This is a genomic window from Acidobacteriota bacterium, assembly GCA_026393675.1.
Taxonomy (GTDB): Bacteria; Acidobacteriota; Vicinamibacteria; order Vicinamibacterales; family JAKQTR01; genus JBAXOX01.
The window spans coordinates 173,014-230,684 of sequence record JAPKZQ010000003.1; the positions used below are offsets into that span (position 1 = coordinate 173,014).

General features: G+C 65.3%; 45 protein-coding genes (1 of these 45 running past the window's edge). 35 read left to right on the forward strand and 10 right to left on the reverse strand.

The window, feature by feature from the left end; all coding sequences use genetic code 11:
• The 16 genes from NT151_01230 to NT151_01305 all read left to right on the forward strand — a co-directional run.
• On the forward strand, positions 1 to 748 hold the 3' portion of the coding sequence (locus tag NT151_01230) for a glycosyltransferase (protein MCX6537546.1). 518 nt of this gene lie to the left of the window's left edge; 748 of the gene's 1,266 nt are visible here — the last part of the coding sequence; its start codon lies beyond the left edge, outside the window; its stop codon occupies positions 746 to 748.
• On the forward strand, positions 748 to 1,503 hold the full coding sequence (locus NT151_01235; GenBank protein ID MCX6537547.1) for a glycosyltransferase family 2 protein: 756 nt from the start codon (positions 748 to 750) through the stop codon (positions 1,501 to 1,503). Before NT151_01230 ends, NT151_01235 begins: the two co-directional genes overlap by 1 nt.
• A gap of 2 nt (positions 1,504 to 1,505) precedes the next feature.
• The gene (locus tag NT151_01240) at positions 1,506 to 2,525 is read left to right on the forward strand and encodes an NAD-dependent epimerase/dehydratase family protein (protein ID MCX6537548.1); all 1,020 of its coding nucleotides are present in this window, start codon (positions 1,506 to 1,508) and stop codon (positions 2,523 to 2,525) included.
• Positions 2,522 to 3,616 (forward strand): DegT/DnrJ/EryC1/StrS family aminotransferase, encoded by a 1,095-nt coding sequence (locus tag NT151_01245; protein ID MCX6537549.1) that lies wholly within the window; start codon positions 2,522 to 2,524, stop codon positions 3,614 to 3,616. Before NT151_01240 ends, NT151_01245 begins: the two co-directional genes overlap by 4 nt.
• A gap of 4 nt (positions 3,617 to 3,620) precedes the next feature.
• Complete coding sequence (locus NT151_01250; protein MCX6537550.1) at positions 3,621 to 6,194, forward strand: hypothetical protein; 2,574 nt, start codon at positions 3,621 to 3,623, stop codon at positions 6,192 to 6,194.
• Positions 6,195 to 6,200: 6 nt separating this feature from the next.
• Entirely contained in the window at positions 6,201 to 7,430 is a 1,230-nt protein-coding gene (locus NT151_01255) for a glycosyltransferase family 9 protein (GenBank protein MCX6537551.1), read from the forward strand.
• Positions 7,427 to 9,268, forward strand: a complete 1,842-nt coding sequence (locus NT151_01260) for a hypothetical protein (protein MCX6537552.1) — start codon at positions 7,427 to 7,429, stop codon at positions 9,266 to 9,268. Before NT151_01255 ends, NT151_01260 begins: the two co-directional genes overlap by 4 nt.
• 22 nt (positions 9,269 to 9,290) lie before the next feature.
• On the forward strand, positions 9,291 to 11,480 hold the full coding sequence (locus NT151_01265) for a Gfo/Idh/MocA family oxidoreductase (GenBank protein ID MCX6537553.1): 2,190 nt from the start codon (positions 9,291 to 9,293) through the stop codon (positions 11,478 to 11,480).
• A 27-nt stretch (positions 11,481 to 11,507) separates the two neighbouring features.
• The gene (locus NT151_01270) at positions 11,508 to 12,218 is read left to right on the forward strand and encodes an acylneuraminate cytidylyltransferase family protein (GenBank protein ID MCX6537554.1); all 711 of its coding nucleotides are present in this window, start codon (positions 11,508 to 11,510) and stop codon (positions 12,216 to 12,218) included.
• A gap of 14 nt (positions 12,219 to 12,232) precedes the next feature.
• On the forward strand, positions 12,233 to 13,096 hold the full coding sequence (gene aroF, locus NT151_01275) for a 3-deoxy-7-phosphoheptulonate synthase (GenBank protein ID MCX6537555.1): 864 nt from the start codon (positions 12,233 to 12,235) through the stop codon (positions 13,094 to 13,096).
• Positions 13,093 to 14,088, forward strand: coding sequence for an SAF domain-containing protein (locus NT151_01280; protein MCX6537556.1), 996 nt, complete (start codon positions 13,093 to 13,095; stop codon positions 14,086 to 14,088). Before aroF ends, NT151_01280 begins: the two co-directional genes overlap by 4 nt.
• Positions 14,085 to 14,771 (forward strand): glycosyltransferase, encoded by a 687-nt coding sequence (locus tag NT151_01285; protein MCX6537557.1) that lies wholly within the window; start codon positions 14,085 to 14,087, stop codon positions 14,769 to 14,771. The genes NT151_01280 and NT151_01285 overlap by 4 nt, the downstream gene beginning before the upstream one ends.
• Positions 14,768 to 15,532, forward strand: coding sequence for an NTP transferase domain-containing protein (locus tag NT151_01290; protein MCX6537558.1), 765 nt, complete (start codon positions 14,768 to 14,770; stop codon positions 15,530 to 15,532). The genes NT151_01285 and NT151_01290 overlap by 4 nt, the downstream gene beginning before the upstream one ends.
• Positions 15,533 to 15,692: 160 nt before the next feature.
• Entirely contained in the window at positions 15,693 to 16,667 is a 975-nt protein-coding gene (locus tag NT151_01295; protein MCX6537559.1) for a GDP-mannose 4,6-dehydratase, read from the forward strand.
• A gap of 69 nt (positions 16,668 to 16,736) precedes the next feature.
• The gene (locus tag NT151_01300) at positions 16,737 to 17,504 is read left to right on the forward strand and encodes a hypothetical protein (protein MCX6537560.1); all 768 of its coding nucleotides are present in this window, start codon (positions 16,737 to 16,739) and stop codon (positions 17,502 to 17,504) included.
• Between the two features lie 277 nt (positions 17,505 to 17,781).
• Positions 17,782 to 20,415: a hypothetical protein gene (locus NT151_01305; protein MCX6537561.1), complete on the forward strand. Its 2,634-nt coding sequence runs from the start codon at positions 17,782 to 17,784 to the stop codon at positions 20,413 to 20,415.
• Positions 20,416 to 20,579: 164 nt separating this feature from the next.
• Here NT151_01305 and NT151_01310 read toward each other — a convergent pair whose 3' ends face one another.
• Together NT151_01310 and NT151_01315 are read right to left on the reverse strand one after the other, a co-directional pair.
• Positions 20,580 to 22,175 carry an oligosaccharide flippase family protein gene (locus NT151_01310; GenBank protein MCX6537562.1) on the reverse strand — a complete coding sequence of 532 codons (1,596 nt, stop codon included), beginning with the start codon at positions 22,173 to 22,175 and terminating at the stop codon, positions 20,580 to 20,582.
• Between the two features lie 13 nt (positions 22,176 to 22,188).
• Positions 22,189 to 23,184, reverse strand: coding sequence for a class I SAM-dependent methyltransferase (locus tag NT151_01315; GenBank protein MCX6537563.1), 996 nt, complete (start codon positions 23,182 to 23,184; stop codon positions 22,189 to 22,191).
• Here NT151_01315 and NT151_01320 point away from each other — a divergent pair.
• From NT151_01320 to NT151_01385, 14 genes are all read left to right on the forward strand, one after another.
• Positions 23,183 to 23,917: a methyltransferase domain-containing protein gene (locus NT151_01320; GenBank protein MCX6537564.1), complete on the forward strand. Its 735-nt coding sequence runs from the start codon at positions 23,183 to 23,185 to the stop codon at positions 23,915 to 23,917. The genes NT151_01315 and NT151_01320 overlap by 2 nt on opposite strands.
• Positions 23,918 to 24,010: 93 nt before the next feature.
• Positions 24,011 to 25,183 (forward strand): radical SAM protein, encoded by a 1,173-nt coding sequence (locus tag NT151_01325; protein ID MCX6537565.1) that lies wholly within the window; start codon positions 24,011 to 24,013, stop codon positions 25,181 to 25,183.
• Between the two features lie 13 nt (positions 25,184 to 25,196).
• Positions 25,197 to 26,942, forward strand: a complete 1,746-nt coding sequence (locus NT151_01330) for a glycosyltransferase family 39 protein (GenBank protein ID MCX6537566.1) — start codon at positions 25,197 to 25,199, stop codon at positions 26,940 to 26,942.
• Complete coding sequence (locus tag NT151_01335; protein MCX6537567.1) at positions 26,939 to 28,714, forward strand: hypothetical protein; 1,776 nt, start codon at positions 26,939 to 26,941, stop codon at positions 28,712 to 28,714. The genes NT151_01330 and NT151_01335 overlap by 4 nt, the downstream gene beginning before the upstream one ends.
• A gap of 80 nt (positions 28,715 to 28,794) precedes the next feature.
• Positions 28,795 to 29,838, forward strand: a complete 1,044-nt coding sequence (locus tag NT151_01340) for a GNAT family N-acetyltransferase (protein ID MCX6537568.1) — start codon at positions 28,795 to 28,797, stop codon at positions 29,836 to 29,838.
• 15 nt (positions 29,839 to 29,853) lie between these two features.
• Positions 29,854 to 30,852, forward strand: a complete 999-nt coding sequence (locus NT151_01345; GenBank protein MCX6537569.1) for a polysaccharide deacetylase family protein — start codon at positions 29,854 to 29,856, stop codon at positions 30,850 to 30,852.
• Positions 30,852 to 32,024 (forward strand): glycosyltransferase, encoded by a 1,173-nt coding sequence (locus NT151_01350; protein MCX6537570.1) that lies wholly within the window; start codon positions 30,852 to 30,854, stop codon positions 32,022 to 32,024. Before NT151_01345 ends, NT151_01350 begins: the two co-directional genes overlap by 1 nt.
• Positions 32,025 to 32,032: 8 nt before the next feature.
• Complete coding sequence (locus NT151_01355; protein MCX6537571.1) at positions 32,033 to 34,012, forward strand: hypothetical protein; 1,980 nt, start codon at positions 32,033 to 32,035, stop codon at positions 34,010 to 34,012.
• Positions 34,013 to 34,031: 19 nt separating this feature from the next.
• The gene (locus NT151_01360) at positions 34,032 to 34,484 is read left to right on the forward strand and encodes a GatB/YqeY domain-containing protein (GenBank protein MCX6537572.1); all 453 of its coding nucleotides are present in this window, start codon (positions 34,032 to 34,034) and stop codon (positions 34,482 to 34,484) included.
• Positions 34,485 to 35,077: 593 nt separating this feature from the next.
• The gene (gene murJ / locus NT151_01365; GenBank protein MCX6537573.1) at positions 35,078 to 36,709 is read left to right on the forward strand and encodes a murein biosynthesis integral membrane protein MurJ; all 1,632 of its coding nucleotides are present in this window, start codon (positions 35,078 to 35,080) and stop codon (positions 36,707 to 36,709) included.
• On the forward strand, positions 36,706 to 37,896 hold the full coding sequence (locus tag NT151_01370; GenBank protein MCX6537574.1) for an MFS transporter: 1,191 nt from the start codon (positions 36,706 to 36,708) through the stop codon (positions 37,894 to 37,896). The genes murJ and NT151_01370 overlap by 4 nt, the downstream gene beginning before the upstream one ends.
• A 1-nt stretch (position 37,897) precedes the next feature.
• A complete protein-coding gene (locus NT151_01375) occupies positions 37,898 to 38,677 on the forward strand; it encodes a rhomboid family intramembrane serine protease (GenBank protein MCX6537575.1) in 780 nt (259 codons plus the stop codon).
• A gap of 54 nt (positions 38,678 to 38,731) precedes the next feature.
• A complete protein-coding gene (locus tag NT151_01380; protein MCX6537576.1) occupies positions 38,732 to 39,769 on the forward strand; it encodes a GNAT family N-acetyltransferase in 1,038 nt (345 codons plus the stop codon).
• A gap of 4 nt (positions 39,770 to 39,773) precedes the next feature.
• Positions 39,774 to 40,613, forward strand: coding sequence for a class I SAM-dependent methyltransferase (locus NT151_01385; protein MCX6537577.1), 840 nt, complete (start codon positions 39,774 to 39,776; stop codon positions 40,611 to 40,613).
• Between the two features lie 232 nt (positions 40,614 to 40,845).
• On the opposite strand, the gene NT151_01390 is transcribed toward NT151_01385, so the two are convergent.
• The 3 genes from NT151_01390 to NT151_01400 all read right to left on the reverse strand — a co-directional run bounded on the left by NT151_01390 (position 40,846) and on the right by NT151_01400 (position 43,406).
• Positions 40,846 to 41,910 carry a polysaccharide deacetylase family protein gene (locus tag NT151_01390; GenBank protein MCX6537578.1) on the reverse strand — a complete coding sequence of 355 codons (1,065 nt, stop codon included), beginning with the start codon at positions 41,908 to 41,910 and terminating at the stop codon, positions 40,846 to 40,848.
• A gap of 175 nt (positions 41,911 to 42,085) precedes the next feature.
• Positions 42,086 to 42,877 (reverse strand): SDR family oxidoreductase, encoded by a 792-nt coding sequence (locus NT151_01395; GenBank protein ID MCX6537579.1) that lies wholly within the window; start codon positions 42,875 to 42,877, stop codon positions 42,086 to 42,088.
• Between the two features lie 166 nt (positions 42,878 to 43,043).
• Positions 43,044 to 43,406: a cupin domain-containing protein gene (locus NT151_01400; GenBank protein MCX6537580.1), complete on the reverse strand. Its 363-nt coding sequence runs from the start codon at positions 43,404 to 43,406 to the stop codon at positions 43,044 to 43,046.
• Between the two features lie 253 nt (positions 43,407 to 43,659).
• Between NT151_01400 and NT151_01405 the strand changes: the two genes are divergently transcribed.
• The 3 genes from NT151_01405 (at position 43,660) to NT151_01415 (ending at position 48,862) form a co-directional block, all read left to right on the forward strand.
• The gene (locus tag NT151_01405) at positions 43,660 to 45,786 is read left to right on the forward strand and encodes a dehydrogenase E1 component subunit alpha/beta (protein ID MCX6537581.1); all 2,127 of its coding nucleotides are present in this window, start codon (positions 43,660 to 43,662) and stop codon (positions 45,784 to 45,786) included.
• Between the two features lie 31 nt (positions 45,787 to 45,817).
• Complete coding sequence (locus tag NT151_01410) at positions 45,818 to 47,491, forward strand: glycosyltransferase family 39 protein (GenBank protein MCX6537582.1); 1,674 nt, start codon at positions 45,818 to 45,820, stop codon at positions 47,489 to 47,491.
• A 144-nt stretch (positions 47,492 to 47,635) separates the two neighbouring features.
• The gene (locus NT151_01415) at positions 47,636 to 48,862 is read left to right on the forward strand and encodes a hypothetical protein (protein MCX6537583.1); all 1,227 of its coding nucleotides are present in this window, start codon (positions 47,636 to 47,638) and stop codon (positions 48,860 to 48,862) included.
• A 94-nt stretch (positions 48,863 to 48,956) separates the two neighbouring features.
• On the opposite strand, the gene NT151_01420 is transcribed toward NT151_01415, so the two are convergent.
• Together NT151_01420 and NT151_01425 are read right to left on the reverse strand one after the other, a co-directional pair.
• On the reverse strand, positions 48,957 to 50,831 hold the full coding sequence (locus tag NT151_01420) for a hypothetical protein (protein ID MCX6537584.1): 1,875 nt from the start codon (positions 50,829 to 50,831) through the stop codon (positions 48,957 to 48,959).
• Positions 50,828 to 52,471 (reverse strand): glycosyltransferase family 39 protein, encoded by a 1,644-nt coding sequence (locus NT151_01425; GenBank protein MCX6537585.1) that lies wholly within the window; start codon positions 52,469 to 52,471, stop codon positions 50,828 to 50,830. The genes NT151_01420 and NT151_01425 overlap by 4 nt, the downstream gene beginning before the upstream one ends.
• 155 nt (positions 52,472 to 52,626) lie before the next feature.
• Between NT151_01425 and NT151_01430 the strand changes: the two genes are divergently transcribed.
• Positions 52,627 to 54,003, forward strand: coding sequence for a hypothetical protein (locus tag NT151_01430; protein MCX6537586.1), 1,377 nt, complete (start codon positions 52,627 to 52,629; stop codon positions 54,001 to 54,003).
• Positions 54,004 to 54,017: 14 nt separating this feature from the next.
• Positions 54,018 to 55,217 carry an SGNH/GDSL hydrolase family protein gene (locus NT151_01435; protein MCX6537587.1) on the forward strand — a complete coding sequence of 400 codons (1,200 nt, stop codon included), beginning with the start codon at positions 54,018 to 54,020 and terminating at the stop codon, positions 55,215 to 55,217.
• Between the two features lie 39 nt (positions 55,218 to 55,256).
• Here the strand turns inward: NT151_01435 and NT151_01440 are convergent, their stop codons facing one another.
• The 3 genes from NT151_01440 to atpB all read right to left on the reverse strand — a co-directional run bounded on the left by NT151_01440 (position 55,257) and on the right by atpB (position 57,447).
• A complete protein-coding gene (locus NT151_01440; protein ID MCX6537588.1) occupies positions 55,257 to 56,171 on the reverse strand; it encodes a DMT family transporter in 915 nt (304 codons plus the stop codon).
• Positions 56,172 to 56,252: 81 nt separating this feature from the next.
• On the reverse strand, positions 56,253 to 56,600 hold the full coding sequence (locus NT151_01445) for an ATP synthase F0 subunit C (protein MCX6537589.1): 348 nt from the start codon (positions 56,598 to 56,600) through the stop codon (positions 56,253 to 56,255).
• 37 nt (positions 56,601 to 56,637) lie between these two features.
• A complete protein-coding gene (gene atpB / locus NT151_01450) occupies positions 56,638 to 57,447 on the reverse strand; it encodes a F0F1 ATP synthase subunit A (GenBank protein MCX6537590.1) in 810 nt (269 codons plus the stop codon).
• Positions 57,448 to 57,671 lie beyond the last annotated feature (224 nt).

Genomic DNA, 57,671 nt, shown 5'->3' on the forward strand with positions numbered 1-57,671 from the left:
GCCCAGCGACGACCTGCGCGACCGCACGATTGCGCTCGGCGCGGCCGCCGACCGCATCGAGACGATTCCGTACGGCGTGGATGTCGAGCGTTTTCGGCCCGACCCGGAGACCCGGGCCGCTTGCCGACGCGCGCTTGGGGTCACATCAGACGATGTGGTGCTGTTTACGGCCGGGCGGTTCGTTCGAAAGAAGGGATTCGAGTACTTGATCGATGCCGTAGGCCGGCTCGCCCCGCGGTGGCCTGGCGTACGTCTTGTCATTGCGGGAGGCGGCGATCTGGACGACGAGTTGCAATCCCGGGTGCGCGATCGGGGCATCGGTGGCCACGTGCAATTCGTCGGTGTGCTGGCACAACCGGATGTGGCCCGGCACCTGGCAGCCGCGGATATCGCCGTGATGCCATCGATCAGAGACGAAGCGGGCAACGTCGATGGCCTGCCCAATACGGTCATGGAAGCGCTGGCCTCCGGAACGCCGCTGGTGGCAACCACGGCGGGCGGCATCCCATCGGTCGTGACCAATGACCGCAACGGGCTGCTGGTACCGGAGAAGGATGTGCCGGCACTCGAGGCAGCGATCGAGCGGCTGATCGCCAACCCGGCGGCGCGTGCCGCGCTCGGCACGGCGGCCAGAGCCGACGCATTGGCATCGCGAACCTGGGACCGGGTCGCCGAACGCATTGAACAGGTGTACGATCGGGCTGCTTGTCGGCGTGAAATGCACCGTGGTACCGTACGGGACTCTTGATGGCAGCACCTCCACACGCGCCGGGGTTGAGCATCTTCTTCCCCGCCTACAACGACAGCGGCACGATCGCCAGTATGGTCATCGGCGCGGTCATGGCGGCACGCAGACTGACGCCCGACTTCGAGGTGCTCGTCATCAATGACGGCAGCCGCGACCTGACGCCGCAAATCGCCGACGAACTGGCGCGCGTGTATCCCCAGGTACGGGTCGTGCACCACCAGGGCAATCGCGGGTATGGCGGCGCGCTGCGGAGCGGATTCGCCAACGCCTCCAAGGAGTACATTTTCTACACCGATGGCGATGCGCAGTACGACCCGTCGGAAATGAGTGTCCTCTGGGCCAGGCTCGGGCCTGGCGTCGATCTGGTCAATGGGTACAAGATCAGCCGGTCGGACCCGCTGCATCGCATCATCATCGGCCGCGTCTATCACCACACCGTCAAGATGCTTTTCGGTCTGAACGTGCGAGACGTCGACTGCGATTTCAGGCTGATGCGCCGGTCCATCTTCGACAAGGTGCACCTCAAGAAAACGAGCGGCGTCATCTGTCTGGAAATGATCAAGAAGATCCAGGATGCCGGGTTCGCCATCGTTGAAGCGCCGGTGCACCACTACCACCGCGCGTACGGCAAGTCGCAGTTCTTCAACTTCGGCCGCATCCTGAGAACCGGCGTCGATGTGCTCCAGTTGTGGTGGGCGCTGGTCATCGAGCGCCAGCACTTGAGGCCGGGCCAGGACACCTCGTCGGGAACATGACCATGGATGGGACGTTCTACCGCAACCGGCCCGTGATGATCACGGGGGGACTTGGGTTCATCGGCAGCAACCTCGCCCACCGGTTGGCCGATCTCGGGGCCGACGTCCTGCTCGTGGATTCGCTGATCCCGGATTACGGCGGCAACCTGTACAACATCGAGGACATCAAGGATCGCGTGCGGGTCAACATCGCCGACCAACGGCAGCAGAGCACGATGAACTACCTCGTGCGGCACGTCGACGTGATCTTCAACCTCGCCGGACAGGTCAGCCACATCGACAGCATGCGGGATCCGTACACCGACCTGGAGATCAACTGCCGCAGCCAGTTGTCCCTGCTCGAAGCCTGCCGCCGGAACAACCCGAGAGCCAAGGTGGTCTTCGCCGGCACCCGCCAGGTCTACGGCAAGCCGGATTCGCTGCCGGTCACCGAGCAACATCTGGTGCGGCCGACCGACGTCAATGGCATTAACAAGGTCGCTGGCGAGTACTACCACCTCGTCTACAACAACGTCTTCGGCGTGCGCGCGTGCTCGCTGCGGCTGACCAACGTCTACGGGCCGCGCCAACTGGTGAAGCACAACCGCCAGGGGTTCATCGGCTGGTTCATCCGGCTCGCCGTCGAGGATCGCGAGATCGAGATCTACGGCGACGGATCACAGTTGCGGGATTTCGTCTTCGTCGACGATGCCGCTGAGGCGTTTCTGGCGGCGGGCGCGTCGGACGGATGCAATGGCGAGGTCTTCAACGTCGGCGGCCTCGAACCGATCAGCCATCGCGATCTCGTGCACCTGTTGATCGAGGTCGCGGGCACCGGGCGTGTGCGCTATGTGGACTGGCCCGCCGAGAAGAAGGCCATCGACATTGGCAGCTTCTACGCGGATTCCAGCCGGTTCACTGCGGCGACCGGGTGGCGGCCCCGCGTGGGCCTGCGCGAGGGCCTGGGCCGGACGGTGGCGTTCTACCGCGAGCACCTCGCGAAGTACCTGGAGCCGGCACAGCCCGCACCGGAGCACGTATGACGACGCCGCGCGTGCGGTTCATGCACCTCAAGCCGGGCGAGGAAGCGCCGGCGGTCGACGCGGCCATCCGCCGCGTCATCGATCGCGGGTGGTACGTGCTCGGCCCGGAGGTCGAGGCTTTTGAGCAGGCGTTTGCGGTGGCGTGCCACGCCTCGCATGCGATCGGCGTCGGGACCGGCACCGACGCCATCGCGATCATTCTGCGCGGACTGGGTATCGGCGCCGGCGACGAGGTCATCACGACGCCGCTGTCGGCGGTGTACACCGCGCTGGCGTGCATGATGGTGGGCGCCCGGCCCGTGTTCGCGGATCTCGATCCCGCGCGGCTGACGCTGGATCCGGCCGCGGTCGAATCGCAGATCACGCCGCGCACGAAGGTCATCCTGCCCGTTCATCTGTATGGGCAGCCCGCCGACATGCGCGCGATCATGGCCATCGCCTCACGGCATCAACTCGCCGTTGTCGAGGATTGCTGTCAAGCGCACCTCGCCACCTGCCAGGGGCAGCCCGTCGGCAACTTCGGCGTCGCAGCCGCCTACAGCTTCTACCCCACCAAGAACCTCGGCGCGCTGGGTGACGGTGGCGCGATCACGACCAACGACGCCGCCCTCGCGGCGAAGGTGAAGCGTGTGAGAAATGGCGGCCAGACCGATCGCTACCATCATGTGGAGATGGGCGTGAACAGCCGGCTCGATGAAATGCAGGCGGCGATCCTCTCCGCCCGGCTGCCGTATCTGGCCAAATGGACCAGCGCCAGACGCGACGTGGCTGGCCAGTACCGGCGCCTGCTCGCGGGTGCGCCCGTTGACGTGCCGCCCGAATGCGACAGCGGCCACGTCTATCATCTGCTGCCCATCCTGTCAGCATCCAGGGACCGGCTGCAGACATGGCTGCGTGACCTGGGCGTCGAGACGCTGATTCACTATCCCGTGCCCATTCCGCGCCAGCCCGCGCTCGCGTCGGAGAGCCCTGGCGTCTGCCCGGTCGCCGACCGAGTCTGCGCCCAGATCCTGTCGGTGCCACTCTACCCAGGCATTCCGGAGCCGGATGTCGAACTGGTGGCGAACGCCATTTCCCGGTTCACGCCCTGACATCATGCTCAGGGCCATCGCTGGTGTGTTCGTCATCGCGTACCTGCCGGGTGCGCTGATCTTCCGTCTGCCAGCTGGCGACAGGACACGGCGGTTCTCGCTTCCCGCCGAGGAACGTGCGTTCTGGGCCGTCATCATCAGCGTCGGCGTCACGACCATGGTGGCGTTGGCGCTGACGTCGACCGGTGTCTACACGCTTGGCCGGCTCGTCGTTGGCGATCTCGTGCTGGCTGGCGTGGCGGCCGCGATGATCGCGATGAGACGGCGCGGCGCGCCCGCCGGTACGCGTGCGCCGAAACCGACCCGATTGGCGCTGATGCCGGTGGCCCTCGTGGTGCTGGGGCTGTTTCTCTTCTTCCCGCCCGCCGAGTACCTCATGGGCGGCAAGGACCCGGGCACCTACATCAACGAAGGCATCCAGATCGCGCAGCATGGCTCCTGGACGATTCCAGACACGACGCTGGCGTTGCTCCCGGCCGACAGCCGCGGGTTGTTCGTCTCCCCGGATGCGGAGAGCATCAACCAGGGCACGAACTTCATGGGGTTTTTTGTTCTCGATTTCGATCGAGGCACAGTTGTCGGTCAGTTTCCGCACGCGTATCCCGTGTGGATTGCGATCGGCTACGGCCTCGGCGGCGTCACTGGCGCGCGCTCTGCCATCGGTTTCTGGGGCCTGCTTGGCGTGCTCGCGGTGTACTTCGCATCGGCGCGGCTGGTGGGTCGATTGCCGGCGTTTGCAGGCACGATCCTTCTCGCGATCAACGTGGCCGACGTCTGGTTTGCACGGTACCCGAACTCGGAGTTGATGCAACAGGCGCTGCTGTTTGCGGGCATGCTCGCCCTGGTGCGTGCCGTCGGCGACGAAGACGCGCTCTTCGGAGCGGTGGCCGGCGTGCTCCTGGGGGTGCAGCTCTTCGCCCGCATCGACACGCTTCTGTTGCTGATGGCGATCGGCGGCGGCATCCTGCTGCTGGTGGCGGACGGCAAACGTCCACGGTGGTCGTTCTGGCTACCGCTCGCGATACTGACGGGGCTGGCGGGCCTGTACTACGTGGGGCCGATGAAGTACTACGCATCCACACCGTTAGCCTTCCTTCACGGACCCGCCGGCGTACTTGCCGCGACGGCGGGATTGACGGCCATGGGGTTCGGCATCCACTTCGCCGCGCGCCGCTGGCCGGTCGGCGTCCTCTGGTGCCGGCGCTGGCTCCCGCGTGTGCTCGCCGTCGCTGTCGTCATGGCCTTCGCCTACGGCTACTTCTGGCGCGTCCCGCACGAGACGATTCGCGACTACGCCGCCGGCGTCACGCTGCGTCAGGGATTGGCCGCCAACGACGCGTACTCGCTGAAACACTATGCCTGGTACGTCGGCGCGGCCGGCCTCTTTGCAGCGGTGCTCGGGCTGGCAGTCGTCACGTGGCGATCGTTCTGGCGGGACCCGGTGATGCTGACCGTCGTGATGTCGCTCTCCTGGTTCTTCTTCTACAAGACCCGAATCGTGCCCGAACACTTCTGGCTCGCGAGGCGCTATCTTCCGGTCATTCTGCCCATGACGTGCGTCCTGGCCGCCACGGGCGCCCTGCTCGGTGTGCAGATGTGGTGGGAACGCCGCGCCGCGGCGCGGCCCGGAGCGCACCGCCGCCTCTGGCCGGCCATCTGTTACGCGATCGCCGGCACAACGTTTATTGGATGGCTCGGATGGCAGTACGCGACCGCGACGATCGCCATCGCCGGCCACGTCGAGTACGCGGGTCTGGCCGCACAACTCGACACCCTGAGCCGTCGATTCGGCGATCGCGATCTCGTGCTGGTCGAATCGCGCAACTCTTCGGACGCACACGTGCTGGCCGCGCCGCTCGCGTACATCTACGGCCGCCACGTGCTGCAGGTGTTGTCCCCGCGACCGGATCGCGCCGCCTTCGATCGCTTCTGTCAGTGGGCGATCGGGACGTTCGATCGCGTCTACTTCGTCGCCGACGGCGGCACCGACATCACGCCGAGCGGAATCACCATCACACCGGTGGCCAGCCAGAGCTTCGAGATCCCGGAATACGAGTCCGCGTTGAACGCGTATCCTCGAGGCATCCGGCAGAAGAAGTTCTCCCTCAGCGTGTTCCAGTTGTCCCGATCCGACGAGCCCGCCGTCAAAACGGACATCGATGTGGGGACCCTGGACGACGTGTGGGTGTTGCGGTTCTATGCGAAGGAGCATGAGGGTGACGTCAACTTCCGCTGGGTTCGCAACATGTCGTTCGTGTCGCTGATGGGCATCGCCCCCGACAGCCGCGCCGTCACACTGAGGATGAGCAGCGGCGGACGTCCTCCGCGCGCCGGTGCCGCGCGTGTCCAGGTGTATCTGAACGATCATCTGCTCGGCGACGTGGAGGTCGCGGATGGCTTCCACGACTACACGGTGCCCATCACACCCGCCATCGCCGACGAGGCTGCGCGCAAGCCGGGAGCGTCCGTCTTGCGCCTGATGTCTACGACGTGGTCGCCGAAGCAGATCCTTGGGGGCCCGGACGACCGTCAACTCGGTGTCATGCTCGATCGGGTTCGAGTGGAACGAAACCGCTGAGGCGCCGTGCTGCACATTGCTGACGCCCGGGAACGGCGGATGGTCGCCACGGCCGACGCGCTGCTGCGAGTGGCAAGCGCGATCCGTCGGAAGCACACCCGGCCATCGCGCGCCGGGATCCGGCGCGTCCTGGTGCTGCGACTCGAGCGCATCGGCGACTTGATGATGTCGTTACCAGCCCTGCATGCGCTTCGGCAGCTCGCCCTGCAGGCGCAGATCGATCTGGTGACCGGATCCTGGAACGAACCTCTGGCGCGCCTCATTGCCGGGATCGACCGGATCGAGACGATTGACGCGCGATGGTTGAGTCGCGGAGCGGACGGCCTGGGGCTCGCCGCGCTGGCACGCCGCGCCTGGGCCTGGCGCAGCCGCCGCTACGATGTCGCCATCAATCTCGAGGGCGACATCCGCAGCAATTTTCTGATCGGTCTTTCCGGCGCCCGATGGAAGGCGGGCTTCGACGTGGCCGGCGGCGGGCCGCTGCTCGACGACGCGGTGGAGTTCAAACCCGCGGAACATACCGCGACAAACGGCGTCACCCTTGTCGCCACAGCGCTTGGCGAAGAGCTGACCACGAGAGGGGCGCGCGTCGGCACGGCGCTGGAGACGGCATCGGCGCTTCCCCGCACGGGACTCCTCCTGCCGGAAGACGCCCGGGAGCGCGCTGAACGGCTTCTCCACGCAGAGGCGCACCGGACATCACCAATGGTCGGCATCCAGGTCGGCGCCGGTCGGCTGGTCAAGCAGTGGCCCGCCGAACGGCTGGCTGCGGTGGCCGGGCGGCTCGTATCGGCGTTCAATGCGACCATCGTCCTGACAGGAGCGCAGGAAGACCGCGCGGCTGCCGATGTCCTGCGCGCAAATCTTCCCCAGTCGGCCGGCGTGATCGATCTGGTCGGCGCGCTCGACCTGGTCACGCTGGCCGCCGTGCTGGCGCGGCTGTCGCTGCTCATCACGCCAGATACGGGGCCGATGCACCTCGCTGCGGTTGTAGAGACGCCGGTCGTCGCGATCTTCGGTCCGGCCTCGCCTGAACGCTGGGGTCCCCTGTCGCAGCACTGCCGAATCGTCAGGGTCGATCTGCCCTGCAGTCCCTGCAATCGAATCCGGCGTCCTCCGGCGCGATGCGTGGGCCACACGCCGGATTGCCTCGCGTCCATCCGGGTGGACGATGTCTATCGAGCCGCCACCTCGCTTCTCGAAAGCGCGGCGGCGCCGGGACTAAAACCGTCGTGACAGACGACGCCCTGATCCTCATCGAAACCGCGGGCGGCAGCCGACAGGTCAGGCTCGGCGACTATCTGTCTCTGGACGAAATCGAGCAGGCCGACCGCGATGCGATCGGCTGGATTAAACGTGTCCGCACCGCCGACATCGCAGGCCGCCCGCTGCGCGAGCAGCTCACGTACCGCGGGGAGTCGCTGTGGTGGTTTGTCGAGATCTACCTCCACCGCATGCGCGTCATCGAAATCCTGCATCGCGCGGTGACGGCCACCGAGAACCTGTTCCGGACTGAGCAGCCACGTTCGGTGACGCTCGTCGACGGCGACGCAATCGCCCAATCGGTCGTCAAGCAGGGCGCGCGGCGCCACGGATCGGCGTTTCACGGCGCGTCGAGCGGCGCCTGGTTCCATGCTCGCCGTCTGGCCGCCACGATCATCAAAGGTGTCGCCTTTCTGGGGCAGGCATTCGTCTCGCATCTGCGAGTCCATCACAGACACCACGCACCGGCAGGTGGCCGGATTGCCATCGCCGCGTTCGTGCATGCCGCGTTCTGGCGCTCGACGGCGGGCCGCGAGGCGTACGTCGGCCCCGTGCTCAAGGAACTGGTGGCGCGGGTCCCGCCCTCCGATCTGGTCTTTGTCGGACTCGGGCCGCGCACGGTGTTTCGCGCGCGCACGCTCGCCAGCCAGGTTCGCAACTGGAAGGGCGTCCCGCCAGACGTATGCTCCATCGAGGGCTATGCGGGGCTGCGCGCCATGCGCGGCTCGTTCCGCTATGCCATGACGAGCGGTCGTGTGCGCCGGTGGTTGTGGCAAAGCGTGGACCTTCGTCGCGCCGCCGTGATCGGCGGGTACGACACGTGGCACTTCGTTCGTCACGAACTGGCCGGCGTCGCGTACCTGCAGTTGCCCTGGTCTGTCCGGATCATGGATGAAACCGCCGCGGCGCTGGACCACCTGCAACCGCGGCTGGCGCTGACCTACGCCGAGGCCGGCGGATGGGGCCGCGCCCTGGTCATCGAGGCCCGCCGGCGTGGCATCGCGGTGTGCGGGCTGCAGCACGGTTTCATCCATCGCCATTGGATGAACTACCTCCACGATCCGGATGAGATGGCGCCGGCGGCTGGCTCGCCGGGATTCCCGCGGCCCGACCTGACGTTGCTGTTTGATCGATTTGCCATCGAGCACCTGGTGACGCGCGGGTCGTTTCCCGCCTCGTCGCTTGGCATCATGGGCAACCCGCGGCTGGATGAACTGGCCGAAGCCGCCAGTCGGCAGACCGACGAGACGCGGCTCGCGACACGCCGCCGCCTGGGCGTCGATCCGGAGGCACGGGTCGTTCTGCTGGCCACGAAGTATCGCGAGCGGGCGCACGCCGCGCTGCAGGCGTTGTGTGACGCCGTGCGGTCGATGCCGGGCGTCCACCTGGTCGTCCGCTGCCACCCGGCCGAAACGGCGGGGCCGTACCTGACGCTCGCCCGCGGGGCATCCACGATCTCGGTGGCGCCGGCCGATGTCGATCTGGTTTCGTCGCTGGCCGTGTCGGATCTTGTCGTCACCGTGAATTCAACCGTGGCGCTCGAAGCCATGGCGCTTGGGGTGCCTGCGCTCGCATTGAATCTGCCGAACTACCTGACGCCCTTTGTCGACGCCGGCGTGATGTACGGCGCCGCCTCGCCCGACCACGTGGCGCCTCTGCTTCGACAAGCGCTGTCAGACGACCCATCGCGGAAGGACTTTCGCGCACGGCAGCAGGCGTTCATGGCAAAATACGACATGCTGCCTTCCGGATTGGCTGCTGATCGAGCCGTCCGCGCAATCTTGACGCTCACCCATTCAACAGGCGGGTAGAGCCACGGCACTACAGAGGGATATGGACGACGTCAGATTCGGACTCGTGGGGTGCGGTCGCGTGTCGACACGACACGTGGATGCGCTGGTGCGGCACGTGCCGGGGGCACGCCTGGTCGCGGTGTGCGACATCGTCCCGGAACGCGCGCAGCGGTACGGCGCGCAACTGGGCATCCCGGCGTTTGCCTCGGCCGCCGAGATGTACCGGGCGGTTGACATCGACGTGGTCGACATCGCCACGCCGAGCGGCGACCACTATGCGCGCGCCATGGAGGCGCTCGCGCACGACAAACACGTGGTCGTCGAAAAGCCGGTCGCGCTCAGGCCAGAGCACGCGCAGACGATGATTCGGGAGGCCGCCGGCCGCGGCTGCCAGTTGTGGGTGGCCCACCAGAACCGCTACAACCGGGCGCTGTCGCGGGCCAGGGCGGAGGTCGCCTCCGGGCGTCTGGGCAAACCGGTGCTGGGGACGGTGCGCGTCCGGTGGTCCCGCGATCAGTCGTACTACGACGGTGACAACTGGCACGGCACGTGGTTGATGGATGGCGGCGTGACCTCCCAGCAGGCCATTCACCACCTCGACGCGCTGCTGTGGTGCATGGGGCCCATCGAGTACGTCGACGCCTCGTGCGCGACGCGGCTGGTGCGGATGGAATGCGAAGACCTCGCGGTGGCGACGCTGCGGTTCAAGAGCGGCGCGCTCGGGATCATTGAGGCCACCACCGCCACGCGGCCACGCGACATCGAAGCGTCGCTCTCGGTGTTGGGCGAAGGCGGCGTGGTCGTGCTCGGCGGCCTGGCGATGAACCGGATCGAGCACTGGGAATTCGCCGACACGCGCGACTACGACGCGACGGTCAAGACCGATTACTTCGAATACGTGCCCAACGCGTACGGGTTCGGCCACGACACGCTGTACAACCGGGTGGTCCGATCCGTCCGGGATGGCGGCCCGATCGAGATCCCGGCCGACGAAGGCCTCCGATCGATCGAGTTGCTGCACGCGATCTACGCCAGCCACGAGCGCGGCGCGCGCGTGGTGATGGACCAGAGCCCCGCATCGCGGAAACTGGGTCTGCGGGCCATCACGATCGATGCGTCGACCTCGGCCACCGGCGGCGCTCAGGCGATTGCCGCGTGCCTCTCGAATCGCATCGACGAACTGGCTCGCGCCGATCGCTACGTCGCCGGCATCATCGGCGAGCAGCCATCGCGCACCGCCAAGAGCCCGAGCATCTGGAACCACGCCATCCGTCAACTCGGCGTCGACGCCTCGTACGTCTCGTTTGATGTGGACGCCGGGAAGCTCGCGCCGCTGGTGCGGGCGTTGCGCGCCTGGCCGCTGTACGTCGGCGGCAGCGTGACCATGCCCTACAAGGTCGAGATCGCGAAGCATCTCGACGACCTGACGCCGGCGGCCAGGCTGATTGGCGCCGTCAATACGATCTTCCGGAACCCAGAGGGCCGACTCATTGGCGACAACACGGATGGGGCGGGAGCCGTCGCGGCACTGGTCCGCGGCGTCGGCGGGGACGCACCATTCATCCCGTCGCTCGCCGGCATGCGCGTCCTGCTGGTGGGCGCCGGCGGGGCCGGGCGCGCGGTTGCGGTCGCCCTCGCGGACGCGATCGGTGAGGGGTCGCTCCTCATCATGAGCCGCACGCCGGCTCATGCCGATGAGGTGGCCGCGCTGGCACGCGCGCGACATCCGCGCGTGACATCCGCGACCGTCGAGACGATGCCGACCCGGATGGCCGGCATCGATCTGCTGGTGAACTGCACGGCGTGCGGCCAGGTGGGCCTGCGGACCGCGGGCGGACATCTTGCTGTGACGCTCGAACCGTACTCACCGCTGGCCGACGTGTCCCCGACGAGCGTGGCCAGGGCGGCAACCGACGCGGACACGCTTCGGGCCTGGCTGGCCAGCAACCTCGACGGCATTGAGCGCAACACGCGCGCGTCACTCAGCCTGCTGATGGAGCTTCCTTCCTCGGCCCGGGTGTTTGATATCGTCTACGCCCCCGCCGAGACCGTCCTGCTGCGCCAGTCGCGGATGACGGGACATCCGGCCCTCAACGGCAAGCTGATGAACCTCCAGCAGGCCGTGACCGCGATGTTTGACGTCGTATTCAAGGCCTACTTCAACGAACGAGGCCTGGCCACCGACCAGACGCGGCAGGCGATCCTCCGAAGCATGACCGAGGTATGGTAGGTGTCTGGTGACGAGGTGATTGTGCCTGTGTCCGACCGACGCGTGGTGGCCATCATTCCGGCTCGTGGCGGTTCGAAGAGCCTGCCCGGCAAGCACCTGAAGCCGCTGGCCGGGAAACCCCTGCTGGCCTACGCGATTGAGCCCGCCCTCGCCTCCACGCTCATCGACCGGGTGATCATCACGACCGACTCGGCGGAGGTCGCGGACGCGGCGCGCGCGCTTGGTGCGGAAGCCCCGTTTCTGCGTCCAACCGATCTGGCTGACGATGCGGCGACCACGGAAGCCGCCCTGCAACACGCGGTACTGTGGCTGGACGAACACGACGGGTACCACGCCGACATCGTCGTGTTTCTCACCTGCACGGCGGTGTTTCGCGAACGGGCCTGGCTCGACGAAGCCGTGCGCCGTCTGCTGGCTCGCCCGGAACTGGATACGGTGTTCGTGGGCCTGCGCACCCACAAGAACTTCTGGCGCCGCGTCGGATCCGATTGGGTCCGCCTGGCGGCCGACATCCCGTACGGCTCGCGCCAGCATCGGGAGCCGCTCCTGCGCGAAGAGACGCCGACGGCGTGCGCCACCAGGGCCGATCTGATCCGTGCGGGACGGCGCGTGGGTCCGAAGGTGGATATCATCGAAACCGACGATGACCGGGTGATGCTGGATCTGCATTCCGACTTCGACTTGTGGCTGGCTGAACAGGTGCTGGTCGAATGGCCGAAACTCGGCCACAAACTATAATCGGGGATCGAACGATGAAAGACATTTCGCCGAACGATTTGCGCGACAACATCCCGCTGGTCGCCAAACAGCACGACGGCCACAAGACGACAGTGCGCGTCGGCAACGTCGTCATCGGCGGCGACGCGTTGGTGATCATCGCCGGCCCCTGCGCGGTCGAAACGGAGGAGTTGACGCTGGATATCGCCAGGGCCGTCAAGGCCGCCGGGGCGACCATGTTGCGGGGCGGGGCGTTCAAGCCGCTCACCTTCCCCTATCGCCGCGGATTGATGATGGAGATTGGCGAACCCGGTCTGGCGTTCCTCAGACGCGCGTCTGATGAAACGGGTCTGCCGGTCGTCACCGAGGTCATCGATGTCCGACTCGTCGAGAAGATCGCGCAGTATGCCGACATGCTCCAGATCGGCGCACGAAACATGGCCAACTTCCCGCTGCTCCAGGAGGTGGCGCAAGCGAAGAAGCCCGTGCTATTGAAACGGCACTTTGGCGCGAGCCTGCGCGACTGGCTCGGGGCGGCTGAGTACCTGTATTACTACGGCAACACGCAGGTCGTCCTCTGCGAGCGCGGCGTGGTCGCGCCCCACACGCACGAAGTGACCTCCCGTTTCATCGTCGATCTGCAGGTGGTGCCCGCGGTGCGCGAGTACTCCCATTTACCGGTCATCGTCGATCCGAGCCATTCGACGTTCAAGCGGCGCTACGTGGCCCCGATTGCCTGCGGCGCGATTGCCGTGGGCGCCGATGGCATTATCCTCGATGTACATCGCGAACCGGAGAAGGCCGCCGTCGATCCGCTGCAGGCATTGAGCTATCAGGCGTTTGGCGATCTAATGAAGACGATCCGGGGCCTGGCGCCGGTGTTGGGGCGCACCGCATGAGTACCGCGTCCACGGCGATGAGCGGCGTGCCGTTCGAAGTGCTCGTCTCGGTCGACGAGTGGCGCGACGATGGCATCGTCACGGCACGGGGCCTGCTGTCGCACCTGGCCGACGTCGGCGCGACGGCGGTGAAGATCATCGCGTGCCATCCCGATCACTATTCGACCCGCCCGGTGCGGGTCACCCACGCACTCTCGAAGATCGATCCGCGGTTGGCCGCCGTCACGAATGGGGCACCGGGCGCGTCGGCCGATTTGCTGGCTGAGATCCGGTCGCACCTCGGTCGTGTGCCGCTGGTGGTGGCGCCCTACGACATCGCGTCGTGCCTGGAAGCGGCTACGGCTGGCATCGACACCTGGCAGGTCGACGAGGCGATGAACGGCAACGTGCCGTTGCTCGAGGTGCTGGCAGGCGCCGCCAGGCGGGTGTATTTCTGCACCTGGGGCTGCACGCAGCGGGAGATTGATGCGGCTCGCACGATCCTGCACGCCACCGAACTGGTGTTTCTCCATCGCGTGCGCGGCAGCCCGGCCTCGGCCCTGATGCGTGACTGCGCGACAATCGCCCACCTCTCGGGCCTGGGTCACCGCGTTGGCTGGAAGGAACCCCGTCCGACGCGCAGCCATGCGATTATCGCCTTGGCCGTTGGCGGATCGGTGGTCGAGATCCCCGCCATTACCGGTGATCTCGATGCCAGCGAGGCGGCGGCTCGCGTCGCCATTCGCATCGCCAGACTTCGCGGCCTCGCCGCGTCGAGCCGGCGGGTGCTGCTGGGCTATTCCCCGGACGAACTGGACCAGGTCGACGACCTGCGGCCGGGGCTGGTCGCGGCGTGTGCCATCCCCGCGGGCACGGTGCTGACGCGCGACATGATTGCGTTCAAGGCACCGGCCGTCGGGCTCTCGGTCGAGCACCTGGGCCTCGCGATTGGACGCAGGGCGCTGTACGACCTGCGCCCGAACGAGCCGCTCACCTTCGGGGTGGTGTTATGAAGGCCGGTATTGTCATCCGCACGAAGAACGAGGAGGCATGGCTCGCGCAGGTGCTCGGCGCGATCGGCCGGCAGGTGGATGTCGAGACCGACGTCGTGGTGGTGGACAACGACTCGACCGACAGAACCCTGGAGATTGCCAGCCGCTACCCGTGCCGCGTGGTATCGATCTCGGACCGCGACTTCTCCCACGGGCGCGCGCTTAACCTGGGCATTCGGGAAACCCCCGCCGACCTGGTGGCCATCCTGTCGGGCCACTGCATTCCCGCCAACGAGCGGTGGCTGCTGCGCTTCTCCGCGAACTTCAGCCAGGCGTCGATCGCGGGCGTCTATGGGCGTCAGGAGCCCCTGCCCGACAGCACCGCGTTCGACAAGCGCGATTTGTGGACGACGTTTGGCCGCGACCGACGCACGCAGCGGCACGATCACTTCTTCCACAATGCGAACTCGATGCTCCGGCGCGCCGTCTGGGCGGAGGTGCCGTTCAACGAGGATCTGCCCGGCGTCGAGGATCGCGACTGGGCCCGGAGCGTGCAGGATCTGGGCTGGCAGATCGCGTACGAACCGCACGCCAGCGTCTACCACCACCATGGCATTCATCAGGGACGCGACGAGGGCCGCGCCGCGCGCGTGGCGCGCGTGATCGAGCTCATCCAGAACCGGACCACTGGAGAATCCTTGTGAGCAGCGAACCGGGCACGCGAACGCTTGGCATCATTCCTGTCCGCGAGGCTGACGTGCTCGCCGCTGGCGAGCCCATCCTGCTGGCCGGACGCCCGTTGCTGGCGTACACGATCGATGCCGCGCGCGAGGCGTCCCGCCTGGCCCGCGTCGTCGTCAGCACGGATGGCCACGCCGCAGCCGAACTGGCGCGGGCGCTGGGCGCCGACGTGCCCTTCATGCGCCCCGCGGAGCTCGCCAGGCCGGGCGTCGGCATCTGGCAGGTGCTCCAGCACTGTATCAACTGGCTCCAGGACCAACAGGGCGACCGGTTCGACATGGTGGTCCTGCTCGAGGCCAGCCATCCGGTCCGGCCGCGCGGCCTGGTCGATCGGGTGATCGACGCGCTCACGTCGAGCGACTTCGACAGCGTGTTGACCGCGCACGAAGAGCGCCATGCGTTCTGGATGCAGACGCCGGACGGAGAGATTCACCCGGTCGCGCTCGATCAGGAGTCGTCTCGTCAGAGGCGGCCGCCGCTGTTTCGCGAAGTCGCGGGCCTGGCCTGCGCGAGCCGGCACGGCGTGGTCACCGCCGGACGAGGCCCCGGTCGCAACGTCGGCATTGTCCCCGTGCACTCGTGGTTTGGTCTGATTGACACGCAGGATCCGTTCGGCCTGATCGTGGCCGAGAAACTGCTCGAGGCCGCGCGGGAACAGCCCGCCCTCAGCGGCGGACCTCTTGTCGGCTTTCCTGATTCCAGGTCGGCCGGCCAGAACCGTTAGCAGTGCCCGGCACTCCGCGCAGGAACAGGCACGTCCAGCCCGTCATTCCGGCGAACGCCGGAATCCAGGACTGGACCCCGGCTTCCGCCGGGGTGACGAGAAACTTGCTTCATTCTGTAAGATGGGATCCATAGAAGACGTCTGGTCGCGGAGAACACACATGCGCGCATTGATTACGGGTGGTGCGGGATTCATCGGATCGCATCTGTCGGAAGCGCTGTTGCGGGACGGGCACCACGTGTCCATCATCGACAACCTGTCGACAGGCGCCATCGAGAACATCGCGCATCTGAAAAGCCACCCCGCGTTCAGTTACACGATCGACACGATCGAGCACGAACCGGTGCTGGCGGAACTGGTGGACGGGTGCGACATCGTGTTTCACCTGGCCGCGGCCGTCGGCGTCCGGCTTATCGTCGAAGAGCCGGTCCGCACGATCGAGACGAATGTGCACGGCACCGAGGTCGTGTTGCAGCACGCCAACAAGAAGAAGAAGCTCGTACTGGTCGCATCGACCTCCGAGGTGTATGGCAAGAGCACTGATGTGCCGTTTCGCGAGAGCGGCGATCTTCAGCTGGGTGCCACCGCCAAGCACCGGTGGGCCTACGCGTGCAGCAAGGCCATCGACGAGTTCCTGGCTTTGGCGTACTGGAAAGAGCGTCGGCTGCCTGTCGTCATTGTCCGGCTCTTCAACACGGTTGGCCCGCGCCAAACCGGCCGCTACGGCATGGTGCTTCCCACCTTCGTCGGGCAGGCGCTCGCCGGTCAGCCCATCACCGTCTACGGCGACGGCACGCAGAGCCGCTGCTTCGGGTACGTCGGCGATGTGGTCGGCGCGCTGATCCGGCTGGCGCAGGAACCGCGCGCCGTCGGTGAGGTCTTCAACGTCGGTAACGATCAGGAGATCTCGATTCGCGCGCTTGCCGAGCGCATCAAGGCCATGACCCACAGCGCCTCCGAGATTGTCACCCTGCCATACGACGAGGTCTACGAGACCGGGTTTGAGGACATGGCCAGACGCATCCCCGACCTGAGCAAGATCCGGAAGTTAATAGGCTACGAGCCAACGGTTCAGCTTGACCGCATCATCGAAGAGGTCGTCGATTACACGCGGCAGCGCCCGTCCTTCGTGTAGCGGCTCCGCGTAGCGGCTGGCGCCGGGTGACGCGCGGCGCTATACTGCTTGAACAGAGGTTGACAAGATATGGCATGGACACGCGTCCTGACGTGCGGACTGGTCGTCTTGCTCGTTGTCGCAGGCGTGTCTCCGGCGCGGGCGGGAGAGATATTCTTTTCCATTCGCGACGGCCGGGTGACGCTGGTCGCGCGCGATGCACAGCTCAGCGACATCCTCGCGGTGTGGGAACGCGAAGGACGGACCAGGATCGTCGCGAGAGAGCGAGTCCAGGGTGTGGTGAAGTCGCTCGAGTTGACGAACGAACCCGAATCGGCCGCGCTGGCGACGATTCTGCGTTCGGTCACCGGCTACATCGCTGCCAGGCATCCGGTTCCGCCTCGCGACGGGTCCACCTATCGCTGCATCATCATCAACCCGGTCCCTGCCCCCGCGATGCTGGCGCAGGCCGGACCTGTCGCCAGAACGACACCACAGCCGTCGTCGCAGACGGGCATGCCTCAGTTGATGATGGGTGACCCTGGCATGTTTCCTCCGGCGTTTATTCCACCTCCGCCCGACGACTCGGACGATGGCGGAGCGAGCCGGGGGCAGATGCCTGCGGGGGGCATGCGACAGCCGGGAATGATGTCACCTGCTGGCATTCCGCGGCCGCAATTCGATACGGCGACTGGGTATGATCCAGCGATGCGTTCCACGCAGCCGGCTCGGACGCCGGCATCATTCCCCGGCGCCGGGATTGTGGTTCCTGGTGCCGTTGTTCCGGCGCCCCAGTCGCCCGGGATGCCGACTCAGCCCGGCCAGAAGCCGCCGGGACGACCACCCGGGGTCGGTTAGGCTCGGAAATGGGGTCTGACCCCATTTCCTCACGCGGTGCATTTGAGACAGACTTCTTGTCGCTAATCCGCCACGATTGTCTCCACATACGAATAGGCTCGCGCCAGAACCTGAGCAGATCTGCAATTGGAAGTGGAGCGATTCTTGCTTACGCTTGTCGGGATAGGGCGTCCTTGCGACTCGCAAGGTGAAATCTATCGCGAGGAATCCGTTCAACCGATAGCCTAGGCAGATCAGTGTTGTCAGCGCCAGATCTTCAGTCAAGGAATGAAGAAGCATGAGCAGCTACAGAATGCCAGGACTCGTCCAGACAGCGCTGGTGGTTTCGCTGCTTCTGGCGGTTCCGCATATCGCCTTCGGCCAGGGCGGATTCGTTGGACCGTCATCGGGCGGCCCGGCGACCGGAACGGTGAACGCGGGCGAGACGCAACTCACGTACAACGGCACGACGTATCCGCTGGTGAACGGCAGGGTGACGTTCCCTGACTGCACGATGTATATCGCGCTCAGGAGCGGGATGCTGATTCCTGGGGGCATGGCAGCCGGATGCACGCCTGGTGGCGGGAGCGGGGGCGGCGGTGGATTTGTCGGCCCGGGCACGGGTGGACCCGCAACCGGCTCGGTGAGCGGCAACCTCCTCACCTACAACAGTGCCACGTACACGCGAGTGAATGGCAAGGTCACGTTCCCGGACTGCACCCTCTACATCGCGATGGATAGCGGATTGCTGATTCCGGCTGGGACGGCGCCGGGGTGCGCGCCTGCTGTCGTCCGCACAACGCCGACGATCACGTGGGCGACGCCTGCCTCGGTGGTGGCTGGGACGGTGCTCGGCGGGACGCAGTTGAATGCTACGGCGAACGTGCAGGGGACGTTTGCCTATAGCCCGGCGGCGGGCACGGTGCTCACGGCCGGGACGCAGACCTTGTCGACGACATTTACGCCGACCGATACGACCAATTACGCGACGGCGACCGCGACCGTCACCATCGTGGTGACGGCTAGCGGCGGCGGGAGTGGCGGCGGCGGATTCGCCGGGCCAGCCTCTGGCGGTCCATCCTCCGGCGAGGTTAGCGGCAACATCCTGACCTACAACGGCGGGCGCTTCACGATCGTGAATGGAAAAGTCACGTTTCCCGATTGCACCGTGTACATCGCCACCTCGAATGGGGCGCTCATCCGGTATGGCGTGGCATCGCCCTGCACGCCCGGGAAGGTCACGCTAGACATCACGTGGCTAACTCCGGCGTCGGTGGCGCCTGGGACGGCTCTTAGCGCAACGCAGCTGAACGCGACAGCTCCGACCGCGGGGACGTTTGTGTACAACCCTCCGGCGGGCACGGTCCTCCAGGCGGGCACGACGACGCTGTCGGTGACCTTCACGCCAACCGACACGGTCACGTATGCCACATCAACGGCCACGGTGACTATTCAAGTCATTTCGTCCGGCGGCATGTTTCTCGGCCCGGGCTCCGGGGGGCCAGCTACTGGCCAGATCAACGGCAACATCCTGACCTACAGCGGGGCCACCTACACCATCGTGAATGGCAAGGTACAACTCCCCGATTGCTTCATCTACATCGCGGGGCCAGGCGGCCTCCTGATTCGCGCCGGAGCGGCGGCTAGCTGCTCACCAAGTTCAGGTGGGGGTGGTGGCGGCTCGGGCGGCCCGAGCGGAGTTCCAGGCGCCGGTCCGATCCAGACGTGGAGCGCTCCGAAACAGGTCGTCAATATTGGACGCGTCTCAATCTTCGGCATGGGAATGGCGTATGACGCGGCAACAAAGCGTTACCTGCTTGCGTGGAGAGCGAGCACGAACGCGTGCGGCGGCGCTGATGCGGTCTGGGGCCAGTTCCTCGACTCGAACGCCGATCCGCTCGGGAGCCCGTTTCTCGTCTCGATCGGCAGCAACTGCATGTGGGCGTACTCGGGGTGGGAGCCCGCGGTCGCCGCGACCGGTGATGGCCGCTTCATGGTGACCTACGCCAGGAACAATCCATCCGCCACTCCGAGTCCTTACAGCGTCATCTTCCACCTGGTTGAGTACAACGGCGTGCCGCAGCTCGCCGCTCCAGTGACGATTGATAACGGCACGTCTCACGAGGCCACGGCCGTCGCGTGGATGCCCCATGCCCAGCAGTTTATGGTGATGTGGAGCAAGAACGGACCGCCCCGGGGGACGAAGGTGATCTGGTCCATGGCCATCACGAGGGACGGAGGCCTGGCGCAGATCTACCAGGTGACCGACAAAAATGATTTTATCGACATGGCCACGGCCAAGATCGCGCAGGGCGCGGACAACAACCTGTTGGTGATCGGCTGGCGGGATTCGACCAACTCGGCCATGGCCCCGAACGGCGGCATTTCCTATACGCAGGTCAACGAAGGCGGATCGCCACTGATGAACACCGGCAACATTGTTGGCCCGAGCACCTCGTTCTACCGGTACACCAGGGTCGCCTACAACTCGCAGACACAGAAGTACCTCGCGATCTATACGGACTACGCCTACCCGGGCTGCGATCCCGACAGCCCGAGCGGTGGGAACGTCATGGCGCGCAATTTCAACCTCAACGGTACGCCGATGGAATCCGGGTCGTATGCCCTTCAATCGACCAATCGCTGCAATGGCGCGGTCGGCGACGATCAGTTTACCGAACTTGGCCTTGCCTACGAACCCGTCAACAACGCGTTTGTGATTGGGGCGCGCGGCCAGGATAATGGGAACGCGCTGCCGGTCTACAGGATGGTCACCGACCCCAATGGAAAGGTCTATCAGTCGTCGGTGAACCAGCAGTCAGCGGAAAACGCCTCACCGATGCCGACCATCGTCGCCGATGGCGCGGGCAGGGTCCTGATCGCCTACCGGCCCAACTACACCTCGATCTGGGTGATGTTCGGGTCGAAATAGCGGCGACCGATCTGTCGCCACTTCTGGATTGATACAACCGGCGGCCTGCGGGCCGCCGGTTGTCATTTGCCCTTCAACTCAGTTGAGTTGCGCACTACCCGGCATGCTCGCAGCCGCAAGACAAAGGGCCCAATGTTCCGCCGCAGTCCGCCACCCGAGTGAGCTCAGGGTCTAGGCGTCCTGGTCGTGGAGTCCGCTGTCCCAGCGGTGTCGTTGGCCGATCCGGTGTACTCAACGGATCCAGACAGGATCTCGCCGCCCATTTCGTTGGTCTCTTCGGCCATCACGGGTTCTGGTTTCGCTTTCCGCATGGAGCGGAACAACCCGACGAGGCGTTCCCGCTCCGACGGCTCGATGCATCCGGTGGCAATCAGAATCAACGGATAGATCGCCACTACGAGCGTGCCGCGCACGAGCAGACCGACGATCGCGCTCTTGAGCACGGGCACGGCCAGCGTGGCCGCGAGATACGACACCAGACCCGCGCCTGCAATAAAGCCGAGCCGCCGCCATTCGTACTGCACCGGATAGACGCGATAGGCAAACCACCCAGCGGCGAGCGTCAGAGCGGTGTAGGCAATCGCATTCATGTAGGCCGCGCCGAGCAACCCAAACCTGGGTATCAGGATGAGATTGCCGACAATACTCACCACGGCCGCAAACGCGGTGGCAATCGGGAAGTATTTCGCCTGCTTGGTGATGTTCAACCCGATGGCGGTCACCTGGTAGGCGGCCTGCGCGACCACGCCGATCGCCGTGGCCGGAATCACGATGCTGGCCCTGCTGAACTCCGGAGCGGTCATCAACCGCACGAGGTCGGTTGCGATGGCGGAGAGCCCCGCCGCCAACAGTACGACGGCCCCGAACACGTAGGTGGTCAACCTCGCGTAGATCGTCTTGGCGTCGGGCCGATGCATAGACCCAAAATAGAATGGCGCCCACGCGAACTCGAACCCGTTGAGAAACAGCTTCAGCGCCTGCCCGAAACTGCTGCCGACCCCATACAAGCCGATGTCGCTCGGAGTCAGGAACATCGCCATCAGCCACCGGTCGCTCACCGCGATGGCCTGGTGAGCCATCGCATGGGGCAACCTGGGCAGGCCGAAGTGCAGGGCTTCGCGCAGGAGCGTCACCGAAAACACCGGCCGCAGCAGGGGCAGCACCCATCTCGCCATGATGATGACCAGCGCCACCGTCACGACCGTGTCGGACAGCACGACGCCATCAACACCCATCCTCATCGGGATGACGAGCACCAGGCGCACGACGATGGTCGAAAACGACTTGACGAAGGTCAGGGCGGCAAACAGCGTCGACTGTTCGCGAATCCGGAGCAGGCAATTCGGAATGAACAGGAACGTACCGAGGAACGTGTTGAAGATCACCAGACGTATCAGACCGTCGTGCGCGGCACTTTCGAAGAAGTAGCGCCCGATGAACGGCGCGCAGGCAAATCCCACGAGTAGGAGCGCGAGGTCCACGCCCAGCAGGAACCAGACGATGGTGCTGGTGAGCCGCTGCTGGTCCCGCTCGTTCTTGCAGTCGTAGTACAGCCGCATGAATGCGCTGTCGGTGCCCCAGCGGAACAGGATGCGCGTCACGGCCTCGACGGTGAGTAGCAGCGTGATGATGCCGTAGTCGTCTGGCTTCAGGTAGTGCGTGAAGAGCGGCAGCAGCAGGAGGCTGATGAGCGAAGTCGCGGCGTCGCCGACGCCGTAGATGACGAGGTGGCGAACAAGCTGCTGAATCCTCTGGAACACGGCTCTCGTGCGCTCAGGCCGGACGGCCCGTACCGGCCAGGGCGGTGGCCGGGCCGGCAGGTTTGCCGAGGTGGAGGCCGATAGCGTCCGGACGCCGGCGGCCGGTGTGGGTGGTGACGCCTTTGAGACAGGCGAGTTCAATCGGATCCAACGCGCTCGCGGCCACCAGTTCCCGTGTCAGATCCCGCTCCTGGAGGTCGTAGGTCAGCAGCAGCTGTCCGCCAGGTTTGAGCACACGCGCCATTTCCTGAACGCCGCGCGTTCGCGTGTCGGGTGGCATGTGCTCCAGCACACTGATACAGCTCACCAGGTCGAAGCTCGCATCAGGAAACGGCAGACGCGTGAGGTCCGCGTGCATGTACTCGATATGAAACCGATCGAGCAGCCGCGGCGACACCGGGCCCCAGAAATCCGGCTTCCAGATGCGAGAGAAGGCCACCCGATGGCGGCGCACCAGGTTGAACCTCAAAAACCGCCACGCGCGAACCGGCAACGGCCGAGGCGACGTGGGCCGTGCGAACGCCGTTCCTGAACCGGGCATATCGCTCTCGTGGGATGATGCACCGTTCGCCACGAGCAAAGGCAGCCCAACCATGCCCCGAGCCCAGTCACGCAACACCATCGCGGCATAGCGGGGCCTGGATGCCACGATGGCATCGCGATCGAGAGCGACCACCGAGGCGCCTCGCGACGCCATCACAAACGGCACGGGAGAATTGCCAGCCCCACAGTCGAGCGCCCGGCCCCCTGGCGCCAACCGGGCCCGCGTGAGCACCCACGGATACTCCCAATCGCGCGACCACTTCAGCCGCACCCCTGGGCCGTCGTCTCGCACGCGGCCGCCCATCACATGGACGTAGAAGTCCACCAGGCAATCGAGCTCTCGGAGAAACTCAACTCCTTCATCGGAGGCGGCGCGAACGATGCGGTACTGGGGCGGATCGGATTCCGGCACGATGGGCGGCACGCCCTCATTATAGTGTGCGGCCACGCTACAATAGACGCGCATGACCACACCGGAATCGACGGTTCGCGGCGGCGAGTACACGCAGCGGGGCGACTACCATCGCGAACTCGACGAGTCGTGGGAGTATCGGCCGACCTATCTCGCGAAGATGCGCGAGGTCCGTCGGTACCTCGACGGGCTGCCGGCGTCGACGCGCGTACTCGACGCGGGTTGCGGGGAGGGCGTGCTGGTTCAAGAGTACGCGGGTCGGCTGCGGATTGAGGGCGTCGACCTCCACTACACGTCGCCGCTGGTGCGATCAGGATCACTCACAGCGCTCCCGTTCGACGGCGAGCGGTTCGACCGGGCGTTGTGCCTCGATGTGCTCGAGCATCTCGCGCTGAAGGACCAGTTCTCCGCGCTCCAGGAACTGTTTCGCGTGCTCACACCGGGTGGCGAGCTGCTGCTGTCGGTTCCCAATCTGGCCCATCTGCAGTCGCGCGTGCACTTCCTCTTGAAGGGACAGTTGATCCGTACCGCGGCCGTCAGCAAACACCCGGGCGATCGGCCGGTCCGCGAGTTCGTCCAATTGGCGACGGCCGCCGGCTTCGAGATCGTCTCGAGGCGAGGGATTTTTCCGACGGTGCCGGTCCTCACCTCACTTATTCGCCGGCACCCGACCACACTCCAGTGGTTGCACACGCTGCTGTCGCGCTCGCTGCCAATCCCCGGCTGGTGCTTCCTGAATCTCGTCCGCGTCCGCAAGCCACATTCGGCCTTGAGCTCACGTGGGTAGCGAACGGAGGCGGAACGCCTGGGATCTGGATCACGGATGCGACAAGGCCGTGCGGTTCGCCGCGTGACTGAGTCGAAGGGTAGAATGACGGATATGCCGAAGCTCCGCGTCCTGCTCGATCCGATCGCCAGAATGTTGCGTGCCTCACCGCTGGCCAGCCGCTGGTGGGCGCGGTACCGCACCTGGCGGCTCGCGGCCGATGCACGCCGCATCATGGCGCGGGGCAACGGTCGGGCCGATCGGCTGCCCGCGGGTGTCGTGTACGAATCCACGATGCGGTGCAATTTGCACTGCGCATTCTGTTACGTCGGGAGCTTACTGAACATCGAGGGCGAGTGGCGGCAGGAACTTCCCCTCGAGATGCTCAAACGGGCCTTTCCGGACCGGGACGGCCTCCAGATCAGTCTGACCGGCGGTGAGATCTTCGTCCGCAAGGACATCATCAACACACTCGAGTTGTTCCGCGACAAGGGCTACGTCTGCGGCTACCTGACGACCAACGGCACGGCGATCACCGAAGAACGCGCGGAGGCGCTGGCTCACCTGGCCACCAGAGGGTTCCTCAAACACATCAGCGTGTCGATCGACGGGCCGCCCGAGGTGCATGACGAGGCCCGCGGGGCCAAGGGGACCTTCGAACGGACGGCGCAGGGTCTGAAGCGAATGCAGGACGCCGCAAAGCGAACCGGCGCGCCGCTTCGTGTGAGTATCAACACGACGGTCGCTGCCGAGAGTATCGACGCACTGGATCAGATGGTCGACGTCGCCGAGAGTCTGGGCGTCGACGCGATCGGTCTCAATCACCTGATGTACAGCACACCAGGCGAGGTCAATGAGACGCTGCGACTCATCGGCAGCACCAATCCCGGCGTGATCGCCACCTTCGTGACGCCAGACCCGGGCGTGACGCCGGAGCAGGTCAGGACCAAGGTCCGGGCGCTCCAGGAGAAATGCCGCCAGCGCGGGATCAAGTTCGACGTCAGACCGAAGGTGTGGCCTGAGACCACCGACGCGTACTACACCGCCGGCTCACCCCTCGATGGCCGGTGCCTGTACCCGTTCCGGCATGCGCGCGTGGGATTCAGCGGGAAGGTGTACTTCTGTCCGTTCATTCGCGTCGAGGTCGGAGACCTCACCACCCAGACCTTGGCGGAGGCCTGGAACTCTGACACGTACGTCCAGCTCCGGAAGACGCTGCTCGACCACAAGCTGTTCCCCGTGTGTCGCCGCTGCTGCAAAGTCGAGCTCACGCGGCCGGTAACATGAGCCCCAGGAGACCATGAGCGCGATCGCATCAGGAAGACGCTGGTGGCACGATCTGCGGGACCCCTGGCTGCTGGCCGCGCTGGCGCTCGGTCTGGTGTTGCGCCTCACGAGCCTCGATCATGGACTCCCCCACGTCTACAATCCTGACGAAGTCAGCATCCTGTCGCGGGCGCTCTCACTCGCCTCGGGCGACTTGAACCCGCACAATTTCCTGTACCCGACGCTGTACTTCTACATCCTGGCTGCGGCGACCGGCGCGTACGCCGTCATCGCGATGATGGTTGGCCAGGCCCATTCGCTGGCCCAGTTCGAAGCGCAGTTCTGGCAGGACCCGACGAGGGTCTATCTGGTGGGCCGATCGTTGTCGGTGGCCGCTGGCGTGATCACCGTCTTCGCGGTGTATAGATTGGCTCTCCGCGTCGGTGATCGGACACTGGCTCGTGTGGCGGCGGCACTGATGGCGGTGGCCTACGTCCCGGTACGTGATGCGCACTTCCTCAAGCACGACGTGCCGGCCACGCTGTTGATCGTTGGTGCGGTCGCGGCCAGTTGGTGGGTGTGGCAGCGCGGCCGGACGCGGGACTACGTCCTTGCCGGCGCATCGGTTGGTGTCGCCTTCGCGCTGCACTACCCCGCCGCGCTCACCGTCGCCGCCCTGTTGGCGGCGCACGTGTTGCGGACACGCCGGTCGATGGCGGAACTGTTGGGTCCGCGCCTGTGGCTGGCGGCGCTCACCATCGTCGCGGTGTTCGCCGTCTGCTCGCCCTACGTGCTGGTCGACATGACGACAGCGCTGCGCGACATCCAGGCCAACGGCGCCATCATCGTTGAACGGGCTCAGCGAGTATACGGTCTGTTCGGCTCAGCCATTCCTCAACTGGAGATGCTTCGCACACAGGGTGCGGGACTCGCGTGGCTGATTGCGGCCGTGGTGGGCTGCTTCGCGCTTGTCCGTCGGTCAGCGTCGGCGTTCGTGTGGCTTGCCGCATTCCCGCTCGCGTTTTTCCTGTTCATCTCGAACACGTGGCCGTTCGGCCGCACGGCCAATCCGCTCTACCCGTTCCTCGCGGTGATGGGCGCGGCCGGCCTGGTCTGGATGAGCCGGAGATTTGGACGCTTTGCCACTCCCGCGCTCATCGGCCTGACAGCGATCGCAACTGCCCAACCGCTCGTGTCGTCTGTGCTCTTCGACTACCTCGTCGCGCAGACCGACACGCGGACATTGGCCATGTGGTGGATCGAGACGCACGTGACGGCGGGGGCCAGCGTCGCGGTTGAGCCGTACTCGGTTCAGTTGCAGCCGACGCGCGCGCAGTTGACAGCGGCGCTCCAGGCGTCGGGAATTCGACCGGAACGGGCCGGCCGGCGCTCGCGCACGCTGCTCGCCCGGTTCCCTTATCCGTCTCCGGCCTATCGTCTCTTCCATATCGGCGAAGCCGGTTTGGACGAAGACAAGATCTACATTCCCCGGGAGGCCTTCTCGCGAGGGGTGTCTGAATCGACTCAACGGGCGCCATGCGTCGACTACATCGTGCTCAAGAGTGAGGCACCTCACGGGGTCAATCCCCTGTCGCCAGTCGTCGCGGCGCATTCACGACTCGTGCACAGGGAAGACCCGTTCGCCGCCTCGACAGGGTCAGGCGATGGATTCCTCCCGGACTTTGACGTGAAGCCGTCGCTCGCGGTCGAGCGTCCGGGACCGGTGATCGAGATCTGGCAGACGCGCAACGGGTGCCAGGTGGGCGCGATCGAACGATGACCACCACGCGTACTTCATCGCAAGCGCCGCGAGCGGTGGTTGTCGGCGCAGCCGGCCTGGTCGTGGCGCTCGCTGTCGCGGCGTACTGGCCTTCGCTTGACGTCGGATTCGTCTCGGACGACTTCCTGATCCTGCACCGGGTGTCTGAATTGGGCGGCCTGCAGAACGCGGCCGCGTACTTCGGCCTGCGGCATTTTGAGTACTACCGGCCGCTCGCGTTCCTGTCGTTTGCGGCCGACTGGCAACTCTGGGCGCGGTCGCCGGCCGGGTATCACGCGACTTCCTTGTTCCTGCACGTCCTCAATACCCTGCTGGTCTTCGTGCTGTCGCGGCGGTTGATGGGCACAACTGGCGCGTTGGCGGCGGCGGCGCTCTTCGCGGTTCATCCGTCCAGCCACGAGGCCGTGATCTGGGTGGCGTCACGCTTCGATCTGCTGGCGACCGCGTGGCTGCTCGCGGGCCTGTTCGCGTTGCGCTGGAGATCGTGGACCGGTGACGCGCTGGCCGCAGTAGCATTTCTCGCGGCCGTGCTCTCGAAAGAGTCCGCATTCGCACTCCCAGTTGTCGCCGGCGCGTACCTGGTCTTCGTCCGGGGAGCGAACGGCCGGCGATTGCTTGGTCAGCTTGGGCTGTTTGCATTGTCAGGCGGCGTCTACGCGTGGCTGAGACAGGGAGCCGGGCTCGCTTCGACAGGCGGCGCGGCGCGCGTGCCAAAACTCGGAGCCCTGGCGTGCCTCCTGCTGCTCCTGGTGTTAGTCGCGCAGTTGGGCTGGACGCGCTCGTGGTCGATGCTGGGCCTGCACCGCCGTCGCGCCCGAGCGGTCGTGGCCGGAGCGATTGCCGTGGTGGGACTTCTCGCCTGCGCCGGACCCGCCGCTGAGCCGATGCGCCGAGCGCTGACGTCACTGGGGTTTGCCGCTGTCCACCTGGTGTCGCCCATCATGCTCGACTGGGCGGTAGGAACCCTGCCGCCGACCATGTGGATGGGTGGCGTTGTCGTGCTGGTGGTACTGGCGGTCGCGCTGGCTGCCGGATGGCGTCACGCCGAACGCGCGCCCCGCATGGTGTTGCTGGTCGTCTTTCTGATCGCGGTGCTGGTACCAGTATCCAGCATGACGGAAGGCACCCGTTACCTGTACCTGGCGTGCGCGCCCGCCGCGATGATCGTCGGGCTGATCATCGACAGGCTGAAGCCGAGACGACGAGCCGTGGCTTGTGCCCTGGTGGTGCTCGTGCTCGGGATCAATATCTGGCAGCTACACGTCAAGACGGGTGACTGGCTGTGGGCGTCGCGCATGAGCGAGGAGGCCGCAGCCACCATCAGCGGGACGCTCGGAGGGCGCTGTGCCGGGCAGGACATCGTGCTGGTCACGGCGCCGGTTCGCGTCCGGGGTGTCTATTCCAACCTCAACCTGGAAGGTCTGGAATGGCTGCGCGCATGCTCACCGGCCAGTATGAGAACCATCATCAGGATCGGCGTGGGTGATCCCCGGATCGACGTTCGGTGGGCGGATACGAGCAGCCTGGAGGTGCTCGCGCGGGGCTACGGCGGCGATTTTGTCACATCGAGAGACTGGCGCACCTTCGATGTTCCGCTCAACGGCTCTGGCGCCACGCGGTTCACAAGCCCCATCGGTACGTTTGAGGCCACCGACGCCGGACGGGATCTCGCGGTGCGGGTGTCGATGGATCGCGGACAGCCCCTGTCGACTTGGACGTGGTTCTTCTTCAGTGAGGGCGCACTGCACCCGCTGCGTCCACCGATCCGCTAATCCCGAAGACACTCGCGGCGTTCGGTCCCGCTACGATAGAATCGGAACTGCTGCAGCAATCGTGTTTTTCGAGGATCCCGATGGCATCCATCGACGCCTATCGTCCAGACGACGCCCGCGCGATCGTGGCTATGTACCGCCGGGTGTTCGGAAGCGATGCCGCCGAAGTCAACCGCCTGCGGTGGGAGTGGCAGTACCTGCGCAATCCGAACAATCCGGCCGCCGGGCCGCTTATCTGGGTCGCTCGCGAAGGCCCCACCATCGTCGGCCAGTACGCCACGATGCCGGTCCGCCTTCACGTGGCGGGCACCGAGATTGACGCGTCCTGGGGCATGGACGTGATGATCGCGCCGGAGCGGCAGCGGCAGGGCCTGGGCGACGTGCTGTTCCGCTGGTGGGACCAGCACGGAGACGCGTCGCTTGGTCTCGGGCTGTCCGACTCGTCGTACCGGCTGTTCCAGAAACTCCGCTGGCCCAGCGTTGGACCCGTCCCGTGCCTGGTCAAGCCGCTAACCCGCCGCGCGCTGCGCCGGCCGAACTGGCCGATGCCGCTCAATCGGCTCGTCTCGGCGCTGACGCTGCCGTTTATCCAGATCATCGCCCGCTCCAAGCCGCTACGCGCGGAGATCGTGCCCATTCGCCGGTTTGGCGAAGAATTCACGTTGCTCTGGAAGCGCCTCGCCCCGAAGTTCGACTTCGCCGTCAAACGCGATACCGCCTATCTCAACTGGAAGTTCATCGAGCCGCCGCACGTCCGCTATTCGGCCGTGGCGCTCCGGCGCGGGGACGACCTGCACGGCTACGCGATCTACCGCCACACGCGGGAACCCCGCGGCCGTATCACGTTGCTCGTCGATTTTCTAGTGGATCCAGACGACGATCTGGGCGTCAAGACCATCCTGCGATGGATTGACAACGAGGCGCGTGCAGCCGACTCGGACAAGATCCGCGTCTTCGCGATGCATGAGGGATTCCGGCGCATCATGAAGCGGTCCGGCTACTTCCAGGTGAAGTCCACGATGGAATTCACCGCCAAGATCAATGCGGTCGAGCTGCCGCCGGACTTCTACACGAACACCGGAAAGTGGCACGTCACCCTTGGCGACTCGGACCAGGACCGGTAGGCACAGGCGCTCCACATGTTCTATCTGCTCGTGGGCATCGACACCGAGGGCGACAACCAGTGGTCCGTTGAGGCACGACTCAACCAGACATTCGACAACATCTACGCGCTGCCCAAGCTTCACGCGCTGTTCCAGCGCCACCGTGTTCGCCCGACGTATCTGGTGACCTACCCGGTTGTTCAAGACGCCCGGTCGGCGGACGTGTTGCGCAGGCTGCGCGAGGGCCGCGACATCGAGATTGGGGCCCACCATCACGCGTGGGAAACGCCGCCGTGCACGGAGGCCGACGTCCGGCGGCATCCGTACGCACTTCAGTTGCCCGCCTCTCAGTTCGCGGAACAAGTGGCCTCGTTGAGTCAGGCGATCATCGACGCCATCGGCGAACGCCCGCTCTCGTACCGCTCGGGACGGTTCGGGTTCTCGGCCTCGCACGTCTCCGATCTCGAGCGTGCCGGCTACCGGATTGAATCAAGCGTCGCGCCGTTGTTCTACGAAGGCCACAAGGGCGGTCCGGACTTCGTCGGCGCGCCACCGACGCCGTATTTTCTCGCGTACGACAACCCTACGGTTCCAGGGACCAGCAACCTTCTCGAAGTTCCCGTGTCGGCCGCACTCAGCCGGCGGGTCCCGGCCGCACTCGAGCGCCTGTATGGGCGAGCGCCCAGCCCGTACATGACCAAGCGCGTGCTCAGCAAGCTCGGCATCGCGCGGGTGTTATGGCTGCGGCCCTCGTACTCGTCGCTCGATGACATGTGCGCGCTGGCCCGCCGCTTGAAGCACGACAGGGTTCCGGTCCTCAACCTGATCTTTCACTCGAGCGAGGCTATCGTCGGCGGCAGTCCGTATAACAGGACCGAACAGGAATTGGCGGACTTCTTCGATCGCCTGGGAAAGTTCCTGGCGTACGCTGTCCATGATCTGGGCGCCATTCCGGTGACCTTCAGCGAATTCCGCGCCCTGTACTGCGGAAGCCAGAAAGCGCCGGACCCGCCGACGGCGGTGGTGTCGGTCTGATGCGCATCTGTCACGTCACGTCGCATCTTCCGCCCGAACAGGGCGCCAGCGCACTCTTGCCTGTTCACCTCGGAGTCTGGGCCCGCGATGGCGGCGATACCCCAACGTATATCTCGCATCCGCCGCGGATGATCAGCTCGTCGGACGGCACCCAACCTGCCGGCGAACTCCCCGGGACCGTTGTATGGATTCCGAACAGGCGTCCCGACTGGCGGGATGGGCGGCCCGTCGCATTGTCGGCGATCAGCCAGGCGAGGCACATCTGGAGGTTGGCCAGACCGGCCATCGCCGCAGCCGACCTCATCCACACACACAGCAACGGGTTGCTGCCGAGTCTGGTCGCGTGGATCGCCGGCCGGATGGGAAAACCCGTCGTGCTCACACTCTACGGAACAGAGATCTGGCATTACACGCGAAAGTGGTTCAGACCCGACCTGTTCACGACAGCCTACCGCTCGGCGGCACGCGTCACGTTCTACAGTTCCGGCCTGCTCGACCGGGCCGTCGAGCATGGACTGTCCCGTGAAGGACTGAGCGTCATCTATCCCCCGGTGGCCGACTACTTCGCCCGGGCGGAACGTCCCGACCGCGAGGCCGCTCGCCAGAGGCTTGGGATTACGGAGCGGCATCTGCTCCTGAATGTCAAACGTCTACACCCTCTCGCGGGCCAGCGGCATCTGGTCGAGGCGATGCCTGCCGTGCTGCGAGCATTCCCCGACACCCGACTGGTGTTCTGCGGAACGGGCCCTCTGCGCAAAGAACTCACGTCGCTGGCTCGGGATCTCGGCGTCGGCGCCAAGGTGACCTTCGCGGGGCTGGTCGACAACCGAACTGTCGCGTCGTACTACGCGGCGGCCGATCTCTTCGTGCTACCATCCCAGCTCGAAGCATGCCCAACGGTTGCGGTGGAGGCACTTGCGTGCGGAACGCCGGTCGTCTCGACCGATAGCCCCGGTGGCGTCGAGTTGGGGCGACTGTTCGGCGAAGACGTACAGGTGGTCCCGCGGGAGAATCCGGCCGCGCTTGCCGCAGCCATCTCCGCAGCCCTCGGCCGCGAGCGCCGAACCAGCCCACAAACCGACGCCGTGCTGGAGCGCGAGTTCCGTCCAGCTACGGTCGCGGCGCGGTTCTCGGCCATCTATCGCGAGATCACTCGTCCTCGGCGGGGTTGACACAGATCATGGTCCGAACCCGTCTCGTCGCGCTCGTTGTCGCGTCGCTGGTCGGCGCGGCTGCCGGGGCTCTGGCGCTGCTGTTGACATACAGCGTGTCTCCGGCGGTACGGATCGAAATGGACCGAGATCTTCCCGGGACGGCGCGCGGTTTCTTCCCAGCCGAACGCGGGGGTGGAAAAACGTTTGCCTGGACCGGCCGGACGGCCGAAATCGGATGGCCCGATCTCGATCGACGCGTGCCGTGGGCCTGCACTGTCAGCCTCCTCGGATGGAGACCCCCGACGGCCCCGCTGCCGATGGTGCGCTTCACTGCTGATGGCGTGGAGATGCTGGCGTGGACGGTGCGTGGCGAGAATGACGATGTCCGGTTTGAAGTCCCGGTGCGTCCGGAGGGCAATGGCCTGGTGCTGGCGCTGGCCGTGTCCGACACGTTTCGTCCGGCCGACGATCCGAGAGACCTGGGCATCGCCGTCGATCGCATCAGTTGCCAGCCGGCGTCAGGCCGCCTGGCAATGGCGCCGTGGCCGGTACTCGGCCGCGCCGCGCTCTCGGCGGCGATATTCGGTGCGGCGCTGGGCGCGATTGGATTGACGTGGCCCATTGCGGCCGCGGGAGCGCTGCTCGTCTCAGTCGCGCAGGCAGCCCCGCTCGCGGTGGGAATGGCTCCCTATTTTGCGGGGCGGCCGGCCGCGGTTCCGCTTTCGACGGGCTTCGCCATCGCGAGTGCTGTTCTGGTGATCGCGCTCGACATCTTCCGCCGTGAGCGGCTCTCAGGACCGGCCCGCGTCGTGATCGCGCTCTCGGCGGTGTTGTGTTACTTGAAGTTGCTCGTCGTGCTGCATCCCGACATGCCGCCCGGGGATGCCGTGTTCCAGGCGCATCGACTGGAATGGGTGCTGTCGGGCCGCTATTACTTCACCTCTTTGACGCCAGATGGATACCAGTTTCCCTACGGCATCTCCCTCTATCTGATCGCGGCCCCGTTTGCGTCGCTCGTCCGGGATCACGTCGCGCTGTTGCGTGGCGTGGTCTGCGTCGCCGAAATGCTCGCCGGCCTCAGCCTCTACGCCATCGTCAGCCGGACGTGGCGTGACAGCGCCGCCGGCATCGTTGCCCTTGTCCTCTTCCATACGACGCCGATTGCGTCGGCCGTGGTGGGAACGGGAAACCTGACCAACGCCTTCGGTGAATCGATCGCGCTGCTCACGGTGGCGACCGTGGTGTCGATGCCTCTGGCCTGGCCGGCGTGGGTCTGGTTGTCGGTGCCGATGCTGGTCGCGTCGGTGGCCTTCGTCGCACATTTCAGCACGTTTATGGTGTTGGCGCTCACGCTATGCGCCATCGGCCTGGTCTACTGCGTCGTTGGCGGTCCAACGCTGCAGCGCGCGGCGTCGTGCGTGCTCATGAGTCTCGGCCTGGCTGTCGTCGTGTCTGTGCTGCTGTTCTACGGCCACTTCTGGAGCACCTATCGGGGCCAGGCGGCGCGGCTGGCTGGCGAAGTCAAGACCATCGTCGCTGTGGATCAGAAGAAGTCCGGACCGGCGCCACAGCTGTCCCCGGTACCGGCGCCGCAACAGCCGCAGACGACCCCACAGACGGCTCGGCCTGCGCCACATCGACAACGCCCGTCGGTAATGGACAGACTCTCGACGCTGGGCCGGCGGACGCGGACGGCGTACGGATGGCCCCTGCCCGCGATTGCGATGTTAGGCCTCGTCCTGCTCATCAGGCGGAAGCTTCGAGACCGCCTATCTCTGGCGATTGCCGGCTGGCTTGTCACCCTGGTGGGATGCAGCGCACTCGCCGTGTTCACCCCGCTCGAGCTGCGCTACCAGCTTGCCGTCGCACCCGCGTTGGCCATCCTGGGGGGCTTCGCCGCTGCCGTGTGGTGGCGCGCAGCCGGCTGGCGCCGATGGGCGATTGCCGCGGTCCTGACCGTGATCGTTGTCGCTGGTACACGCGGCTGGTTCGACTTGATTCTCTAACCGAAGGCGGAGGCACGCCATGTCGCTCGTCACCGACGTCAATGCTCGCATTACTCAGGCGATGAAGGCGCACGATCAGGCCGTGCTGTCGGCATTCCGAATGCTGAAGGCGGCACTCGTCAACAAGGAGATCGAGAAGGGGCACCCGCTCGATGATGCCGAGGCCCACCAGGTGGTCAGCACCATGATCAAGCAGCGGCGCGAATCGATCGATCAGTTCCTGAAAGGCGGCCGGCAGGATCTGGTGGACAAGGAGACGGCTGAACTGAAGCTGCTCGAGTCGCTCATGCCTCCTCCCGTCGGCGCCGAGGAGATCCAGGCGACAGTCGACGCAGCCATCGCGGAAACCGGGGCGACCGGCATGAAAGACATGGGCCGCCTGATGAAGGCGGTGATGGCGGCGCTGGCCGGCAAGACGGTCGACGGCAAGACCGTTAACGAACTCGTCAGGAAGAAGCTGGCTGGGGGTTAGCGTCGGTGGGGGGGCGGCAGCCCGCCGCCCGAACCTGTCGTCAAGAGTCGAGAACCCCTCCGACACGATCGTCAGCAGCGCGTCGCGGGCAATCTTGAGTGCCTTCAGCTCACCTTCGTGGGCAGCGCGCATCTGAAGGCGTTCGACGATTTGAGCAGCGTCAATCAGATTCATGTCCGTGGTGCCAGAGACCCGGGGGCGCGCGGGGGCGACGGGCCAACCGCCCTCGAATCAATCCTCTCGAGGGCAGCGTCTCAGTTTTGATACAGCCGGGCAAGCGACAAGTAACGACATCTGGCGTCATGGCGTGATTTGGCGTCACTTGGTGTGAGGTGGCGCACCCTGAGCGGTCCCGACCCGAACTATTTTCCGGGTTCGACCGTCATAACGGTTGACAGGGTAGTTAACGGTCCTGTCTATCCTCCTCCGGGGCACTCGCCTCCCGACAAGGCGAGTGCCCACCTCCCCCGTTTCACTGGCCGCACAAACAACCCCCAATCAATCCAACGCGTTGGATTCAGGTCTGGCTTGGGTGGACACTACCTGACCGATCCCGCTGAGCGGTCAGGGTTGTGCTACGCTGGCATGCATCGATGTCCTCCGACCCGTCCGCGCCGGTCCCAACCGGACCATCTGAGGTCGCGCCTCCCCGGCTTGCCAGGTCGGCCGGGATCATTGGTGCCGCCACCATGACCAGCCGCATCCTCGGGCTGGTGCGGGACCAGATCATGGCCTACCTGTTCGGCGCGGGCGACCACATGGACGCCTACAACGTCGCCTTCCGCATCCCTAATCTGGTCCGCGACCTGTTTGCCGAAGGCGCGATGAGCGCCGCGTTTGTCCCGACGTTCACCCGCACGCTGACGCTTGAGGGTCGGGAGCGGGCCTGGCGCTTGGGCAATATGGTGATCAATGCCCTGGTTCTGACCACGCTCGCCGTGGTGGTGCTGGGGCTCGTCTTTGCCTCGCCGATTGCGACGGCGTTTGCGTCGAAATACGCCGCGGTGCCGGGCAAACTCGAACTGACCGTGATGCTGACGCGGATCATGTTCCCGTTTCTGACGATGGTGGCGGTGGCGGCGGCGTTGATGGGCATGCTGAACTCGCTGCACCGGTTCTTCGTGCCGGCGTTCTCCCCGGCGATGTTCAATGTCGGGTCGATTCTGTGCACGATTGGGCTGGTCCCGGTGATGCCCCTGCTCGGTTTGCCGGCGATCGTGGCGCCAGCGATTGGCGTGCTGGTCGGGGGAATGCTCCAGGCGGGCGTCCAATGGCCGTCGTTGCGTGCCGAGGGATTCCGCTACCACACAGGGCTCGATATCCGGGACGAGGGCCTTCGGCAGGTCCTGGTGCTGATGGGGCCGGGCGTGATCGGCCTGGCCGCTGTGCAGATCAACCTGTTGGTGAACACGATTCTGGCGACCGGCGAAGGCACCGGCGCGGTGTCCTGCCTCGGGTACGCGTTCAGGCTGATGTACATGCCGATTGGCCTGTTCGGCGTGTCGATTGCCACTGCCTCGCTGCCGACGTTGAGCCGGCAGGCGGCCCACAACGATCTGGCGGAGATGCGCGCCACGATCTCGCGTGGCCTGCGCCTGATGCTCATGTTGAATGTGCCGGCCACGGTCGGCCTGATTGCGCTGGCCACGCCGATTGTCGCGCTCATCTTCGAACACGGGCGGTTTTCGACGGCGGACACGGCGAACACGGCCGCGGCCTTGATGTTCTACGCGCCGGGGCTCGTGGGCTACTCGGCGGTCAAGATGGCCGTGCCTGCTCTCTATGCGTTGAAGGACAGCCGGACGCCCGTGATGGTCTCGATGGCCACGGTGCTCCTCAACGTGGGCCTCAATATCGCGCTGGTCCAGGTGATGAGTTTCCGCGGTCTGGCATTGGGAACAGCCGCCAGCGCGATCTGCAATGCGGCCATCCTGCTCTGGGTGCTGCGTGGGCGACTGGGCGGCCTCGACGGACGTCGCGTGGCAACCGCCATGGGCAAGATCTCTGTCGCGTCTGCGTTGATGGGCCTGGCTGCGTGGGGAACGGACTGGGCGATCGCGAGCGGGTTGCCGTCGCATACGCTGCCGGTTCTGGCATTGCGCGTCGGCGCGTCGATTGGCGTTGCCCTCGTCGTGCTGGACATCGCGGCGCGCGCGATTCACATCGAGGAATTCGTGGAGGCGCGGGCCACGGTCGTCTCACGGCTGAAGCGTCTGCGAGCATGAGCGAACGTCGGTCGCTCAATCCAACCGTCTACCGGATGGCGAGCGCGCACTTCGTCGCCGACGCCTACTCCAATCTGTATGTGCCGCTCCTGCCGGCGCTGATCTCCCGCTTGGGACTCTCGCTCGCGGCAGCCGGCATGATGGTCATGGTGTACCAGCTCGCGACCTCGGTCTCGCAACTGGGGTTTGGCCGGCTCGCGGATCGCTGGAATCCGCGCGTGCTGCTGGTGGCTGGCCCGCTCCTGTCGGTGGCGGTGTTGAGCCTGATAGGCCTCGTCTGGTCGCCGGGAACACTGGCGGCCTGCCTCATCATAGGCGGACTGGGCGGCGCCGCGTTCCATCCCACGGCCGCCGCCGTCGTCAATCGTCTTGGGGGCAGTCGGCGGGGGCTGGCCATGGCCATTCACATCACGGGCGGATCGATCGGCTACTCGCTGGGACCGATGGTGTTCGCGCCATATGTCGATCGTTTCGGACTTGGATGGACGCCGTGGCTGGCCATCCCGGGATTGATTCTGCTCGGTCTCGTGCTGGCCGGCTTGCCGCCGGTCAAGCCGTTCGGTGGTCATGGGCCGAGTGGATTCCGGCAGCTGCGGCCATTTGCACGGCCGTTGTTCTTTCTGTATGCCATCGTCGTGCTGAGAACGCTCACCTCGTTGGGATTTGCGACCTTCGTGCCCGTGCTGTTGACCCGTCGGGGATGGTCGGTTGGGATGGCTGGCGTGGCGATCTCCGTCTACCTGTTTACGGGAAGCGTCGGAGGATTCCTTGGTGGACCGCTCTCGGATCGGTTTGGAGCGAAGCGGATCATTGGCGCGTCGCTACTGGCGGCCGTGCCCTTCCTGGCGTTGGCGCCGTCGATGTCAGGCGGGTGGTTTGTCGTGATGATGGCGGTGGGCGGGTTCTTTCTGAATTCCACGCTCCCGGTCAACGTGACCTTTGCGCACCAACTCGCACCGATCAGCGCGGCCACGGTCTCGTCGCTGATGATGGGTGTCGCGTGGGGCACAGGCGGCCTGACTGTGCCTGTCGTCGGCGCCCTGGCGGATCGGTTTGGTATCGAGCCCACGCTGACGTTGCTGGCACTGGTGCCGCTGGCCGGCGCGGCGTGCGCCTGGCCATTGCCTCCCGGATCCGGGCACGGAACTTCGGATCCGAACGACGCCTCTGGTATTGTTGGAGTCTGATATGAGTCCGCCTTCTTCGCCCAACGCCTCGTACAGTTTCGGACCCGGCAGATTGACGCCCGCCGTCAAGGCGCTGATCATCGCCAACGTCGTCTGCTACCTGGCGACGTACGTGGTACAGACTGAGGCGGTCATCTACCTGTTCGGGCTTCGGCCCGGCGCGGTGGTCGAGGGATTGTGGGTGTGGCAGCCCGTCACCTACATGTTCCTGCACGGAGGGCTGTTCCATTTGCTCTTCAACATGCTGGCGCTCTGGATGTTCGGCGTTGAACTCGAGCGGTTATGGGGCACGCGGTTCTTCACGACGTACTACTTCGTCGCCGGTGTCGGCGCTGCACTGACCACCATTCTGTGTTCGCTGCTCTGGCACTTCGCTGCAACCCAGGACTCCTGGCTGTTCCAGTTCGCCGAGCCCCTGTACACGTTCCCTACGGTCGGGGCATCCGGTGCCATCTATGGCCTGTTGCTCGCCTACGGGCTGACATGGCCAAACCGTCCGATCTACGTGTACGCGGTATTCCCGATCCCCGCGAAGGTGTTCGTCATCATCTTCGGGGTCATCGAGTTGCTTTCGTCGATCAGCGGCTCGCGGTCGGGCGTGGCGCACGCGACGCATCTTGGCGGAATCGTCGCCGGATACCTGTACCTCGTCTGGCGACGGGGCAATATGGCGTCGCAGGTGCGGTCCCAGATCCTGCGCTGGCGGCTGAACAGGCTGCGTCGTCGGTTCAACGTCCACGAGGGCGGCCGCCAGAACGACACCAATCGCCGGATTCACTAGCGCCGTCGGCCGCGACGCCCCCGGGTTGCTGGACACCGCCCTCAGAATTGCTAGATGACGTCGACTGAGCACGACTTGATCGTCAGGCCCTACGCCAGCCAGGACTATGTCCGCCTGTTGGCCCTGTTGCGAGAGGTCTGGTCTCACAAGCGCGACATCGAGAACGACGTCCAGAATCGCTGGTGGTGGCAATGGGATGAGCCGCCACTGTACGTCGTCGAGGATCCTGCTCAGGGCACGCTCGCAGGCCTGTGCGCCTACATCCCGTTCGCGTTACGGACCAACGGCGTGGAGCTGCCATCCGCATGGTTCGTCGATTTCTACGTGCGGCCGGACTATCAGGGCAAGGGACTCGGCAAGCGCCTCACACAAGCGGTTCAGAACAGGCATGCGGTCACCGCGTCGCTCTCCCAGACGGCAATGGCCTACCGGGTGTTTCACAAGCTGGGTTGGAGCGACCGGTCCCCGGTCACACTCTACGTGCACCCGCTTCCGCGGCGATGGATGTTCCGGTCGGCATCGCGACAGCACCGGATCGTGACCGCTGCCATTGACGGCTCGCTATCGGTCTGGCTGGATGTTGACGCGCTGTGGATGCGGGTGAGGAACGAGTTTCCAGGCATCGCCGTTCGCACAAGCGCGACCCTGCTCGCGCGATACACGACACAGGGAAATCGCCAGTACGTCCTCGTGTGTGTCTATCGTGGGCAGGCGTTAGTCGGATATATGATCGTGCGCGTGGTTGATGCCCTCTCGAACAACGCCAGGTCCCCTCAGGGCCTGATTGTCGACTACCTCGTGCATCCAGGCGATGCGGCCGCGTTTGGCGCCCTGCTTTCCGAAGCGGCCTCGACGCTGGTGGCTCGCGGCGTCAACCGGATCTATGCGATCTCGACCCTGCCAGCCTGCCAGCGTGTCCTGCGCGCCCGCGGCTTCCTGTCTCCGTCCACGCCGCTGCTGGGACGCTGGGTCAAGGGCAATACCAAGTGGTTCACGTACACGGCGAAGGCGGTATCGTCTTTGCCCGTCCCGGCGGAGTGGCATTTGACACTCGGGGATTGCGACCTTGACTACGCGTGGTTCAGAGGCTGAGAACATGCGCGAGATCAGGGACGACCTCATCAAAGAGCACGCGGGACGCCGGTTCCGCTCCGAGTACGACTACGCGCTCTTTGAGTACTACCGCAGCGCCAAGCTGATCGCGTTTCTGGATCGCGCGGGCGTGCGGATTGGCGGGCGCGTGCTCGATTGCGGCTGCGGAGGCGGCGGCATGGTGCTGTCACTGGCCGAGCACGCGGACCACGTGACCGGCATCGATCCGATGGATCGATTCAGCCAGGCCGGCGTCACGCTGGCGCGCGAACGGCACATCGATAACGTGTCGTTTGTCCGCACCGATGGTATGGCGCTCCCCTTCGCCTCGGGCACGTTCGACCTCGTGTTATCGCATTCGGTCATCGAACACGTCGCTGACGCCGCGCGCTATCTGAAGGAATGCCGCCGCGTGATGAAGAATGGCGGCCGATTCTACCTGTCGACGGCTCCGTACCTGTCGCCGGCCGGGGCACACCTGCCCCGTCTCCTGGTGCCTGTACCGGTGCATCTGATCCTGGGGAGACCCCTGGCCTTCAGGACGTTCCGCTGGCTGGCACGCCACGCGCCGTGGATGCTGCGCGAGCCCGCCCACGAGAACTCATTTATCCGCGATGCGCGCCTAGGGCTCGTCAAGCACGATGACGTGTTGGAGAAAGTCCGGATGCGCCGGCTTCGCGGCCTGATCGCCGATGCCGGGCTGCGCGTCGTGCACGAGCATCTGCACGTGATCGGGAGTGTCCGGCGCCTGCCTCCCGCGATCAGTCGATGGCTCCGCGACAGCCGACTCACGCAGGACGTGGTGCTCGGCAATGTCGAGTACGTCCTGTCGCCCGAACTCTGAGCCCGTATCAAACCGCAGCCGGTCTTTCCCCCTGGGATCGCCACGCTCTAGCGTGGCTTGCAGACTTGCCGGGCTGTCCGCCTCCGCGCCAGAGCGCTACGGCGAGACCTGGACGAAGCTCAACGAGCGAAGTCGGGGAGCCCGGCGTTCCCGGGGTATCCCTGCGAGGCCCGCCGGGAGGATGCGGGTGCCGGACTGGCAACTGACGGGTGGTTGGCCCAATCTGCTGGCATCATGACCGCGTCGGGCGCGAGCGTGTCAGCGCCGACCCAAGCTCCATCAACCCCGACAGCCGCACAGCCACTTCTCCCGTCATCATCGGCTTGCCGAGATTGTACCGCCTCAGTTCGAAGATATCGGCGTCGGGGCCATTGTTCCCGTAGACGGTCGTCAACGCGCTCGAGAAGCCGTGCGCTTTCAGCAGGCCCTTCGTCGTGCTGTTGAAATCCCCACGCCGGCCGTTGGGATAGCAGAACAGGTCGCACGAGATGCCAAGACGTTCCTCGATGATGTGCTTCGAGATGCGCAGTTCGTCAGCGGCCCGTGCCGGTTCGCAGCGTGACATGATGACGTGCGTGTGGGTGTGGCTGCCAATCGAGACGAGGCCGCTCCGGACCATTTCAGCCGTTTCGCTCCAGGGCAGCGGGTCGTAGATCTCTGTGCCGCCCGCGGCGTGGTACACGCTGCATCCAGCGGCGCGTTCGATTCGGTCGACCGTCTGGTCTCGCCCTTCCTGCGGCAGGGCCTTGAGGCTCGAACGCAGGCGCCAATCGGCGGCCATCTTCGACTGGGCGTTTGTCAGTGCCAGGCTGAGCGACTCGCTCCCAATCGTCACATTGAGGACGTCGGCGGTCGCGTGGTTCACCGCGTACTCGACACGGTCGGTCCACAGGAAGCGGCGATTGTCGACGAAGTCGGTGGCCAGAAACACCGAGGCTGGCACCTGAAACTGCTTCAGGGCCGGATACGCCACCGAGTAGATCGACCGGTAGCCGTCATCGATGGTGATGACCGCGGTGCGCTGAGGCAGCGGTGAGCCGGTGGTCCATGCGCGAACCACGTCCTGCAGCGGGACGACGGTGTAATGCTGCGTCAGAAACGCCAGGTGCTGCTGGAACGCGCGGACGTGGACGTGCTTGCCCTCGTGGTTCTCGATGCCTTGATGTGAGTCGGCTGCCGTGAACCCGTGATACATGGCGATCACGACCCTGGCGCGGTTCAGGCGCCTCGCGGCTCGATACAGTTGAGTCCTGTAGAACACCGGGAGCAGAAAACGTTCTGAGGTCGGACCGGACATCGGGTGCCTACAGCGTTCCGCGCACGGAGCAGGTGTCGGGACGAATTACCGTCGGCATGCTTTTCTCATTACAGAACTGTAATCAGTCCACGCCAACGACACTTCTGTAATCCAAACGAGACCCTGTCGATAATTCGTCCCGACCCCTACGCTTCCGCAGATCTTGAAACCGTCTCTATAACGTCCCCCGGACGTACCCGCCATCGACGAGGATGTTCGTGCCGGTAATGTAGCTGCCTCGATCAGATGCGAGGAACACCACCATGTCAGCGAGTTCGGACGGTTCAGCCATCCGCCCAAGTGGGATGTTCTGCACGGTCCGGCGCTCGACGGTCTCGACCGGCACGCCTTCCCGGCGCGCCGTCGCCTCGGCGAGTTCGATGACGCGATCCGTGCGCGTGTACCCGGGGGCCACGCTGTTGACGAGAATGCCGTCCCGGGCCAGCTCATTCGACAGGGTCTTGGACAATCCCACGACCGCGGGCCGGAGCACGTTCGAGAGGATGAGGCCGGCCACGGGCTGCTTCGACGAAATCGACGTGATGTTGATGATGCGCCCGCCGCCGCGCCGCTTCATGTGCGGCACGGCTTCGTAACACAGGTCCACCACGCTCATCAGCAACAGGTCGACGGCAGCGCGCCAGTCCGACGAGGTCAGCGCGCTGAAGAGCCCCGCTTTGGGCCCTCCGGAGTTGGTGACCATGATGTCGAGACCGCCGAAATGTTCCACCGTCTGCTGCACCAGCCTCGCGATATCTGCCCGCTTGGTCAGGTCGGCCGCGATGGCGAACACCTCGGCGCCGGTCGCGGCGGCGACCTCCGCGGCTGCCGCCTCGAGCGTCGGCATGTGGCGCGCGCACATGGCGACCCGCGCGCCTTCGGCGGCCAATCCCATGGCGGTCGCCTTGCCAAGGCCCCGGCTCGCCGCGCATACCAACGCCACTTTTCCGTGCAGTCCAGTATCCATAACAATGCCTCGTACTTAGCCTGTCTCGTCATTCCGGCGAACGCCGGAATCCAGCCAGGGTTCCTCTCTGGATGCCGGATGCCACCCCAACGCGGCTGCCGCGTTGGGGACCCCGGATGCCGCCGGCATGACGAATCACACAAGTCAATCGCGCCCCGATCTCGCGTTACCTCCGGAAATAGTCATCCGTCTTGTCGATCCAGTCCTGCCGAATCGGGCTGAAGACGTCCAGTTCAACCGTGTCTTCAAGCGCCTCGGCCTTGTGCGCGACCCACGACGGGATGCACAGCACGTCGCCTGCACGCAGGATGATGGAGGCATCATTGATGTCGAACTTCAACGCCCCCTCGAGGATGTAGGTCATCTGCTCGGACTCGTGATCGTGCGTCGGCACGATGGCGCCACGCTTCAGGTACACCATGGCCATCATCTCCCGTTCGCCGCTGATCACCTTCCGTGTGATCTCCCCGGTCACCTGCTCGTGCGGCATCTCATCCCACCGATACTGCCGGACCTCTGGCGTCGCCATGCTGTCCACCTCTCTCCGGCCCTTCTCGAACCGTGACGCAAATCTTGGCGATCCACGTCCCGGCCACCACCGGTCACCACCCCAACGCGGCTGCCGCGTCGGGGGCCCTGGCCACCACCGGTCGGGCGCAATCATAGCACCCGGAACCCGATGATATAATTAGACTTTCCGTGAGTCACGATCAGAGTCGATGTGGCGGGCTGACTTCTCCGGCAGTCGCCGGCTGGCGCCCCCGTGAGGACCCATGATGGAGATGCAGCCCCTGGCTGATGCGACAGGCGCACCAGCCCTCCAGATGCCACAACCGGGACCGGATGTGCTGCGGCAGGCGTACCGCACGATGTACTTGTCGCGGAAGATCGACGACAAGGAAATCCAGCTCAAGAACCAGAGCCAGATCTTCTTCCAGATCAGCGGCGCTGGACACGAGGCAGTACTGGTGGCGGCCGGTCTCTGCCTCAAGCCTGCCCACGACTGGTTCTTTCCGTACTATCGCGACCGGGCACTCTGCCTGGTCCTTGGCGTCTCCCCGTACGAAATGTTCCTCCAGGCAGTCGCTGCGGCCGACGACCCGGCCTCGGGCGGACGCCAGATGCCCTCGCACTGGGGCAGCGCCAGGCTGAACATCGTCTCGCAGGGCAGCGCCACCGGATCGCAGTGCCTCCATGCGGTTGGCTGTGCGCAGGCGGGCCTGATGTACGCCACGCTTCCGGGCATCGACGATGGCGAGCGGCGATTCAAGACAGATGAGGTCGCGTACGTCTCGATCGGAGACGGCACGACGAGCGAAGGTGAGTTCTGGGAATCCCTGAACACAGCCTGCAGCCTGCGCCTGCCAGTGGTCTACCTGGTCGAGGACAACGGGTGGGCCATTTCGGTGCCGGTCGAAGTCCAGACCCCGGGCGGCAGCATTTCCCGACTCGTGAGTCACTTCCCCAACCTGTTGGTCGCCACGGCCGATGGCACCGACTTCGGCGACAGCTTTCGGGCGATGTCCGAGGCGGTGGCCTATGCGCGCGCGCGCCGCGGCCCGGCTCTGGTTCACGCGTCGGTCATCCGCCCGTACTCCCACTCGTTGTCTGACGATGAGCGGTTGTACAAGACGCCTGAAGAGCGGGAACAGGAAGCCCGGCGCGATCCGGTCAGGAAGATGGCTGCCTTGCTCCGCACACAAGGCCTCCTCTCCGAAAAGGAGTTCGATGCCCTCCACGCCGAGGTCGAGCGTGAGATAAACGACGCCGCCAAGCGCGCGCTTGGCGCGGCCAAACCCGCCAGGGACACGGCCGCGCTGTGGGTGTTCTCGCCAGACGTCGATCCGGCCTCCGAGGCGTTTGCCACACTGCTTCAGCCAGACGGCAAACCCGTCACGATGGTGGCGGCCATCAACCGCACGCTGAAAGACGAAATGGCGATCAATCCGCGCATCGTCGTCTTCGGCGAGGATGTCGCCGACTGCAGCCGCCGGGCCAGTCTCGAGGAGGTGCAGGGCAAGGGCGGCGTGTTCAAGGTCACGCATGGCCTGCAGCGTACGTTCGGCGCCGACCGGGTGTTCAATTCCCCGCTGGCCGAGGCGAACATCATCGGCCGCGCGGTGGGCATGAGCGTTCGCGGATTCAAGCCGGTGGTTGAGATCCAGTTCTTCGACTACATCTGGCCGGCCATGCAGCAGTTGCGCGACGAGATGGCGATGATGCGCTATCGATCCGGCAATACGTGGGCGTGCCCGATGGTGGTGCGCGTGCCGATCGGTGGGTATCTGCGCGGCGGTGCCCCGTACCACAGCCAGACCGGGGAGAGTATCTTCGTCCACTCGCCAGGCATTCGAATCGTGTATCCATCAAACGCGCAGGACGCCGCCGGGTTGCTGCGGACCGCGATCCGATGCGACGATCCGGTGATGTTTCTGGAGCACAAGCACCTGTACCGGCAGACGTACAACAAGGGCGAGTATCCCGGTCGCGACTACACCATCCCGTTCGGTAAGGCCGCCGTGAAGCGCGAGGGCACCGACGTGGTGGTCGTCACGTGGGGCGCGCTCGTGCAGCGGTCGCTGCTCGCCGCCCAGCAGGCCGAGAAGGACGGCATCAGCGTGGCGGTCGTTGATCTGCGCACGCTGGCGCCTTGCGACTGGACCAGCATCGGCGAATGGGTGACGCGAACAAGCCGCGTGGTCATTGCGCACGAAGAACAGCTGACCTGCGGATTCGGGGCGGAAATCGCCGCACGGATCGCGCAGGATCATTTCCAGCACCTGGATGCCCCCGTCCGGCGAGTCGCGTCGCTCGATACTCCCGTCGCGTATTGTCCGGATCTCGAAGACGTGATCCTGCCAAACGCCGCGAGTGTGCTCGCGGCCATCCAGGAAACGGCTCGATACTAGCGTGGCACCCGTCGCGGAGACTCTCGACGTGATGACATCCGACGCCGACACCTCAATCCCTGGCCGCCTGGAGCGGCCTTCGAGGGCGACGCTCCGCGCGCTGGCCGTCATCCTGTCGGCGGGATTGCTGCTGAAGCTCATCCCGATTGTGGTTCTGGCGATGTCCCCGCCATTCACGCTGGGAGACCTTGACCGGTACGCGTACGCCGGGGCCTATGTCGCCGATCATCCCGGCCGTTGGATGTGGTTGAGGGACGTCGTGCAGTTCGGACAGTACCTCAAGGCGCCGCTCTACCCTGCGTTGATGTGCGTCATCGCCCTCATCTGGCGTTCCGGGTTTCCGTTGAACGCGGCCATTTTCCAGGTTCTGATCTCGGTGGCCAGCGGCGTCGCCATGTTCAGGATCGGCCAGCGGCTCCACTCATCAAAGACGGGCCTGATCGCGACCGCGCTCTACATGTTCTACCTGCCGAACTTCGCCACTCCGATGTTCGGGCAGGAGGCGTTGTTCATCCCACTCTCGCTCGCAGCCTTCTCGCTGCACCTGGAGTTGGTGGCGACCGGGGGGCGTCCGAGGGCGTTTGCGTTGGCTGGTTTTCTGTACGGCCTGACCGCGCTGACGCGTTCGCTGCCTCTCTATTACCTGCCTCCGGTGGCCGCATTGCACGTGCTGTGGGCGCCTCGTCGACGCCCGGCGATCCGGCAGGCGACGGCCCTGCTGGTCGGAATGTTTCTGACCATCCTGCCCTACAGCTTCTTCATCTCGTCCCGGTGGAACCACTGGGTGTTCGTCGATACGCAGGGTGTGCGCGCCGTGGTCGAGACCTACTCCGATCATCCGGATTCCCACAGGCCGGGCATGGTCGAATCGCTCAGCATGGTGGCCAAGGCGTTCGTAGCCTCGCCGGTCAAGGAAACGCAGCGGCGGATCAGCCAGGCCCGCGCGTTCTTCTATCTGAAGGGCGGCCAGTGGCTGCAGGTCGATGCGCCCCGGCTGGCGACGTCGGCGGGCGCGTGGACGCTGAAGGCGTTGGTACATCTGGTCTACGATCTGCCGACAGCCGCAATCCTGTTGTTGTCGCCGATCGGTTTCGCCCTCGCAAGAGGACGGCGTGAGGCGATGTATCTCATCCTCTGGCCGCTCGTTGCCCTCGCGCTGATGATTGCCTTCCTCTGGAGCGGGGGGCGATACACGGCGTCGTTTCTTCCACAGCTCATGCTTGGGGCATCCGTCGTGCTCGCCGGAGGCTGGCGCCGGCCGAATCGTGGCGCGATGGTGCTGGCGATCGTCTGCGCCGCCATCATCGCCATCCCAGTTGGACTGTCGGTGCCACTGACAGCTTGGGGCCGCGCCGACTACGGCATCAGGTTCAAGGCCGTGGCCGTCGACGGGCCGCAGTTGGGACACATGTCACGAGAAGCCGGCTTCAGTACGTTCACCGACGGAGGACGCGTCGAGTTGGCACTGACACCCGATAGCCGCCAGCCGACTGGCGAGACCGGAACCTGGATCGAAGTTCGGGTGGACGGCGTGCGTCAGCCAATGGTCCGGTGGGCTCCCGGCAAGACCGAACGCGTCGGTATCAGCACGCCCGCCAGGCTGGTGTTCATCGAGGTGCGACTGGTGTCGGGCGCAGGTCGATCGATCGACATCGCCGGATCGACGGAGATAGAGGTCGTCGTCGGCCGCGCCGGCCGTAGTTGACCGCGCTGACGACCGCCCCGTGTCTTTCATGATGGAGCCCGGGGTCGTCAGACCCCGGGTTGCCCGTCGAGACAAGTGGATTCCGGTGAGGCCCCCCCCCCGCGCCCACTCTGCTCGCATCCATCATGGTAGGCTGAGCACCGCATGAGCCTCATGTCGAGAACCGGACATGGCTGGACCATCCTGATGGCCAGCAGCGTCGCCGCCCTGGTAGTGGTCACGGCGCTGCTCTTCACGGCCCGCGGCACCGGCGACATGAAGATCTGGGAACGCTGGACCGGCAATGCCCTGCGTCTCGGCGTCGTGGCGGGGTTTCGCGAGAACAACAACGACTACCCACCGTTGTCGGATGCCGTCCTCTGGGTGACCGGCCACGCCGGGAACGCCGCGGGGCTTCCCGTTGCGACCGCCATCAAGTTGTCGCTCGTGATCTTCCTGGCAGCCACCCTGATCCTCTTCTTCGGGTGGGTCAATCGCGCCTCGCTCACGCTGGGATTGTGGTCGGTGTTCGTCCTGAACGCGGTGGGCATGGGCTATCTTGATATTTACGCCGTGCCACCGCTCATCCTCAGCCTCTGGGCGCTGCAGCAGTCGAGACCGACGGCGGCCGTCACGTGGTTCACGGTGGCGTGCCTCGTCAAGTGGCAACCGCTCCTCATCGGGCCGTTTCTGCTCCTGCACGTCGGCCGCGCGTGCTGGCCACCTTCATCAGAGAACGTGCGCCGATTTCTCGCGATGCTCGTGCCGTCGGTGCTGCTGCTCGTCGTCGCGATCGCGGTGTTTGACCCGTACCCGTTCTTCCGCGCGTTCGCCAAGAGCCTCGGGCATCGGGCGCTGAGCGGCGACACGCTCAACTTGCCGTGGATTGCCACGTGGATTCAGCAGGCGGTCACGCATGGCATGGCCGGGTTGACGGGCCAGGTTGTGGGCATTCCAAGCGCGCCACTGTGGCTCAGGCTGCCCTTCAAGCTCCTGTTCGCCTGGCAGTTTCTCGTCCTGCTCCATCGGTATGTGAATGGCCCGGTGGCGACCGAACGCACGCTGGCGTACTCACTGGTCGGGTTCCTCGCTTACGTGACGCTCAGCAGCGGCGTGCACGAAAACCACTGGTTCGTGCCGAGTTTCCTGGCCATCGCGCTGCTCCAGTACGGGCGCCAGTGGCTGAAGGTCGCCGTGGCCGTTGGCGTCATTGCCAATCTCAACCTGCTGCTGTTCTACGGCATCTCGGGACACGGCCTGGATTTCACTCGCGTCGTGGGCATCGATGTCACGGTGCCGCTGGCCGCGGTAGCCGTGGCGATGTACTTCTGGCTTGCGACTGTGGTCCGGCGCATGGACCAAGCTGGTTGGGAGATCGCCGCCGCCCGCTAGAAAATGGGGTCGGACCTAATTTCAGTTCTTGGAACCTCAACGAGGCAGGTTGGCAACTCTTGAAATTAGGTCCGACCCCATTTTCTTCGCGAGGCTATTCGAGCACCCGCCAGTGAGCCAGTCTGCCAGGACCACTTCCGCGCTGAGGCACAATCCGGATCTGATCGATCTCGCCCGCAGAATCCGGCAGCGTGTGCTGATACTCAACCAGACCGGGCGCCGGCGATGAGGTGACCATGATGTCCGCCGTGTATTTCTCGCGCCCCTTCGACAGATACACCACCTTGTAGTCGTGCGCCGCGTCGAGTCTGAATTCCACCTTGCGCATGGCGTGCGGCCGGTCGAGGAAGAGCGTCAAGCCCGCGTCGAATACCGTCGCGGCGTTCGCGTCCTGACCTGATTCGGCCGGGCGGTAGCCGAGCGCCGCCGACGCCCGGACGCCAACAAACCCGCGCGCGTAACCGTCGAGGAGGTACGTGGCTCGCCCGAGGTTCAGATCGACGATGGCCGTCCAGCGATCGGCCGACCAGAGCGGCCCACGGGTGACCAGTACGAGCTTGTCGTAGTAGGCCGCCACGCCAGGATCCTCGATAACGTTGGCCTGGGTCTCGAGCGTCGCGCCGTAGCCCGGAGGCGTCGCCCGCAGGTAGTGGCCGACTCGCCACGGCACCTTCGTCGGAAGCCGGGCCATCAGCGGATCCGCCAAGCCCGCGCTATCGATGATGTGTAACTGCTGCTTCGCGTAGTAGCCGTCGAAGCCCACCGAAATCGTCACGGCCACCTTCTGGCCGCGATCGACGACGCGCTTGACGTTGGCCTGGCGTCGCGTGACGATGCCGGTGCTGAACCCCGTCTTGCGAATCAGTCCGGAGTTCTGAAAGTAGTAGCGCCGCTCGTCGGTGATGCCCGATGGCGGTTCATAGCGGCCGTCGTACGCGCTCGTGCTCAGGAGCGGCGGAAGCGGACAGAACACACCAAGCCCCAGGGCAGCCACCGCCGGAGCCCACGCCAGCAGGCGGCTCTCGAACATCGGGTAGCGCGACAGCAGCGCCACGGCCATCACGAACGGCGCGGCGAAAAAGCGTCCGCTCATGAAGTCGCCGCCAACGCCCACGGTGAACAGCAGCGAGAGGATCAGGCCAAGCGCGAACGGCAGGTCGCGCCGCTTCACGAGCATGGTCACAGCTACGGCGGCCCCAATGACTGGAAGCACGATCGGATCCTGCTGCCACGAGTCAGTCAGATACATCAGACCATGCGGCCACAGGTCAGCAAAGGTCACATTGGGCGGCAGCTTCGCGTACACGGTGTTCGGCAGCGGGAAGCCGTAGTAGACGATGGAGAACGCTTCCCAGGCAGCGAACGGGAGCATGCCGACGACCACCGGCGCGATGGCGCGGCCGCGGAGCCGCCAGGCCTCGATCGCCACGGCCGGCAGCACGAGCAGGCCGGTGTCGAGGCGGTTGATCAGGAGCAGCGCCGCCAGGAGCGACAGCCACGCCAACCGTGTCGTCGATCCGGCCTTCGACGACCGACCCCACACCAGCACGAAAATCACCAGCAATACGTTCGTGAGAGGGTTCTCAAGGCCCGAGGTGGAATAGTCCACAAAGGCGCGCGAGCCCAGCAGGGCGATGGCCGCGAAGACCGCCATGGGCACCGACACCGCAAGACGCCACAGCAGGAGGGCCACCGTCGCCAGCGTCAACGCCATCGACAGGCCGAGTACCGTCAGGTACAGCTCGCCCGTCACCGTGCGAACGGCCGACACCGAGAAGAACCAGAGAGCGTGCGTGAAGACCTGCACGCGCTCGGCCGGATTCCAGCGCATGCCGATCCCGCTGATGAAGTTCTCCACCGCCCGGAACGTGATGAACGCGTCGTCGCAGAGCCAGGCCGTACGGATCAGGACGTACGCCACTGCGATGAGGGCCGCCGCGCAGACGATGTGACGGGATCGCGCGTTCACGAGTGACGTGGCTCCTCGGATCGTGTGCGCGGGGACGAAGCACACGCGGCATCGAATCGGGTAGCACAGCGGGACGCGGCGATGAGCAGGGCCGTCGAGGCACCAGCCCAGCACAGTCCGAGCAGGACCGCCACCCACGCCGGAATGACCCGTAGATAAAAGAGGTAGATCCACCAGAAGTCGAGGCTGAAGGCGAACTGCTGCGAGAAATCCCGCTTCGCCTCCCCCTCGCCCTTTTCAATTACCGGTCGTGGCTCGAGCCCGAACAGGTGTTTCGCTACGGTGGGTACGGCTGCGGCGGCCGCCTTTGCGTTGAGCGCGAGCGGGCAATTCGACCACTCGTGCATCCGCGCTTCGTACGAGGGCCCGCCCACGCTCCTGGCGAAGTTCACGCGCACCTTGGCAAAATCAACCAGCACGCCCGGCACCTGGATGGCCGCGCTCGTCAGGCACAACGCAAGCAGCGCACGGCGCGCGCCACCGGTAAGCTGCGACAGCCACAGCGCGACGGCTACCATGAGCAACGGCAGCAGAGGCACAAGATACCGCGGCCCGTATGATCGGCCCCCGGCCCAACTCCCAAGCTGCGCGTAGAACAGCGTAAAGATGACGGCCGTCGCCGTGGTCATCCACGCGAACCGCGGATGCAGCCGTCGCGAGGCCACGAGCGCCGGAACGGCAGCCAGGACGCAGGGCGAGTAGAGGATGATGGACCCGCCGGGCGACAACAGCAGGCCCCAGAGACCTTCGACCAATGAGCCGCCCATGCCCAGCGTGTCGTCCCTGAGATAGCCCGTTTCGATGGGCGATCCGAATCGGACGTTGTTGTACCAGCCCCACACGACGATAGCGGGCAGAAGGCCGGCGAGCCACCACGATGCGAGCCGAATCGCCTCTCCGTACGACCGACGCATCCGTCGACCGGGGACTGACGCCGATCCGTACGGCCCCCGGGCATCGCCCAGGCGCGCCCATAGGATGACGCCCATCGACGGCACGGCAGCCAGTATCAGTTCGTGCCGCGTCAGCAGCGCGAGACCACACATGAGGCCGGCGGCCAACCCGTGCCGCGGATGGCCAGCCTCGGCGGCCTTCAGCGAGAAGTAGACCGCGGCCAGAAGCAGCGCCGCGGCCAGCGGCACGTTGAAGCCGAACTTGCTGTACGGCCAGAGCGCTGACGAAAATGCCGTGATCCAGGCCGCCGTCGTTGCGGTACGAGCCGATCCGCTCAACCATCCCGCGAGCAGCCACGTGAGCCACACCACCAGCGCGGCCGCCCACGCGTTGCCAAGTGCCACCGACGCCTTGGTCAGCATCTCGATGCTGATAGAGCGCGTGGGCAGCACCGATGCCGCGGCGCGCCCGGCGAGGTAAAACGGCACGTTCCAGATGGATTGGAGGAGACCGAAGGGTGAATACTGGCGGCCATCCGGGCCGAGATACGCCAGGTTGCCCACGACGTCGCTCGAAAGCGCCACCGTTCCATGCTCGACAATCTGGCGCGTCACGTCGTAGGCGGCCACGGCGTCAGTTGTCGCGAGGCTCCCGCCGGCCGTGCCCACGTACACCGTCAGCGCGAGCGCAGCGACCAGGAGTCCGAGCCACCGGTCCGGGAAGTATCCTGCTGGGGCGTGGCTCATGAAGAACGTGATATGGCTCAAGTGATTTCGGGCGCCAACACCATGCGCGCGTCAGCCCGGGATCGCGTATCGGTAGAATATATACTGTAACGATACCGGGTTCGAGCCATGAGGCTTGCGCGCTGCCACCCTGATGCCATCCTGGATCTAGTATTGTGACCCTGCGAGGCCTGCACCTCAATCCGTCGAGGGTCGTGCTGGCCATCACGCTCGTGATGGCGCTGGTGCACTTTGCCGGCCTGTTTGCCCGCGGCGTTCGTCCACGCGTCATCCGCGGCGACGCCGTCCACTACTACGTCCAGCTCCGGTCGGCGGTCTTCGATCACGACCTGGATTTCGCCAACGACTACAACGGGCTCTACACACTCGATTTCAAGATTTCCGTGCCGCCTCCGGGCTACACGGTGACATATGAGCGCACGGCAACCGGCCATGTCCGCAACTTCATGCCGGTCGGACCCGCACTGCTCTGGGCGCCGCTCTTCCTGGTCGTCACCGGAGCCACTTACCTGCTCTCGCTTGCTGGGCTCGCGTACTCGCCCGACGGCTTCGGCCTCGCGCTCCAGTTCGTGCCCGATGTTTGCGGAGTGGCCGCGGCGGGCCTCGCGACGTGGTTCGCCTTCCTGTTCGTGCGCAGTCTGAACGGGCCGCGAGCCGCGCTCGGCGCGACGCTCGCCATGCTGGTTGGCAGCCCACTCATCTACTACGCCATCGTCGCTCCGGCGTATTCGCACACGCTTTCGGCGATGGGCGCGAGTGCATTCCTGCTCTACTGGTGGAACACGCGCGATCGGACCGATCTTCGCCGCTATGCTGCCCTCGGCGCGCTGGCGGGTCTCACGGCGCTCATCCGATGGCAGGACGGATTGCTGCTGGCGACAGTTCTGGTGGATATCGTCGTACACACGCGGGCCGGTCGGTTCTCGCGCGCTGGTCTCGTCGGTTTCTGGTTGTCGCGCCTGGCCGTCGCCGGAGCCGCCGCCCTCGTGGCCTTCACGCCCCAGATGGTCGTGTGGCAGGCGCTCTACGGCCAGCCGCTCACCATTCCGCAAGGCGCCGGGTTCGTGCGCTGGACCGCGTCACAGGTGACCGCCGTCCTCTTCTCTCCGGACCACGGCCTCTTTTCGTGGACACCCCTGGCCGCCGTGGGGCTCGCTGGTCTCGTTCCGCTCTGGAAGAAGCAGCCGCGCCTCGTCTTCACCCTCGCGCTGTTCTTTCTGGCCAGCACCTACATCAACGGCGCCGTGGCCGACTGGTGGGCCGGTGAAGCGTTTGGCGCCCGCCGGTATCTGAGCTGCTTCCCGATTTTCGTGGTGGGACTGGCTGAGCTCCTGACTCTCGACGGCATCCGGGGCACGGTCTCACGTGTCGTGACGATCATCCTCGCAACAGCCAATCTCTTCCTGCTGGGCCACTACGAAATCTTCATGATTGGCCTGACCAAGCTTGCGCCGTACCCTGAAACCTGGTACGCGCTCTGGGTTGAACGCTTTCTCGTGCCGATGCGGGTTATCAGGCACCTGCTGAAGTAGGGCGGCCGCGGACCATGACAAGCCAGAGCATTTCGACGCAGAGCAAGCACAGCGGTTGGGCGCGACGGCTGATTGCCATGATCGTACTCGGCATCGTCATGACCGTGCTGGTCGCGACGGTTCTCTTCGTCGTCGAGTTGATCCTCCGGGATCAATTCGCGCAGAGCCTCTATCGTGAGGCGCGCCGGCGGCCGCCACATCCTTTCCTGCAGGTGTTGGGTGGCTACTCGGTACCTGTGAATGCCAGTGGGTTTCGTGGCGATCCCATCACGGAAGAGAAGCCAGCGGGAACGTTCCGCATCGTCGCACTTGGTGGATCGACGACGCTGGGCGTGGCCAACGACTACCAGGAGACCTACCCGTTCTACCTCCAGCAGATGCTGCGCGAGCGGTATCCGAGTGTGACGATTGAAGTCCAGAATGCGGGCGTTGCCTGGTATTCGACCGCACACCTTCTGGTGAACTACGAGTTGCGCGTTCGCCCCTTCGAGCCCGACCTTGTCGTCGTCTTCGAAGCCATCAACGACCTCTATCGAAGCTTCTCGCCGCCGTGGTGGGCGAATGGTCCGTTCAAGCCCGACTACTCACACTTCCTCGGACCGTATACACGCCTGCTCGGACCGGATGTCGACGCCGTCTCCGCGGCGCCCCGGCCGCTAGGCAGCGAGTGGCTGTTGTGGCGCAACCTCAAGCGCCGATTCGGCAACGAACCGACGCCGTACGACAATCACGCCGCAAACGTTGCCAGGGTGACCGCCCGTCTGCAGGCACGCCCGGTTCAAACGTTTCGGGCGCTGCCCATCTTTCGCCGCAACTATCAGCGCCTCGTGCGCAACATCCTTGCCGACGGCCACACCGTGGTGGTCGCCTCGCAGCCCTTCCTGTTCGCGCCCGACCTCTCACCCGCCGACAAGGCGCTCCTCTATTACCCGCAGATCTTCTGCGCCGAGGACGGCTTCTACCCGAACCTCGACTCGATGGCCGCCGGCATGCGCCAGTTCAACGCCGAGGCGCGGGCCGTGGCGGACGCGGCACACGTGCCCTTCCTCGATTTCGAGTCCGCGGTGCCCAAGACCGGCGAGTACTTTTCGGATGACGTCCACCTGCGGGCGTCGGCGAACCGGATCCTGGCGCGGATCGTGTTCGATTGGATCGTCGCTGAGAAGCTCATCAACCCGCAGTTGCCTGGCAGTAAGCCGCCAGACCGTCGGTGACCGTGCCTTCGATGTCCGTGCGTCTGGTGTCGTGGCCGCCTATTCTTCCGCTGGCGGATCCGTTATTGGTTGCTGGCGCGTCGTCCGGCGCGTAATGACCACGCCGAGCAAGATGGCCGCCGCGCCGCCGGCCTTGGACCACGTGATGTGCTCGCCCAGAAATACGGCGGCCACCGTCATCGCCACCAGCGGTGTCACGTTCGAATACACCGCTGTCCTGATATTGCCGATTCGCTGCACGGACGTGTACCAGATCAGGTACGCCACGTTCAGGGCGAGGATGGACGAGAGCACGACGGCCATCCAGACCCACGCGTGGATCCGGCCCGTGTCAATCCGGACCAGCTCCGAAAACGCTGCGGGCACATAGAGCGCCGTTCCGATCGCCATCGTCAATCCGGTCACCACGAGCGGCGAGAGCCGGTCCAGTAGCGCTCGCGACCCGACGGTGTAAACCGCCCAGCACACCACGGCACCCATGGTCAGGAAATCCCCGGCGAGCGACGCCCCTCCGAATTGTGCCCCGGTCCCGACCACCATGTAGATGCCGGCCACGGACAGGCCGGCGCCGACCCACTGAACCCGAGACACGTTCTCGTGCCCGGCGAGCGCGCTGGCCAGGGCGACGGCAACGGGCGAGCAGCCCAGCAGCAGTGAACTGTTCGAGGCCGTCGTCCGAGCGAGGCCGCCCATGAAACACAGTTGGTAGACGAAGTGCCCGATGATCCCGAGCAGGGCGAGGCGGAACCAGTCGCGACGAGACAGCGATGGCCAGCCCTTCGCCAGAATAGCGACGAGAAAGATCGCCGACGCGATACACAGGCGAAGGGCGTTGAAGGACTGGTGGGGAATCTCCGCGAGCGCCGCTTTGACGAGGCTAAAGTTGCCGCCCCAGATGAGCACCATCAGGAGCAGCAGGCCGTCAAACGGCGTCAGCGCAGACCAGCGACGCACAGGGCACCAATCCGGTCGGATACCGACGGAGGGCCCACCTGATGGAGCCCGCCGCCGGAGGACCGGAGAAGTCGCGCCAGACTAGGCGCCGAACGGCTTGAGGAAGAACAGGATCAGCGAGATCAGCAGCACGTAGATCACGAGCGACTCGATCAGGACGAGACCCAGGATCAGGTTGCCACGGATGTCGTTGGTCGCCGAGGGGTTGCGGGCGATCGCCTCGACGGCGGCGCTGATGCTCCTGCCCTGCGCCAGCGCGCCGAAGGCCGCCGCGAATGCCAGAGCGAAACCGGCCGTGATGATGGACCAGCGTACGATCTCGACGGTCTTCGACGCCGCCGCCGTCGTGGGCTCCTGCGCGTACAACGGGCTCACCACACCAATGGCCACCACCAACAACAGCAGAACGAGTGCAAATCGCTTCTTCACAACCACAGCCTCCTCAATAACTACCAGGGTATCACTCTCAGGCCGCCACGCGTTCCGCGTGGTGGGCCGCCTCGTGTCCATGTGCGTCGTCATGTCCGTGCTCGGCCGCCACTGCACCTCCGAGGTAGATCATCGTCAACATGACGAAGATGAAGGCCTGGAGCGTGGCCGTGATAATGCCCAGAAACATCATCGGGAGCGGCACCAGGAACGGCACGATGCTGAACAGAATCAGGATGACCAGTTCCTCGCCGAAGATGTTGCCAAACAGCCGGAGCGACAGCGACAGCACCCGCGAGAAATGGCTGATGACTTCGATGGGCAGCCAGACAATCGCCAGCGACCAGTGCGCGCCGGGCGGCACCGCGAAGTGTTTGAGATACGACACGATGCCCTGCGACCTGATGCCCTGGGCGTGGTAGTACACCCAGACGGTCACCGCGCATCCCAGCGTCACGTTGATGCTGCTGGTCGGCGCCATCAACCCGGGGATGAGCCCCATCAGGTTGCCGAACAGGATAAAGATCCCGATGGTCCCAACCAGCGTCAGGTAGCTGCGGCCTGTCGGCCCCACCATCACGTCGAGCATCTCGGCCAGACCGCCGACGATGTCCTCGAAGATGATCTGCAGCTTGCCGGGATTCTCGACGCTCAACCGCGACTTCACGACGAAGGCCAGAATCGCCACGGCGAACACAATCAGACAGACCATCACGATGTAGTTCGGGATGGGCGCCGACGGGTTCTCGACATGGAATCCGAGAAGGCCAAGCAGGCTGTTCACCAGCGGACCGAACGGGGCGTTGGCCGCCTGCACGATCCAGAGCGTGTGTTCGAGCTTTTCCATAGCCGAAATCGGATAACGTCAACCCGCGTAGCGGCCCTGCCGCCGCGGTTCTGGAGTGCCGCGTAAAGAATGAAGAATAGCGTATAAACAGGCCGTCAGTAAAGCGTTTGCCCTGGTTCTCCAGCGCATGGCTATTGAGCCGGACGGCGCAAATAGCAGATACTGAACGCTCGCCTCCCCAGACGCCGGCGCGAAGACGCTGGCGAAGGGCGCGGGTTGGTCTC

Coding starts and splice junctions, on each gene's coding strand:
- NT151_01305 (MCX6537561.1), top strand. CDS start 17,782: ATGAGCAGCTACAGAATGCCAGGACTCGTCCAGACAGCGCTGGTGGTT.
- NT151_01235 (MCX6537547.1), top strand. CDS start 748: ATGGCAGCACCTCCACACGCGCCGGGGTTGAGCATCTTCTTCCCCGCC.
- aroF (MCX6537555.1), top strand. CDS start 12,233: ATGAAAGACATTTCGCCGAACGATTTGCGCGACAACATCCCGCTGGTC.
- NT151_01390 (MCX6537578.1), bottom strand. CDS start 41,910: ATGTCCGGTCCGACCTCAGAACGTTTTCTGCTCCCGGTGTTCTACAGG.
- NT151_01320 (MCX6537564.1), top strand. CDS start 23,183: ATGACCACACCGGAATCGACGGTTCGCGGCGGCGAGTACACGCAGCGG.
- NT151_01340 (MCX6537568.1), top strand. CDS start 28,795: ATGGCATCCATCGACGCCTATCGTCCAGACGACGCCCGCGCGATCGTG.
- NT151_01315 (MCX6537563.1), bottom strand. CDS start 23,184: ATGCGCGTCTATTGTAGCGTGGCCGCACACTATAATGAGGGCGTGCCG.
- NT151_01425 (MCX6537585.1), bottom strand. CDS start 52,471: ATGAGCCACGCCCCAGCAGGATACTTCCCGGACCGGTGGCTCGGACTC.
- NT151_01240 (MCX6537548.1), top strand. CDS start 1,506: ATGGATGGGACGTTCTACCGCAACCGGCCCGTGATGATCACGGGGGGA.
- NT151_01355 (MCX6537571.1), top strand. CDS start 32,033: ATGGTCCGAACCCGTCTCGTCGCGCTCGTTGTCGCGTCGCTGGTCGGC.
- NT151_01295 (MCX6537559.1), top strand. CDS start 15,693: ATGCGCGCATTGATTACGGGTGGTGCGGGATTCATCGGATCGCATCTG.
- NT151_01350 (MCX6537570.1), top strand. CDS start 30,852: ATGCGCATCTGTCACGTCACGTCGCATCTTCCGCCCGAACAGGGCGCC.
- NT151_01330 (MCX6537566.1), top strand. CDS start 25,197: ATGAGCGCGATCGCATCAGGAAGACGCTGGTGGCACGATCTGCGGGAC.
- NT151_01370 (MCX6537574.1), top strand. CDS start 36,706: ATGAGCGAACGTCGGTCGCTCAATCCAACCGTCTACCGGATGGCGAGC.
- NT151_01285 (MCX6537557.1), top strand. CDS start 14,085: ATGAAGGCCGGTATTGTCATCCGCACGAAGAACGAGGAGGCATGGCTC.
- NT151_01280 (MCX6537556.1), top strand. CDS start 13,093: ATGAGTACCGCGTCCACGGCGATGAGCGGCGTGCCGTTCGAAGTGCTC.
- murJ (MCX6537573.1), top strand. CDS start 35,078: ATGTCCTCCGACCCGTCCGCGCCGGTCCCAACCGGACCATCTGAGGTC.
- NT151_01335 (MCX6537567.1), top strand. CDS start 26,939: ATGACCACCACGCGTACTTCATCGCAAGCGCCGCGAGCGGTGGTTGTC.
- NT151_01400 (MCX6537580.1), bottom strand. CDS start 43,406: ATGGCGACGCCAGAGGTCCGGCAGTATCGGTGGGATGAGATGCCGCAC.
- NT151_01435 (MCX6537587.1), top strand. CDS start 54,018: ATGACAAGCCAGAGCATTTCGACGCAGAGCAAGCACAGCGGTTGGGCG.
- NT151_01265 (MCX6537553.1), top strand. CDS start 9,291: ATGGACGACGTCAGATTCGGACTCGTGGGGTGCGGTCGCGTGTCGACA.
- NT151_01250 (MCX6537550.1), top strand. CDS start 3,621: ATGCTCAGGGCCATCGCTGGTGTGTTCGTCATCGCGTACCTGCCGGGT.
- NT151_01410 (MCX6537582.1), top strand. CDS start 45,818: ATGACATCCGACGCCGACACCTCAATCCCTGGCCGCCTGGAGCGGCCT.
- NT151_01405 (MCX6537581.1), top strand. CDS start 43,660: ATGCAGCCCCTGGCTGATGCGACAGGCGCACCAGCCCTCCAGATGCCA.
- NT151_01360 (MCX6537572.1), top strand. CDS start 34,032: ATGTCGCTCGTCACCGACGTCAATGCTCGCATTACTCAGGCGATGAAG.
- atpB (MCX6537590.1), bottom strand. CDS start 57,447: ATGGAAAAGCTCGAACACACGCTCTGGATCGTGCAGGCGGCCAACGCC.
- NT151_01300 (MCX6537560.1), top strand. CDS start 16,737: ATGGCATGGACACGCGTCCTGACGTGCGGACTGGTCGTCTTGCTCGTT.
- NT151_01380 (MCX6537576.1), top strand. CDS start 38,732: ATGACGTCGACTGAGCACGACTTGATCGTCAGGCCCTACGCCAGCCAG.
- NT151_01325 (MCX6537565.1), top strand. CDS start 24,011: ATGCCGAAGCTCCGCGTCCTGCTCGATCCGATCGCCAGAATGTTGCGT.
- NT151_01395 (MCX6537579.1), bottom strand. CDS start 42,877: ATGGATACTGGACTGCACGGAAAAGTGGCGTTGGTATGCGCGGCGAGC.
- NT151_01375 (MCX6537575.1), top strand. CDS start 37,898: ATGAGTCCGCCTTCTTCGCCCAACGCCTCGTACAGTTTCGGACCCGGC.
- NT151_01415 (MCX6537583.1), top strand. CDS start 47,636: ATGAGCCTCATGTCGAGAACCGGACATGGCTGGACCATCCTGATGGCC.
- NT151_01345 (MCX6537569.1), top strand. CDS start 29,854: ATGTTCTATCTGCTCGTGGGCATCGACACCGAGGGCGACAACCAGTGG.
- NT151_01385 (MCX6537577.1), top strand. CDS start 39,774: ATGCGCGAGATCAGGGACGACCTCATCAAAGAGCACGCGGGACGCCGG.
- NT151_01245 (MCX6537549.1), top strand. CDS start 2,522: ATGACGACGCCGCGCGTGCGGTTCATGCACCTCAAGCCGGGCGAGGAA.